Origin of the sequence: Gemmata obscuriglobus, assembly GCF_008065095.1 — a bacterium.
Taxonomy (GTDB): Bacteria; Planctomycetota; Planctomycetia; order Gemmatales; family Gemmataceae; genus Gemmata; species Gemmata obscuriglobus.
In genome coordinates this window covers 2928397-2986067 of record NZ_CP042911.1, presented here as the reverse complement: position 1 = coordinate 2986067, position 57671 = coordinate 2928397, and the positions used below count along the sequence as shown (strand labels likewise).

43 protein-coding genes, 1 tRNA gene, 3 rRNA genes, 1 pseudogene and 1 riboswitch (1 of these 49 running past the window's edge) are annotated in these 57671 nt (G+C 64.4%); of the genes and pseudogenes, 25 read left to right on the top strand and 23 right to left on the bottom strand.

What is annotated here, in order from left to right:
• Window positions 1-826, bottom strand: the beginning of a protein-coding gene (gene mobF, locus GobsT_RS12450; protein ID WP_010040979.1) for a MobF family relaxase. It extends 1865 nt beyond the left edge of the window; the window shows 826 of its 2691 coding nt (coding positions 1-826); its start codon is at window positions 824-826; the stop codon falls past the left edge of the window.
• Window positions 827-1217: 391 nt separating this feature from the next.
• Window positions 1218-1991 carry an IS1595 family transposase gene (locus GobsT_RS12445; protein WP_010040977.1) on the bottom strand — a complete coding sequence of 258 codons (774 nt, stop codon included), beginning with the start codon at window positions 1989-1991 and terminating at the stop codon, window positions 1218-1220.
• 151 nt (window positions 1992-2142) lie between these two features.
• Here GobsT_RS12445 and GobsT_RS12440 point away from each other — a divergent pair, with 151 nt between their 5' ends.
• From GobsT_RS12440 to GobsT_RS12400, 9 genes are all read left to right on the top strand, one after another.
• Complete coding sequence (locus GobsT_RS12440; RefSeq protein WP_148087715.1) at window positions 2143-2913, top strand: sigma-70 RNA polymerase sigma factor region 4 domain-containing protein; 771 nt, start codon at window positions 2143-2145, stop codon at window positions 2911-2913.
• A complete protein-coding gene (locus GobsT_RS12435; protein ID WP_010040974.1) occupies window positions 2910-3539 on the top strand; it encodes a hypothetical protein in 630 nt (209 codons plus the stop codon). The genes GobsT_RS12440 and GobsT_RS12435 overlap by 4 nt, the downstream gene beginning before the upstream one ends.
• Window positions 3536-6919 (top strand): ATP-dependent helicase, encoded by a 3384-nt coding sequence (locus GobsT_RS12430; RefSeq protein WP_010040968.1) that lies wholly within the window; start codon window positions 3536-3538, stop codon window positions 6917-6919. Before GobsT_RS12435 ends, GobsT_RS12430 begins: the two co-directional genes overlap by 4 nt.
• A 208-nt stretch (window positions 6920-7127) precedes the next feature.
• Entirely contained in the window at window positions 7128-7850 is a 723-nt protein-coding gene (locus GobsT_RS12425; RefSeq protein ID WP_010040965.1) for a multiubiquitin domain-containing protein, read from the top strand.
• Window positions 7825-9006 carry a ThiF family adenylyltransferase gene (locus GobsT_RS12420; protein ID WP_010040963.1) on the top strand — a complete coding sequence of 394 codons (1182 nt, stop codon included), beginning with the start codon at window positions 7825-7827 and terminating at the stop codon, window positions 9004-9006. Before GobsT_RS12425 ends, GobsT_RS12420 begins: the two co-directional genes overlap by 26 nt.
• The gene (locus GobsT_RS12415) at window positions 9003-9476 is read left to right on the top strand and encodes a ubiquitination-like system serine protease family protein (RefSeq protein WP_029600931.1); all 474 of its coding nucleotides are present in this window, start codon (window positions 9003-9005) and stop codon (window positions 9474-9476) included. The genes GobsT_RS12420 and GobsT_RS12415 overlap by 4 nt, the downstream gene beginning before the upstream one ends.
• A gap of 159 nt (window positions 9477-9635) precedes the next feature.
• Window positions 9636-10823: a DUF6361 family protein gene (locus tag GobsT_RS12410; protein WP_029600930.1), complete on the top strand. Its 1188-nt coding sequence runs from the start codon at window positions 9636-9638 to the stop codon at window positions 10821-10823.
• A gap of 3 nt (window positions 10824-10826) precedes the next feature.
• Window positions 10827-12680, top strand: coding sequence for a phospholipase D family protein (locus GobsT_RS12405; protein ID WP_010040957.1), 1854 nt, complete (start codon window positions 10827-10829; stop codon window positions 12678-12680).
• Window positions 12677-15937: a C-terminal helicase domain-containing protein gene (locus GobsT_RS12400; protein WP_010040955.1), complete on the top strand. Its 3261-nt coding sequence runs from the start codon at window positions 12677-12679 to the stop codon at window positions 15935-15937. Before GobsT_RS12405 ends, GobsT_RS12400 begins: the two co-directional genes overlap by 4 nt.
• 89 nt (window positions 15938-16026) lie before the next feature.
• Here the strand turns inward: GobsT_RS12400 and GobsT_RS12395 are convergent, their stop codons facing one another.
• From GobsT_RS12395 to GobsT_RS39550, 4 genes and pseudogenes are all read right to left on the bottom strand, one after another.
• The gene (locus GobsT_RS12395) at window positions 16027-17223 is read right to left on the bottom strand and encodes a tyrosine-type recombinase/integrase (protein ID WP_010040953.1); all 1197 of its coding nucleotides are present in this window, start codon (window positions 17221-17223) and stop codon (window positions 16027-16029) included.
• A gap of 113 nt (window positions 17224-17336) precedes the next feature.
• A tRNA-Asn gene (locus GobsT_RS12390) sits at window positions 17337-17408 on the bottom strand.
• A gap of 168 nt (window positions 17409-17576) precedes the next feature.
• Window positions 17577-18440 (bottom strand): IS5/IS1182 family transposase, encoded by an 864-nt coding sequence (locus GobsT_RS12385; protein WP_010040951.1) that lies wholly within the window; start codon window positions 18438-18440, stop codon window positions 17577-17579.
• A gap of 43 nt (window positions 18441-18483) precedes the next feature.
• Window positions 18484-18582: pseudogene (locus GobsT_RS39550) on the bottom strand (IS5 family transposase); the annotation flags it as partial.
• 88 nt (window positions 18583-18670) lie between these two features.
• Between GobsT_RS39550 and GobsT_RS12375 the strand changes: the two are divergent.
• The 4 genes from GobsT_RS12375 to GobsT_RS12355 all read left to right on the top strand — a co-directional run bounded on the left by GobsT_RS12375 (window position 18671) and on the right by GobsT_RS12355 (window position 22845).
• Window positions 18671-19276, top strand: coding sequence for a MutS-related protein (locus tag GobsT_RS12375; RefSeq protein ID WP_010040948.1), 606 nt, complete (start codon window positions 18671-18673; stop codon window positions 19274-19276).
• A 104-nt stretch (window positions 19277-19380) separates the two neighbouring features.
• Entirely contained in the window at window positions 19381-20517 is a 1137-nt protein-coding gene (locus GobsT_RS12370) for a hypothetical protein (RefSeq protein WP_010040946.1), read from the top strand.
• An 18-nt stretch (window positions 20518-20535) separates the two neighbouring features.
• Window positions 20536-21030: a dTDP-4-dehydrorhamnose 3,5-epimerase family protein gene (locus GobsT_RS12365; protein ID WP_010040944.1), complete on the top strand. Its 495-nt coding sequence runs from the start codon at window positions 20536-20538 to the stop codon at window positions 21028-21030.
• A 489-nt stretch (window positions 21031-21519) separates the two neighbouring features.
• Window positions 21520-22845, top strand: a complete 1326-nt coding sequence (locus tag GobsT_RS12355; protein WP_033198435.1) for a PHP domain-containing protein — start codon at window positions 21520-21522, stop codon at window positions 22843-22845.
• A 13-nt stretch (window positions 22846-22858) separates the two neighbouring features.
• Here the strand turns inward: GobsT_RS12355 and GobsT_RS12350 are convergent, their stop codons facing one another.
• The 5 genes from GobsT_RS12350 to GobsT_RS12330 all read right to left on the bottom strand — a co-directional run bounded on the left by GobsT_RS12350 (window position 22859) and on the right by GobsT_RS12330 (window position 29290).
• The gene (locus GobsT_RS12350) at window positions 22859-23329 is read right to left on the bottom strand and encodes an L-2-amino-thiazoline-4-carboxylic acid hydrolase (protein WP_033198434.1); all 471 of its coding nucleotides are present in this window, start codon (window positions 23327-23329) and stop codon (window positions 22859-22861) included.
• A 19-nt stretch (window positions 23330-23348) separates the two neighbouring features.
• Window positions 23349-23879 carry a hypothetical protein gene (locus GobsT_RS12345; RefSeq protein WP_010040934.1) on the bottom strand — a complete coding sequence of 177 codons (531 nt, stop codon included), beginning with the start codon at window positions 23877-23879 and terminating at the stop codon, window positions 23349-23351.
• 226 nt (window positions 23880-24105) lie between these two features.
• Entirely contained in the window at window positions 24106-26691 is a 2586-nt protein-coding gene (locus tag GobsT_RS12340) for an ATP-binding protein (RefSeq protein WP_109571124.1), read from the bottom strand.
• A 1332-nt stretch (window positions 26692-28023) separates the two neighbouring features.
• On the bottom strand, window positions 28024-28251 hold the full coding sequence (locus GobsT_RS12335; protein ID WP_010049762.1) for a hypothetical protein: 228 nt from the start codon (window positions 28249-28251) through the stop codon (window positions 28024-28026).
• 412 nt (window positions 28252-28663) lie between these two features.
• A complete protein-coding gene (locus tag GobsT_RS12330) occupies window positions 28664-29290 on the bottom strand; it encodes an RsmD family RNA methyltransferase (protein WP_162542165.1) in 627 nt (208 codons plus the stop codon).
• A 249-nt stretch (window positions 29291-29539) separates the two neighbouring features.
• Between GobsT_RS12330 and GobsT_RS12325 the strand changes: the two genes are divergently transcribed.
• Complete coding sequence (locus GobsT_RS12325; RefSeq protein WP_010049756.1) at window positions 29540-30391, top strand: TIGR03009 domain-containing protein; 852 nt, start codon at window positions 29540-29542, stop codon at window positions 30389-30391.
• Window positions 30392-30553: 162 nt separating this feature from the next.
• A complete protein-coding gene (locus tag GobsT_RS12320; RefSeq protein ID WP_109571126.1) occupies window positions 30554-31402 on the top strand; it encodes a periplasmic heavy metal sensor in 849 nt (282 codons plus the stop codon).
• 175 nt (window positions 31403-31577) lie between these two features.
• Here the strand turns inward: GobsT_RS12320 and GobsT_RS12315 are convergent, their stop codons facing one another.
• Window positions 31578-32114, bottom strand: coding sequence for a GNAT family N-acetyltransferase (locus GobsT_RS12315; protein ID WP_010054375.1), 537 nt, complete (start codon window positions 32112-32114; stop codon window positions 31578-31580).
• Between the two features lie 554 nt (window positions 32115-32668).
• Between GobsT_RS12315 and GobsT_RS12310 the strand changes: the two genes are divergently transcribed.
• The 3 genes from GobsT_RS12310 to GobsT_RS12300 all read left to right on the top strand — a co-directional run bounded on the left by GobsT_RS12310 (window position 32669) and on the right by GobsT_RS12300 (window position 35757).
• Complete coding sequence (locus GobsT_RS12310) at window positions 32669-34246, top strand: MFS transporter (protein WP_010049608.1); 1578 nt, start codon at window positions 32669-32671, stop codon at window positions 34244-34246.
• A gap of 520 nt (window positions 34247-34766) precedes the next feature.
• A complete protein-coding gene (locus tag GobsT_RS12305) occupies window positions 34767-35399 on the top strand; it encodes a hypothetical protein (RefSeq protein WP_010049607.1) in 633 nt (210 codons plus the stop codon).
• 94 nt (window positions 35400-35493) lie between these two features.
• Window positions 35494-35757 carry a DUF3072 domain-containing protein gene (locus GobsT_RS12300; RefSeq protein ID WP_010049605.1) on the top strand — a complete coding sequence of 88 codons (264 nt, stop codon included), beginning with the start codon at window positions 35494-35496 and terminating at the stop codon, window positions 35755-35757.
• A 274-nt stretch (window positions 35758-36031) separates the two neighbouring features.
• Here the strand turns inward: GobsT_RS12300 and GobsT_RS12295 are convergent, their stop codons facing one another.
• The 8 genes from GobsT_RS12295 to GobsT_RS12260 form a co-directional block, all read right to left on the bottom strand.
• Window positions 36032-39028, bottom strand: a complete 2997-nt coding sequence (locus tag GobsT_RS12295; RefSeq protein WP_010049603.1) for a M1 family metallopeptidase — start codon at window positions 39026-39028, stop codon at window positions 36032-36034.
• Window positions 39029-39089: 61 nt separating this feature from the next.
• Entirely contained in the window at window positions 39090-39320 is a 231-nt protein-coding gene (locus GobsT_RS12290; protein ID WP_148087713.1) for a Trm112 family protein, read from the bottom strand.
• Between the two features lie 197 nt (window positions 39321-39517).
• Window positions 39518-41016 (bottom strand): 16S ribosomal RNA (locus tag GobsT_RS12285).
• 315 nt (window positions 41017-41331) lie between these two features.
• Window positions 41332-41439, bottom strand: a 5S ribosomal RNA gene (gene rrf / locus GobsT_RS12280).
• A 97-nt stretch (window positions 41440-41536) separates the two neighbouring features.
• A 23S ribosomal RNA gene (locus GobsT_RS12275) occupies window positions 41537-44286 on the bottom strand.
• 1883 nt (window positions 44287-46169) lie between these two features.
• Window positions 46170-46862, bottom strand: coding sequence for a hypothetical protein (locus tag GobsT_RS39545; RefSeq protein WP_232068348.1), 693 nt, complete (start codon window positions 46860-46862; stop codon window positions 46170-46172).
• A gap of 286 nt (window positions 46863-47148) precedes the next feature.
• Window positions 47149-47703 carry a DJ-1/PfpI family protein gene (locus GobsT_RS12265; protein WP_010051245.1) on the bottom strand — a complete coding sequence of 185 codons (555 nt, stop codon included), beginning with the start codon at window positions 47701-47703 and terminating at the stop codon, window positions 47149-47151.
• A 303-nt stretch (window positions 47704-48006) separates the two neighbouring features.
• Window positions 48007-48936, bottom strand: a complete 930-nt coding sequence (locus GobsT_RS12260) for an HDOD domain-containing protein (RefSeq protein WP_010048238.1) — start codon at window positions 48934-48936, stop codon at window positions 48007-48009.
• Window positions 48937-49074: 138 nt separating this feature from the next.
• Here GobsT_RS12260 and mobA point away from each other — a divergent pair, with 138 nt between their 5' ends.
• The 5 genes from mobA to GobsT_RS12235 all read left to right on the top strand — a co-directional run bounded on the left by mobA (window position 49075) and on the right by GobsT_RS12235 (window position 53209).
• On the top strand, window positions 49075-49737 hold the full coding sequence (gene mobA, locus GobsT_RS12255; RefSeq protein ID WP_010048240.1) for a molybdenum cofactor guanylyltransferase: 663 nt from the start codon (window positions 49075-49077) through the stop codon (window positions 49735-49737).
• Between the two features lie 12 nt (window positions 49738-49749).
• Window positions 49750-50904, top strand: a complete 1155-nt coding sequence (locus tag GobsT_RS12250) for a homospermidine biosynthesis protein (protein ID WP_010048241.1) — start codon at window positions 49750-49752, stop codon at window positions 50902-50904.
• 208 nt (window positions 50905-51112) lie between these two features.
• The gene (locus GobsT_RS12245) at window positions 51113-51814 is read left to right on the top strand and encodes a hypothetical protein (RefSeq protein ID WP_148087712.1); all 702 of its coding nucleotides are present in this window, start codon (window positions 51113-51115) and stop codon (window positions 51812-51814) included.
• Complete coding sequence (locus tag GobsT_RS12240) at window positions 51811-52176, top strand: hypothetical protein (RefSeq protein WP_010048243.1); 366 nt, start codon at window positions 51811-51813, stop codon at window positions 52174-52176. Before GobsT_RS12245 ends, GobsT_RS12240 begins: the two co-directional genes overlap by 4 nt.
• A gap of 22 nt (window positions 52177-52198) precedes the next feature.
• A complete protein-coding gene (locus tag GobsT_RS12235; protein WP_010048245.1) occupies window positions 52199-53209 on the top strand; it encodes a S1 family peptidase in 1011 nt (336 codons plus the stop codon).
• 38 nt (window positions 53210-53247) lie between these two features.
• On the opposite strand, the gene GobsT_RS12230 is transcribed toward GobsT_RS12235, so the two are convergent.
• Window positions 53248-53892, bottom strand: coding sequence for a hypothetical protein (locus GobsT_RS12230; protein WP_010048248.1), 645 nt, complete (start codon window positions 53890-53892; stop codon window positions 53248-53250).
• Window positions 53893-54099: 207 nt separating this feature from the next.
• On the opposite strand from GobsT_RS12230, the gene aroC reads away from it, so the two are divergent.
• The gene (gene aroC, locus GobsT_RS12225; protein WP_010048250.1) at window positions 54100-55257 is read left to right on the top strand and encodes a chorismate synthase; all 1158 of its coding nucleotides are present in this window, start codon (window positions 54100-54102) and stop codon (window positions 55255-55257) included.
• 82 nt (window positions 55258-55339) lie between these two features.
• Complete coding sequence (locus tag GobsT_RS12220) at window positions 55340-55819, top strand: TIGR03067 domain-containing protein (RefSeq protein WP_109571127.1); 480 nt, start codon at window positions 55340-55342, stop codon at window positions 55817-55819.
• Window positions 55820-55888: 69 nt separating this feature from the next.
• Here GobsT_RS12220 and GobsT_RS12215 read toward each other — a convergent pair whose 3' ends face one another.
• Both GobsT_RS12215 and GobsT_RS12210 read right to left on the bottom strand, forming a co-directional pair.
• Window positions 55889-56224: a hypothetical protein gene (locus GobsT_RS12215; RefSeq protein ID WP_010048254.1), complete on the bottom strand. Its 336-nt coding sequence runs from the start codon at window positions 56222-56224 to the stop codon at window positions 55889-55891.
• Between the two features lie 311 nt (window positions 56225-56535).
• Window positions 56536-57030: a hypothetical protein gene (locus GobsT_RS12210; RefSeq protein WP_010048255.1), complete on the bottom strand. Its 495-nt coding sequence runs from the start codon at window positions 57028-57030 to the stop codon at window positions 56536-56538.
• A gap of 522 nt (window positions 57031-57552) precedes the next feature.
• Window positions 57553-57647, bottom strand: a riboswitch (cyclic di-GMP riboswitch).
• Between the last annotated feature and the right edge of the window lie 24 nt (window positions 57648-57671).

Genomic DNA, 57671 nt, shown 5'->3' with positions numbered 1-57671 from the left:
AAAGCGCGGTGCTTTTGCGCTCGCGGGTCAGAGCTCCGATCGCGTCCTTGGCGTGAGCGTTGGTGATCTCCTGCTCTTCGGCTACCCGCTCGATCAGCTTCGTTCGGCGTGAAAACTCTTCGAGCACGCGACGCGGAACGCCCGCAAGTTCCCAGCCCTTACTGGTGCGGACCGTGTCGTAACCGAGGTGTCGCAATTTTGCCGCGAGACGGGCGTGGAAGGTCGCCTCGAAGTACGGCGCGGCCCGTTTGACCTGGCACAGGTCGAGTGCCTTCCAGCGCCCCTCGATCGGATCGAAAGTGGCGTTGAAGACGACGGCATGGCAGTGCAGATGCGGGTCGGGAACTCCGCCGACCGGTCGTGCGGTCGTGTGCACGTAACTCGCCCAGGTCAGGTTCCCGGTGGTGCGCACTTGGTTCGCGCCTTTGATCCGAACCCGGGTCTGGGCACGAAGCTCAAGCTCTCGCATCGTTTCTTCGACCGCCTGCCGGAATGCTGCGAGTAACTCGGCCGATTGAGTGAGACCGAACAGCACCGAGAGGCTTTTGGGGACGTGCCAGTTCAGATCGAAGGCGACGCGGCGCGAAACATTGGTTCGCAGAGTAAACCGCTGACCGGTGCGTGGATGGAAGTTGTCGCACATGCGAGCAAATTCACCACGCTCGACGGTGCCCGTGAGTCCAAGGTGCGCGGCCCCGATTCCGCCCCACTCGCCGGGCAGCTCTTGGCCTGCGCTGTAGTAATCTCCCGCGCTGTAATACTGTTTCGCTCCCTTGCTGCTGCGTACCACCATCACCCGGAGCACATCCCTATCCAAAGCAATCATTCTTCACAGGGCTTGACCTCACTGATTTAGAAACCGGTTGCCCATGCCGCTTCAGACGCCAATCGCTCCCTCTCACTTCATCAACTGGTGGCAAGTTCACCTAATCTGACAGGCCGCTTCGCTTTTCGGGCACTCCTAGCAGTTCGATCAACAGACATCTCCCCTTAGCTCCGCTAACGTGTGCTGGACTGCTCGGAATCAGCCGAAGCGGTAAAGCCACCGAAAACCATCTGCGGTAGCCGATCGGTAGAAGATTCACCTTACGTGCCGGGTAACCGGTCAACGAGCCGCGATATTCTTGGCCCTGATTTCACGCTTGAGAATTACAACGATGCCGTAACTAGCGGCCGCAACTGGTTGAGAGGATTAAATTTGGGTGATTAGCAAAATTCTAGGGCTGGGTTTGGGTTGGGGCGGCGGCCCGGATTAGGCGGTTATACAGGAGGGTCATCAGGTGCTCGCCGCGGTGGTTGTACCGGAATTCATACTCAGCCAGGTACAGCGGGAAGTTCCCCGGCTCGACCCCGTGGACGTGCCGGTACAGCCGCTTCGCGTAGCTCCAGAACCCCTCGATCCCGTTGATGTGCGCGGCCCCCACCCCGAATGTTTCCTGGTGGTTGATCGGGACGTGCTTGCCGTGGCTCTGGACGTCGTTGTAGCTGGCGAACTCGTCCGTGTAGAACACGCTCCCCTTGACCGTTGCGGCCTGGATCTTGGCCATCAGGGTCTCCTTGCTACAGTTCGGGACGGCCACCGTGTACACCCGCCCGGCCCGCTCCAGGATGCCGAACACGGGCACTTTCCCGCCCGCCCCGCGGCCCCGCTTGCCTTTCCGCTTGCCCCCGAAGTACGACTCGTCCCGTTCCAGTGCCCCGAGCAGCGGGCGCTTCTCCTCGTCGGTCATGGCCTGGAGGGTGAGGCGGAACCGCGTGTACGCGGCGTAGGCCGTTGGGTAGCTGCACCGGACCACCCGAGCCGCGTGGTGGGCCGTGGTACTCAAGGCGAACGCCCGGAGCAGCTCCCACTCCGTCTTGCGCCGGTGATAGCTCCACTTGGCCCGGCAACTGGGGCACTGCCGCTGCCGGGCCGAATTCTGGTGTGTGGCCTGGTGGCACCGCCAACAGAGTTGCCCGACCAAGTGCCGCTCATACTCTTCGAGGGTCATAGGAACAGACTACTTGCTGCCCTAGAATTTTGCTAATCACCTAAATTTGAGCGTTATCGTGGCTCGGCTCGCCGGACCAGCCGGCACGGGGGTGAAAAAAATCTTTGCGAATTGACTGCCGGTTTCGCAGACAACCCGGTTCGAGAGGGGTATGAGCGAATCAACGACCCACGCCACGACGGCGAATCACGATCCAAATTGTCCCGCCGCGCTGACGCTCGGAACGCGGGACGGTAGGCGTTACGTGCGCAAGTCGGAGGTGCGTGAGCAGATTCGCCAAGCGCACGGGGTGGACCCGCCCGTGTGGGACATTCCTCATTTTCGAAGTGAAACCATTGTGCACCTTCTCCGGAAGTGGCGGGAAAATTCCCGAACTATGCCGGAGTTTAGCGCATTGGTACGGGAACTGGGCCGGCGCGTTGCTCGAATTGTCAGTGACAATTCGCGTGGTGTCGGGAACCAGGCGCGGGACGACCTCATCGACAGCATTCAGGGTCGAATCGTCAGCTTGGTCTTTGAATCTGCACCGACCCGTAAGGGCGAATTCCTCGAAGTGTCGTTTCGCAAAGTCGCCCGTGGCCTCGCGCTCAACGCGGTCGAGGCGCACTTCGCGCGCGCCAACGAGTACTCTGAAGTTCGAATCGCAGACACAGTAACAGAAGAAGACGTGGGGGTAGTCGTCGCCGATCCAGCACTCCCGCCCGACGATTTGATGATCTTGTTCGAGGGCCTCGACGCCATCACTGACCCGCGACATCGCGAGGCGTTCGTCCTTCGATACGGGTACAACTGGCCGATCGACCCGAGTGATCCGAACGTTGCCACGCTGTGCCGACACTTCGATGTCAAGGAGCGCCAAATCAACACCTGGCTACGCACTGCGATGAGCCAGGTGCGAGCGAGGATAGGAGAAAATTTATGAGCACCCACTCCCCCCACACATTCGAAGACGTTGTCGACGAAATTATGCTTGAGGAAGAGAAGCCAACTCACGAGGCCCTCGTGCGCTGGACCGCCCAGTATCCGAAACACCGCGAAGCGCTCAGTCGCTTCTTCGCGACGTGGGCTCTGCAAGAAACGTCCAGAGAACAAGTGACTGTGGACGAGGCTCGAGCCGGCGATCGCATGCTGAGTAAGGCGCTCGACTTTCTCGCGGGCCAACCGGCCGCTGCCACTCTACCGGCGGCGGCCCCGAGCAGACTGAGCCAAGCGATCAAATCGCGCGGCCTCACCGACCGAGAGTTCGCGAAGAAGTGCGACCTCGACGAATCGCTCGTCGACAAGCTCGATTTACGGCGAATCCCCTCCGGTATTCCGCAGAAACTGCATGAGTTGGCAGCAGCAGCGCTCGACTTCACCATCGACGCGGTTCGGGCCATGTTCACCGGCGAGCCCATCGGCGCGGTCGCGAATAAGGCCAAAAACAAGCCGACCGTTCCGACCGAAGACTTTCTCGCCGCCGTCGATTCCTCCGACCTGCCAGAGGACTTGAAGGCCCGGTGGGTTGAGATCGTGAACCAAGAGCAAATAACGGGAGGGAATCGATGAGCGCGTGGAATGAAGTTCGGCGCCTCGCCGCCGCACGGCATGCCGACCTGTTCGGAACCACCGACGAATTGGTTCCCGCCGCGGCCTTGCTCGACGCTGCCGAACGAGCGACCGGCGTAACCCGGCACTCGCGACCCAAGGGCGACGCGCTGCTCGACGGCGGCGAAGCGTGTTACCACAGCGAGAAGAAGAAGATTTACTACTCGCGCGAACACGCCGAGCCGCTGGCGCGATTCTACGTCGCCCACGAGTACGGGCACCACTGGCTCGGGGCGGTAGTCGCGCGCTGTGACTGCAACGATCTCGACATGCTGACCGCGGCGGAGCCCGCCCCTTCGGTCGTCGGCGACGCCGACTCGTACAGCCCCAAAGAGCGGTCCGAGGCCCAGGCGAACGTGTTCGCCCGCGAGTTTCTCGTTCCCCGCGAGAAGCTCCGCCGTCGGTGCGAACACGGACAATTCGACGCGGGCGCGCTCGCGACGGAACTCGGCGTCCCCGTCGACCTGGTGCTGCACCAGATGACCGACGTGGCGCTGCTACCTGAAGAGCACGGCGGCGCCGAAGAGACGCGGGCGAGCGACGCCGACGAGCCGGACGCGAGCCAGCGCACAGCGATCGAGGCGGGCGACGGCCCGCGCCAAGTGCGGGCCGGCCCCGGGACGGGAAAAACGCGGACGCTCGTGGGCCGAGTCGTCCACCTGCTCAGAGCCCGAAACGTTCCCGCGGGTTCGATCCTCGCACTCACCTACTCCAATCTCTCGGCGAAGGATCTGGCCGCCCGCATTCGCGCGGCGGTGGGTGACAAGGCGACGGCGGTGTGGTCCGGCACGTTCCACGCGTTCGGGCTGGAGCTTCTGCGCAAACACGGCCATGTGCTCGGCATGGAGGGGCCGCCGAAGCTGCTCGACCGCACCGACTCGCTGATGTTCCTCGAACAACTGCTACCCCAACTGCCGCTGAACCACTACCTCGACTTGTACGAGCCCGCGCGGGCGCTCAAAGACATTCTGAACGCCATCGGGCGCGCCAAAGACGACCTCGTCACCCCCGAGCGGTACGGCGAGTTGGCCCACGCCATGCTCGCATCCGCGAGCGATCCCGACGCGATCACCAGGGCCGAAAAAGCACTCGAGGTCGCAAACGTGTACAGCGTCTACGAGCGCGAACTCCGCTCGCAGTGGCGCGTCGATTTCGGCGACCTGGTGGCGCGCCCCGTCGAACTGCTCCGCGCACACCCGGAGGTTCGGGACGCGGTTCGCGATCAGTACCGCCACATCCTGGTTGACGAGTACCAGGACATGAACCGGGCCAGTGCCCATTTTCTCAAGGAGATTGTTACCCCGAAAGCTGGTCCTTGGGTCGTCGGCGACGTGCGCCAGGCGATCTACCGCTTCCGCGGCGCGTCGCCGCTCAACATGTCGCGGTTCGAGCAAGATTTTCCCGGCGCCGCCGTCACCGACCTCACCGTCAACTACCGCTCCGGCGGCAAGATCGTGCGCGCATTCGAGGCGTTCGGGCAGAAAATGACTGCCGCGCCCCTCGCCCCCAATTCCGGGTTGACGGCCCACCGGGGCGAAACCAACGGGAACGTTCTGTACGACGTGGCGGTGTCAAGAGAGGCGGAAGCCGAGGGAATTGCGCAGGCGATCAAGAAGCGCCAGAGTGACGGGGTGCCCTTTCGCCACCAGGTCGTCCTCGCCCGCTCGCACACAACCCTCGCGCGACTGGCCGGGCACCTCGAACGGTCCGGCGTGCCGTGCCTCTACTTCGGAGACTTCTTCGAGCGGCCCGAGGTGCGCGACCTGCTCTCGCTCCTGTCCGTCGTTTCCGAGAAGCGCGGGGTGGGACTTTTGCGGGTCGCGCAAATGCCGCAGTACGCGGTCCCTCCCGCGGACATCATCAAGGTAGTCGAGTGGCGCCGCGAGCAGGCAATCTCCATGCTCTCGGCGCTTCGGCGGGCGGACGAAATCTGCGACCTCACGGACGTCGGTCGCGCCGGAATCAAGCTCCTCGTCTTCGACACGAGGCACTGGTCGTGGACGGTTTCCCCGCACCGGTTTCTCACCGAGTACCTGTTCGGCTCTGGAGAGCACGTGCGCCTGCTCCTCGCGGGTAACACGGTTCAAGACCAGCAGCGCCGGCTCGCCGTGTACCAACTGCTTCAGTTCGCGTTCGCGTTCAAGCCGCCGGAGAAAGAGGACCCCAAGCACGCGTTCCTCAATCACGTGCGCCGGCTCACGATTCTCGACGAGGAGAAGCAACTCCGGCAGCTCCCCGCAGCGGCCGGCGACATCGACGCAGTGCGCCTGATGACGGTGCACGCGAGCAAGGGCCTCGAATTTCCCGTCGTCCACCTCGTGTCGCTGGCGAAGACGATTTTCCCGCTCGGGAACCGGTCCGACCCGTGCCCGCCGCCGGCCGGAATGATCGCGGCAGACGACCTCTTGACGGCAACGGCTGAAGAGGAGAGCTTGTTCTTCGTCGGCATGTCCCGCGCGAAGGACGTGCTGCACCTCTCGCGCTCGGAGACGAACGGAGCGGTTAAGCGGGGGCCGTCGTCGTTTCTCGAACATGTTACCGCTCACCTCCCGAAGGCGGTGGACGCCGCGGCGGGGTGGAAGAACCTCGGCCACCAGGCAAAGGGCCGCCCGCGGCTCGCGGCCGCCGCGGTGACGGGCGCGTGGTCGTACTACGCGATCGAAACGTACGACGAGTGCCCGCGCCGCTACTACTACGACCACGCGCTGGCGCTCAACGCCCGCGACGAAGAAGGTCCGTACTTGCAGTTCCAGTCGGCGCTGCACGCGAGCCTCGCCTGGCTGCGGAGCGTCCCGCAAGCGGCCGAGCGCAGCGCGGGAATCCGCGCGCAGTTCGAACTCGACTGGAGCGAGCACGGCCCGCAGGGGCACGCGTTCGAGCCGTTCTACCGCGGCATCGCGGACAAAATGATCGCGAACGCGTTGGCGGTGATGGACGGGCAAGCGCTTCCGGTCGACCGAACCGTCACGCTCCCGGAGACCGGTGCCGTGGTCAACTGCCGCGCCGATCACATCGAAGCGACGAGCGCGGGGGTCGTCATCCGCAGACTGAAAACGAGTCGGCTCGCCAAGAAAGAGACGGAAAAACTTCGCTACACCCTGTGGCAGGTAGCCGTGGGGAACGCTCACCCCGGGCAGGAGATCGTTTTCGAGCACGTGTCGCTGCTCACAACCGAGCGCCAGCGGTCCAAGGTCGAGACCAAGAAACTCTCCAAGTCGCTCACGGTGATCGAGGACGTGGTGCGCGCGGTGGCGACCGGCGCGTTCGACCCCAAAGAAAGTGACGACTGCCCGAACTGCGCTTACTACTTCGTATGCCCTTCGCACGGCGCACCACTCTGATTGCATTCGGGCACACAACCGTTCTTTCACACAGGCGGGGGCAAATGCCCCCGCTTTTGTTTTTGGCCCGATCGAGCCCGTCACATCTTTTTTCAAATCCGACTGCCGGATTCGAGACGCCCGCGGTTCAAGAGAAGTAGAGGCCCGACGAGGGGCTGCAACGACACCGCGGGCGATGGTACCCGGACTTAACAACGGAGTTACGCACATGAACGACGCAACTGAATCCGGCGGCGAGAAGGTCAAGGCGGCGAGCGCTTACCGGTTCGCGGTGAGCGACGAGACGCTCAACTTTCGCCCGCACACCACGACCGACCCGGTGCCGCTCGGACGCCAACTCCTCGCGTCCGCGGGGTACGCGCCGGTGGACGACTACAGCCTCTTCGCCATCCTGCCGAGCGGCGACTTCGAAGACGTGCGGCTCGACGAGCTCTTCGACCTTCGCGGCAAGGGCGTCGAACGGTTCGTCGCGTTCAAGACCGACCGCGTCTACCGGTTCACGCTCGACGGGCGCGCGATCAGTTGGGGCGTGCAGAACCTGCTCGGCTCGGTTCTGTACACGCTCGCGAACGTGGGGCCGGGCCAGGCCGTGTTCCTCGACGCCCGCGGGGGCCAAGACCGGCTGATCGAGCCCGGTGACATCGTCGATCTCGCGGGCGCCGGTGTCGAGCGCTTCGTGACCGGACCGCGCCCGGTGCCCACGTTCGAGATCTTCGTCAACGGCCGGCCCAAGACCGTTACCGGGAACACGGTGACCTACGAGCAGATCGTTCAGCTCGCGTTCCCGGGCGACCACGACCCGAACGTCGAATTCTCCATGAACTACACCCACGCCGCTTCGACGCCGCCCGTCGGGGAACTCGGCCGTGGCGGATCGGTTCAAATCAAAAAAGGGAGTCGGTTCAATGTCACGCGAACTGTTCGCTCGTAACCCGGACTTGAAGAGCCTTCGAGACGAAGGCTACTTCGTCGAGATCCGGGGCGCGCTGCTCGTGATGCGCGAAGTGCCCTACGTGGACAGCAAAAAGTGCGTCCGCCGGGGCACCCTCGTCTCGGGCCTCACTCTGGCCGGGGACGTCACCCAAAAGCCGGACTCGCACCAGGTGTGGTTTGACGGGGAGTTTCCCTGCAACGCCGACGGCACCGAACTCAAGGGCATCGGTCACAGCAGCGGGAACTATGACCTCGGGAACGGGGTGACCGCCAAGTACCACTTCTCGAGCAAACCCAGGGACTCGGGGTACACCGATTACCACGAGAAGATGACGACCTACGCGGGGGTCATCTCGGGGCCGGCGGCGGTGCTCGAAGAGGGCGCAAACCCGCGCGTGTTCCGCACGCCGGAGGACGAACGCGACGGCGTTTTCAACTATCTGGACACCGCATCGGCCCGTGTCGGCATCGGCGCGCTGAGTGAGAAACTTTCTCACGAAACCGTGTCGCTCGTCGGGCTCGGTGGGACCGGGTCGTACGTCCTCGACCTGGTCGCTAAGACACCGGTGAGAGAGATTCGCCTGTTCGACGGCGACGAGTTTCTCCAACACAACGCCTTTCGCGCCCCTGGCGCGCCGGCGATCGAGGAACTGCGCGAGGTGTTCCCGAAGGTCGAGTATTTTCGTGGGATCTACTCGCGCATGCACCGCCGGGTCGTCGCGCACCGGACGTTCCTGCGGGCCGACAACGTGCACCTGCTCGACGGTACCACCTTCGCGTTCTTGAGCATGGACGCGGGCGAGGACAAGCGGGGCGTGGTGCGCCACCTCGAAAAGATCGGGGCCGCGTTCGTTGACGTGGGGATGGGCCTCGACCTGGACGCGGACGGGATGCTCGGCGGCATCTTGCGGGTGACGGCGAGCACGCCCGAAAAACGCGACCACGTTCACGGCGGTCGAATTTCGTTCGTCGGCGGGGGCGCCGACGACGTCTACGCCTCGAACATCCAGGTGGTCGAGCTGAACGCGATGAACGCAGCGCTCGCGGTGATGAAGTGGAAAAAGATCCGCGGGTTCTACCGCGACGCGGAACGGGAGCACCACTCGACCTACACGACCGAAAGCAATCTGCTCATCAACGGTGACCTCCCATGATGCGCTGCCAGAGACTCGAACACCGCTTCGTGCAGTACGTGCCCGAAAAACTCGAGCCCGGTGTGCTCTACATCGCACTCGAGTTCTGCACGGCCTCCCACATCTGCTGCTGCGGTTGCGGCGAAGAGGTGGTGACGCCTTTAAGCCCTGCGCAGTGGCGCATGACGTTCGACGGAGAAACCGTCTCCTTGTGGCCCTCGATCGGCAACTGGAGCCTGCGGTGCCGGTCGCACTACGTCATCGACCACGGGCGCGTGCTCACCGCACCGCCATGGAGCGATACGCAGATCGAGGCCGGACGCCAGCGTGACCGGGACGCACGAGCGCAACACTACGGGACACCGCCGAATGTCCAGCCGGCACCGCAACTGCCGCCGGTGCCACAACCTCAGAAAGTGCCGACTGTTGCCCCCGAGGAGAAAAAGCGCGGACGGTGGTCACGCTTCTGGAAATGGATTTTCGGAACTTGAGCGACGCAGCGTGACGCCGGGGCGTAATTTGCGATCGGCGTCACGCCCGTTACTTTCGTTCGGTTTCCCCTTCAGTCGATTCCGCAAGCTTAAGCGTGTAGGTATCTTTTGTTGTAATACCCCTCGTCGCCGTTCGACGTGTACTGGATCACAGTATCTATGCAATCAACGTTCACTTGGCTCGATTACTCCGAACAGCATCGACGCCAGATGCTCGACGTGATCGACCTGTTTCGCGAACAGGAGACGCGCGACGAACTCGGCATCGGAACGGTGCGTGACGCCTTTGCCGACGCGTTCTTTCCTGGGACGAGCACGATCCAGACCCGCGCTCGGTATTTTTTCTTCGTGCCGTGGGTGTACCGCGACCTCGAACACCGGCGGGTGCCGAGCGACAAGGCGCGCGACCGCGCACGAAAGGGCGAGGTCGCGACCATCTTCGCGCTCCTTAAGTCCAACGACACGTCGGGACTCCTCGGCAAGCAGGCAAAGGAAGCTCTGCAGCGGCTGCCGAGCAGCGTGTACTGGCAGGGCCTGCGCGTGTGGGGCGTTTGCCTCTTCCCTGGTTCTCTCGACCAGTACCACCGCTCGCTCGATGGCTACTACCGCCGCGCGGACCGCGCCGACGCCGAGCTGCCGGCCGCGCCGAACTGGCACGCGGGGCTTCCCGGCGCGCCCGAGGGGTTTCCCGAGAACATCACGTTTCGGCTGACTCCCGGCGAGGCCCAGTACCTGCGCGACCGCGTTCTCGCCCGCGTGCCCAAATCGCTTCTCGCCTTCTTGGTCGATTCCGACGGGGCGGAGGCGGAAGTCGATTTTCCGTGGGCGCACCCGCTCTCCAAAGAGTTCCCTCCCCCGCTCCAGGAGCTTCTCGCGCACGCCCGTAACTTCTCTGAGGCCATCCACGGGGCGGCCTACCTCTACAACCTAATGCTCGCCGAGAAGAAACCGGCCGACGACTTGGTGGAAAAGTACGCCAAGCTCCTCAACGAGTGGCACGAACAGCTTGAGGCACGTGGCGCGGCCCTTCGAGATTGGGACCGGACGCAATTCTGGCAACTCGTCGTCGGTGCGGGAGCGCGGGTCAGCCCGCAGACGCGAATGTTCATCGACGGGTGGCTCGGCCTCGCGCTCGACGGGGACGGCAAAAAATCTACAGGCGGTGCCGCCCGGCAGCTCGTGGCGACCCGTGAGCGGGCGCTCAAGCGCGGGCTCTCGCGCCTCGACAATCAGCGGGCGCTCGAGCTCTGGAACGGGGCCGCCGGCACCGGGGCGCTCGATTTTCGGTGGGGGCCGACGCGGGTGATCCTACGCGACATTCGCCAGGGTCTCTGCGAGGAGGAGTGAGCGATGCTCGGACCACACGACCGCCGCCTGCTGCTCGACGCGCTCCGCCCGCCCGAAGGGTACTCGCTCGACTTCGCCGTGGGCACCACTTACTCCCTCGACCTGGTCGCGTTGCTGACCGCGCCGCTCGCGTTCACCATGTTCGACTGGCAAGACGCGGAGGGGCGGCCGAGCGCGGACCCGCTGGCGACGCTTGAAGCGCTGCGCCGCTACTCGGACCGCATCGCGGTGTTCTGCCAGGCGGGCCAGACGCTCGTGCCCAAGCAGCACCGCGTCCTCTTCGGCTATCTCGAAAACTCGGTGTTCGAGGTGGCGGCCCGCGGCCCGGTGACGAGTTTTCACCCGAAGGTGTGGGCGCTACGTTTTGTGGCTGCCGACGGCGCGGTGTGCTACCGCGTCCTGTGCCTCAGTCGCAACTTGACCTTCGACCGCTCGTGGGACACGGCGCTCGTTCTCGAAGGCGAACTGGGGGGCCGCAAGAACGCGATCGCGGCGAACCACCCGCTCGGCGACTTCTTCGCAGCGCTTCCGGGGATGTCCAAGCTCCCGCTGCCGGCGGAGACCGCCGAGCGCGTTCAACTCTGTGCGGCGGAGCTGAGGCGCGTGCCTTTCGTGCCGCCCGACGGTTTCGATGAGATCAGCTTCTGGCCACTCGGCATCGAAGGCCGGACGTCGTGGCCGTTCGGCAACTGGTACAGCCGCGTGCTCGTCGTGTCGCCGTTTTTGTCGCCCCCTCTGTTAGAGCGCGTGACCGAGATCACCGACGACGCGATCCTCGTGTCTCGAATCGACTCGCTCCAAGAGCTAGGGGCCGGCGCGCTCGACGGCTTCACTGCGGTTCACGCGTTGAACCCGTCGGCCGAGGTTGAGGAAGCCCGAGCGGAGGCGTTCGAGGAAGAAGAGGAGGCGCCGTCCGGCGCCCCGACGAGCGGGCTTCACGCAAAGCTCTACATCGCCGAGCACGGGTGGAACGCGAGCGTGTTTACCGGATCGGCGAATGCCACGAGCGCCGCGTTTGGCGGCAACGTCGAGTTCCTGGTGCAGCTCGTGGGCAGGAAGAGCCGCGTCGGGATCGACATATTCCTGAAACGGACCGACGGCGGCCTCTCGTTCGCGGACCTCCTTCAACCCTTCACTCCCGGTATGGACGCCACTGTCGTCGATGCCGAGCAAAAGAGCCTGGACGAATTAGCCGAAACGGTGCGACGGGAAATCAGCGGCCTCGCTCTCGTCGCGGATGTTTCGTCGGCAGCGGGGGCCGAACTGTTCGATGTAGCGTTGCGCACCGAGAGCGGCACGCTTTCGCCGTTCGTCTCCGGTGCCGAAGTTCGCGCGTGGCCGATCACGCTCCCTGAGCACACAGCCGTTGCGACGTCCGGCGGCACCACACTCGCGACGTATCACGCGCTCTCGTTCGCCGCGCTCACTTCGTTCTTTGCGTTTCGCGTCATCGCCAAATCGTCCGGCAAGACGGCCTGCCTGCGGTTCGTGCTCAACGTCCCACTATCGGGCGCGCCGTCCGATCGCAAAGAACGTATTCTCAAGGGGCTCCTCAGTACGCCGGAGCAGGTGCTGCGGTTTCTCATGTTTCTCCTGTCGGAGTTCGGCGCCGAGGGCGGCCCGCTCGAATCGGCGGCCGACGAATTCGAACTTGGCAGCGGGCCCTTTCAGTGGGGCGCAGGCGGTGTGCCCCTGTTCGAGTCGCTGATGAAGGCGCTCGACCAGAGCCCGACCAAACTCGATCAAGTGGCCAAGCTCGTTGAAGACCTGCGGGCCGCGGGCGAAGGCCTTTTGCCCGCGGGGTTCGACGAGATATGGCTTCCGGTGTGGCAGGCCAGACAGAGGATGCACCCATGAGAACAGGAGTCGCGCGGCCCGACACCGCAGCCATTCTGCGCGGGCTCAAGGACTTTCAACGTGATACGGTGGAGTATGTGTTTTCGCGACTCTATGGTCCTGCCGCCACCCCGCGCGTCCTCGTCGCCGACGAAGTCGGGCTCGGGAAAACTCTCGTCGCCCGCGGCGTCATTGCCAAAGCCATCGACCACCTTTGGGACAAAAAAGACCGCATCGACGTCGTCTACATTTGCTCGAACGCCGACATCGCGCGCCAGAACGTAAACCGGTTGAACGTCACAGAGGCCCAAGAGTTCGTTCGGACCGAGCGGATCACGTTGCTGCCCACGCGCATTCAAGACCTCCAAAGGAATCCGCTCAATTTCATCTCGCTGACGCCCGGCACCTCCTTCGATCTGAAGTCGAGCCTCGGCCACGTTCAGGAGCGGGTGCTCCTTTACCGACTCCTCCAGAAGCCGTGGGAGTTCAGCGGCGTCGCGCCCCGAAAAGTGTTTCAGGGCAACTGCACGCCCGAGAACTTCATCTCCCTCCTCGACCGCTCCGACGGGAGCGGCGGGCCGGTGATTGACGCGGGGCTCGCCGAGCAATTTCTCAAGAGCCTCGACCACCACATGGCCGCCGAACGGGCGAAAGACCATCTGACGCTCCGCGAGCGGTTCAACGAACTGTGCGATCTGTTTCGACACGTGAAAGACGAGGCTCCCGCCGGCGCACGGGAGAAGCGGGCGCGCTGGATCGGCGAGGTGCGCACTCTGCTCGCCGCAAGCTGTCTCAGAGCACTTAAACCCGACCTCATTGTTTTGGACGAGTTCCAGCGGTTCCGGGATCTGCTCACCGATAACAGCGAACTCGGGCAGCTTGCGAGCGACCTGTTCGAATACGACGACGTGCGGGTACTGCTCTTGTCAGCAACTCCGTACAAGATGTACACGCTCGCCGCAGAGGCGCACGACGACAACCACTACGCGGACTTCTTGCGCACGCTCACGTTCCTTGAGCCGTCGGAGGCCCGTGGGTTCGAAGGCGTACTCGATGACTTCCGCCGCGAACTGTTCCGCATCGGCCGCGGCAGTCTTGACCGGCTCCTCGCCCTGAAGCACGATCTGGAACGGCGCTTACGGAAAACCATCGTCCGCACGGAGCGGCTCGCCGTCACCCACAACCGGGACGGCATGCTCAAGGAGATGCCGCGCACGGGCCTCACACTCACGGCGCGGGACGTGGCGACATACCCCCAGCTTCGCCGCGTCGCCGATGCCCTCGACGCGGGCGAAGTGCTTGAGTTTTGGAAATCGGCGCCGTTTCTTTTGAACTTCATGGAGAACTATGAGGTCAAGCGCGCCTTTCGAGACGCCCTAGAAGTGACGGCGAGGGAGGAAACGCTCGCAGGCATTCTGTCGGAGACTCCGGATCTTCTGCTCTCATGGAAGGACGTGTCCGCGTACCAGGCCGTCGATCCCGGTCACGCGGGACTCAGAAAGCTCGCCGCCGAAACGGTCGGTGCCGGCGCGTGGGAGTTGCTCTGGGTGCCGCCGTCACTCCCCTACTATCAACCGGCCGGGGCGTTCGCCGGCGAGCGTGCCGGCCGCTTCACAAAGCGGCTCGTGTTCTCTGCGTGGCACGTGGTGCCCAAAACGATCACGTGCCTTCTGAGCTACGAGGCCGAGCGGGAGATGATGCGCTCGTTCGAGACGGACCCGAAGAACACCCCCGACGAACGAAAACGCCGACGGCCGCTCCTGCGCTTTGCCCGCTCCGATGAGCGACTCACGGGTCTTCCCGTGTTGGGAATGGTCTACCCAAGTCTGACACTCGCGGCGGTCGGCGACCCGCTCGCACTCGCTCTCTCCGCCGAACCGTTCGAGCACCCTCTCACCCTGGAAGCGGTGAGGAAACGTGTTGCCGAGCATTTACGACCGCTCGTTTCTGCGCTCGCAACGTCGAGTGACACGGGCGCGGAGGACGAAGCGTGGTACTGGGCAGCACCGATCCTGCTTGACCTCGTACGACACGAAGATTCGACCCGGGCGTGGTTTAGGGACAACGAACTCGCTGACTCGTGGGCGGGTGAACAAAACGACGGCGCCACCGACGGTGACGTTGAAGAGTCACTCTGGCACGCCCACGTCGCTCACGCGCGTGAACTCGTCGCCGGCAAAGTGGTGCTCGGACCGCAGCCGTCGGACCTCGTCGACGTTCTCGCCGAGCTCGCGCTCGCGGGTCCGGCGGTGTCGGCCCTTCGGGCATTAGCCCGCGTGTCGGGGGAGTTGCCTGATCCGTCGAGACCATTACTGCGCCACGAGGCCGGGTGGGTGGGGCACGCGCTCCTCCGCTTGTTCAATCTCCCCGAAGTAACCGCGATGATCCGCGGCCGGAACGGCGCAGAGCCCTACTGGCGGCGGGCAATTGAATACTCGCTCGATGGGTGTATCCAGGCTGTATTAGATGAATACGCACACGTGCAGAGAGACCTTCAGGGGAAAACCGGTGGGAGTAGTGCACGGATCAGCGAGGAGGTGGCCGCGGGCATGCACGCGGCGTTGTCCCTTCGCACCTCGGCTCTGGGAGTCGATGACGTCCGCGCAAGCAAACGCGGAACAGTGAGAGTCGAAAATCGCACGATGCGCGGGCGGTTCGCCGTGCGGTTCGGCGAAGAGCGGTCGGAGGACAGCGAGCGTGGCGCCAACCGGGCGGAACAAGTGCGCGCATCGTTCAATTCCCCCTTCTGGCCGTTCGTTCTCGCTACCACCTCGGTCGGACAAGAAGGGCTCGATTTCCACCCCTACTGTCATGCGGTGGTCCACTGGAATCTGCCGGCGAACCCCGTCGACCTTGAGCAGCGCGAGGGCCGCGTCCACCGCTACAAGGGGCATGCGGTGCGAAAAAATCTGGCAGCGAAATTTGGCTTGGCCGCCCTCACGACTTCTGACGACCCGTGGGACGCGCTGTTCGCTGCGGGCGTAGCGGAGCGAAAACCTGAAACGTCGGACCTCGTGCCTTATTGGGTATACCCACTTGAGGGCGGTGCGTCGGTTGAGCGACACTTGATCACATTCCCTCTCAGTCGCGATGCGGAAAGAATGGAAGCGCTTCGCAGGACGCTCGCTGTTTACCGAATGGTGTTCGGTCAGAGCCGTCAGGAAGACCTAGTCAGCTACCTTCTGACCCAACTGCCACCGGACGAAATTGCAGAGGTGGCCACGAAATTCCGGATTGATCTGTCACCAACGGTGATTAATCGAAAACGCGATTGTTAGGGAGTCAAGCGAGGGATTGTGAGGCGTTTGATTGCTCCATCGAGCTGGAGCGACGTTCCGCTCCGGCTCGATGGAAGAACGTCCGTTATTCAGCTCCCGTTAACGGCCTTTCGCAGGTGGTCGAACTCCTTGGTCAGTTCCTGGTAGTGCCGAGCGAGCATGCTCGTGTCCTTGTGCCCAAGAAGAGTCGCGACGGTGATCGGGTCGTGACCCTCTTTCAGCTTCCGCGTGGCGAACAGGTGCCGCAGGTCGTACATGGCGAACCGTTGCTTACTCTTCCGGGCTAGTGACGCACGTTTCTTCCGAAGTTCACCAAGCTTTCGCACGTGCTCCGCTTTCGCCGCCGCTCGCTCCGTCGGGTCGGGATATTTCCGGTGATCGAATCGAGGCAGTTTGGGTACCTTGTCCTCTGCACCAGTCATCTTCACCAGCAACCGCTGGAACCGGCACACAATGGCCTGTGCCTTCCATGGGTCCCCATCAGTGTTCAGGAACAGCGGGCCGGTAGGGCGGAGTTCGACGAGCCGCTTTACGATCTCAAGGGCCTTATCCGACAAATACACCACGCGCCAGCGCTTCTTGCCCTTTGCCTCGGGCGGCGGAATCTCGATTCGGAACTGATCGAGTTTCGCGTGCCGGGCTTCGATCCGGCGGGCCTCCTGTGGCCGACAGCCCGCCTCAAACGCAAACTGCAACAGGTCCCGAAACGGCTCGTCTTTGACGAACGACAGAAGCCGGTCGAAGTCCGCGGGCGTGACGTTGCTGTCCCGCTTGGTGCGGGCCGGCTTCTCGACGCCCCGAACCGGGTTCGCGGCGATGTACCCGAGCCGCTCGGCCCAGTTGTACGCGCGGGTGATGACACCACACCCGTTACGCTTCTGGTTCGGCCCCCACTTCGGCTTCGAGTCCGCCCACTCGACGATGTGAAACGGCCGCAGGTCTGCAGCCGGAAGGACGAGTGCCGTCTTCAGGTGGTCGCAGAACGACTGAATCAGCCCTTGTGACAATTCGTAGGTGCGGGGCTCGCGGTGCTTCTGGCACCAGTCGAGAAACTTCTCGAAGAGAGCGGCGACGGTGAGCCCGGAATCCGGGTGGGAAGCGCGTTTAGGTGTGACTTGTGGGGCTGAAGGAGTCGGGGCCGCGACCATGAGCCGATAGAATTCGGCCCAGGCGATTTTTTCGGTTTCGGAAGTTTTAGGACCGTCGCCGAGCTTGATTTGCTTGGCGCCGAGCTGGACGTACCAGCCGCGACCGGTGCGGAAAAAGGGCTTCGGTTGGTGGGCCATGATGGCAGACCCCGGGTGGGAGCCGGAAGTTCTCTGCCACATTCTCTGCCACAACGGCAGCCCCCAAGTGTCCGTGGGGCTCGAAAAGTGCCTTTTCCTAGCGTTTTTTAAAGCTCCCCGACTTGGATTCGAACCAAGAACCTAGCGGTTAACAGCCGCTCGCTCTACCGTTGAGCTATCGGGGACCGGCTCCTAAAAAATTTATAAGGATTCATTTACAGTTCGGCAAGCCGGCGGAACAAGATTTCGCACGCGAGGGTTACTGGACACCAGGGCTTGTGGACAGTTACTAGACTCGTTGCGCAATAGGCGTGAGTTGAGGCGGCCCCCGTGCTCACCATTATGTGTGTGCATTAGCCGTACATGCGGTTGTGGAGCTCGGCCACATTCTTCATCATGACCGTGTGCCGGCGCGGCGGGTTGCGGTACCGGTCCGCCGCGATCCGCCAGATCTTCATCTTCCCGATCCCGTGCTCGGCCACGATCCGCTCCCGTGCCAAGCGCCGATTGGATCGCTTCTCCTCGTCGCTCAGCGCACCGTTCCTCGGCTTCTTCCTGGGCACCCGCAGGTTGCTCCCCTGGTACCCGCTGTCACCCGACTTCGGTACTTCGGGGGCGATTCGCAGCCGCGACTGGTCGTACATCTTCTTGTCGTGAACGCGACCCTTGGCCGCCTTCGACACCGCCTTGATCCGCACCTTCTGCTTGTCCCCCGGCTCCTTTCGCTTGCGCGTCACCACCACCTGGTGCGTCACCGTGTGACGCTTCTTCTTCCCCGAGTAGCTGCGCCGCTGCCTCCGACTCGGGCGGTTGACCGGTTGCTCGGTCGCGTCCACGAACACCGCGACCAGATCGTCCGGATCGATCCGCACCTGGCGCTCGGGGATGCGGAACACCCCGGCCATGCACAGTCCCAGTTCCTGAACGCCACGAGAGACGGTTCCCTTATCGACCCCGAACAAGAACCCGACGAACTCCTGCGGGACGTACACCCGATAGTACAGCAACACCATCAGCAGCCGTTCGGTGAACAGCAGCTTCACCGGGCGCCCGGCCCCGGGCTTGCGTTGGCGCGGGCGGCCCGCGGCTCGTTCGGCCTTGCGGGCGAGCCACACGGGTTCGAGATCTGCCACCAACTGGTCGAACTCGGCGGCCGACAACCCCGTGAACATCCGGAACAACAACGGCTTACGACACAACTTCTCGTAATTCGTCATGCCCTATGAATAGCCCACCGACCGCTATTGCGCAACGAGTCCACTGTATCCAGATTATAATGGATGCTATGTGAATGAAGGCAAGGAAGTTGCGCGCGGTTTTCTTGTATCGCGTTGCAACTCGTCGGTATTGCTTGACCTTAACCCCAATACCGTTCGTTAAGTGACAACTACAGACTCGAATGGCACTTCCTGGGTTCCTAAGCTGAGCGGGTTAGCCGCTTTCGGGTTTGGTCTCTGGGCACGGTGAGCGGCGGATACGGTTCGGGTCGTCGCTTCCGCGCGCGGGGCTCGAACCGGTCCGGTCGATCGCCCACCGGATACGCGAGCACCAGACTCACGAATGCCTGATAACCGGGCTCCGTGTCGAGTACCTGCACGACACGCTCGCGTGCCGCACACTGTTCGCGACGCACTACCACGAACTGGCGCAGCTCGCGGCGTCGCTGCCCCGGCTCCGGAACTACAACGTGCTGGTGCGCGAGCTGGCCGACGAGATCGTCTTCTTGCACAAGATCGCGCCGGGGAACGCGGAGCGCAGCTACGGCATCCACGTCGCGCGGCTGGCGGGGGTTCCGGGGAGCGTACTCGCCCGCGCGACCGCCGTGCTCGGAACGCTGGAGAAGGGCCACGACCTGTCGAACGTGCCGGCAGCACCCGTCGCCGCGCCCGATGTGACGAGACCTATCCCCCTACCGACCCCGGCGACACCGCCGCGGGTCGAGTCGCCGAAGCCGAAGATCGTTCAGCCGCCCGAGGCGCCGCGGCGCAAGTCCAAACCCCAAGCGGCGACCGGCCCGAGCCTATTCGGGGACGGCGACGACATGCCGTTCTGATCAACGCCGCGAGCAACGGATTAGCGCCCGGTTGTGGTTGACGACGATGGCACCGACATCACACAATGCCGCTTCGACACGATACTGTGTTCGGAGGGTGGCCCGTGCGCGTTTCTCTGCTCCCACTGGTTGTGCTTACAGTGGCGCCAGCCTTCGCGGGAGATAAACCCGAACCGAAGTACGAGGGGAAGCCGCTCGCCTACTGGGTGGCGCAATTTCAAAAGGGCGATACGGCCGAACAACGGGCGCCCGCGGCGGAAGCTCTCAAGGCGTTCGGCCCGGACGCCGCCCCAGCCCTGCCCACGTTCATTGAAATGCTTGCCGACCGATCCACGGCCTACCGGGACCAAGTGATCCCCATCGTGGCAGCGATCGGCCCTGCGGCCAAAGAGGCCTGCCCGGCCGTTCTAAAGATTCTGTTGGACGAGGACACATTCCGTCCCGACATCCTCATCACCACCCTTGTAGCGATCAGCCCCGGGCCGAAAGAGGCCGTTGCCACTCTGAGCACGCTCCTCGCGGAAAAGCGATTATCTAATACCCAACACATTATCATATACGACCAATTGTGTAAAATCGGTTTTCCGGCACAAAACGCGATACCAGCGCTACGCGGCTACGCCCTGAACAGAATCGCTGAGCACGACACCGATTGTGTGAGACACCTTTGGATGATTGGGCCGGACGCGGTTCCGCTATTGCTGGAGCTGCTGACGGCGCACCAAGGACGGGCACGCCATGAAGTGTTTCTGTGTCTTGAGGCGCTCGGACCCAAAGCAACCGCGGCGGTGCCGTCTGTTCGAAAGCTGCTGACGCACGACGACCCGAATACGCGTTACCGCGCGGCGGTGTTACTGTGGACGTGTGATAACAGTTCGGATGGAGTGCCCGTCCTCGCCGAGTTGGTCACGCAACTTCCCACACGCGTTAAGGAGGAGCGGTTTAATGCCACGCCGCGCCACTTTTCCGCACACGACGCAGTGCAGGCGCTGAGTGAGATCGGTCCGAAAGCTCGTGTCGCGTTGCCCGAACTCCGGCGACTGGTGAGCACCGGTTTTGCCGCCGCGATTGTTGCGGGGGTAGGTCTCTCCTCACCCGAGGGCGTCCGTGCGCTTGCAACGAGCTACCGGGTAAACGCAGACGGGAGCCAAACCCCTCACACACCGTACCACGAACTCATGGAACTTGGCCGTGCCGCGGACGCGGCCGTTGCTAAGATCGAGCAGACACCGAATCCGTAGTCCGATGCCGAACACCCGATGAATGTTCCCCTGCCGAAGTACGTTGAGCGCGGGCCGATCCACGATGTGGCGTGGATTCCGCTGAAGTTCTTCACCGACCCGCGCGGGTGGCTGGTTGAACTGTTCCGCAATGACCTCGTGCCGCCCGCGTTCCATCCGGTCATGGCGTACGTCTCCATGACCAAACCCGGGGTCGCTCGCGGGCCGCACGAGCACGTCGACCAGGCCGACTACTTTTGCTTCACCGGCCCCTCAACGTTTCGGGTTTGCCTTTGGGACGCGCGTAAAACGTCCCCCACGTTCGGGCAGAAGGAAGTGCGCGAGGTCGGCGAGGGCGAGCCGTTTGCCCTCATCGTGCCTTCGGGCGTCGTCCACGGCTACAAGAACGTCGGCGACAAGGACGGGTGGGTGTTCAACGCGGCGAACCGCCTGTACGCCGGGTGGCTGAAGCAAGAGCCGGTGGACGAGATCCGGCACGAGAAAGACCCGAACAGTCCGTACCAGATCGACTGAACCGGGCGTCGCGTTACGTGCTGTGTTTGTCGTCAGCAGTGGAGCGGGTGTTCTTCGCTTTCTCCCTGCTCGTGGGGAGATCGAACCGCGGTTCCGCACTGCCGCGCAGGTCCATCAGGAAACCGCGGACGAGCGGCGGTCGCACATCCGCTCCGAAATTCTCGCGCAAATCGTCGGCCAGTTTTTTTTCCCTCGGGCGAGTCTTCAGGTGATCGAGCGGGGCGCACTGCCGCACGGAAAAGCACACCGGCTCCCCAATCGAGTTGCCCTTTTGTCGCACCTCGGGCAGTAGATCGGGCTTTTGAACTCAGCGCGATCGTGCCCCGCGCACGTCGTCGGTATTGCGTGCCCCCCTGATTCGGGCTCTCCGATCAAGCGAGCGCAGCGACAGGGAGTGAACTTTCACGGAAACTGCACCGGTCGGTGTGCAACCCGGCGGTGTTGTTCGCATACTTTCCGTACCACTCATTCACGCTGCCGAGGTGGATCATGCGTCCGGCCCGCCCGCTTGCTGTCGTCGCGCTCACGGTGAGCGTTCTTGCCGTTGCCGTAGCGTTTCAGGACACAAGTCCTGGACCGAAGGGGCCGGCCGCGCTCGAACCCGCGGCCGTCACCACGACCGCCCCGCGGTACTGGAAAGGCAACCTGCACACGCACACCCTCTGGAGCGACGGGGACGATTTCCCCGAAATGGTCGTCGACTGGTACAAGCGAAACGGCTACCAGTTCCTTGCGCTCACCGACCACAACGTGATTGCCGAGGGGGATAGGTGGGTGGACGCCGCGTCCACCGCGACCCGCAAGTCGGCCGTCGTGAAGTACACGAAGCGGTTCGGCGAAAAGTGGATCGAAACGCGCACCGTGAAGGACAAGACACAGGTGCGGCTCAAGCCGTTCGCGGAGTTCCGGTCGCTGTTCGAGGAGCCGGGCAAGTTCCTGCTGATACCCTCCGAGGAGATCACTCACGCCTACGCGAAACGGCCGGTCCACATCAACGGCATCAACCTGCGCGACCCGATCAAGCCGCTCGACGGCTCGGACGCGGTCGAGACGGTGCGGGTGAACCTGCGCCAGGTGAACGAGCAGCGGGCGAAAACCAGTAGGGTGATGATCGCCTTCCTCAACCACCCGAACTTCCAGTGGGGCGTCCGCGCCGAGGAGATGCTGCTGGCGGACGAGTTGCGGTTCTTCGAGGTGTTCAACGGGCACCCCGGGGTGCGCAACTACGGCGACCCCGACCACGCGAGCTGCGAGCGGATCTGGGACATCACGCTCGCGCTGCGGCTCGGCAGGCACAACCTGCCGATCGTGTACGGGTTGGCGACCGACGACTCGCACGGCTACCACGAGTACGGCGTCGGCAAGGTGAACCCGGGGCGCGGCTGGGTGATGGTGCGGGCGCCGTTCCTCACGGCGGAGACTGCGGTTAAGGGCCTTGAGGCCGGTGACTTCTACGCTAGCACCGGCGTGGTCCTCGACGAGGTCGCGCGGGACGGAAACCGGCTGAAAATCGCCATCCGCGGCGAGCCCGGTGTGACGTACAAGACCGAGTTCGTCGCCACAATGAAGGGCACCGACCTAACCGGCACCCCGAAAACGTTCAAGGACAAGGACGGCAAGGAAACGCCGGTGACCGGCGCGTACTCTGCCGACATCGGCAAGGTCGTTGCGACCTCAACCGACTTGGCTGCGTCGTACACGCTCACCGGAAAGGAGCTGTACGTTCGCGCGAAGGTGACCAGCACCAAGCCGCCCGCGAACCCGTACGCGAAGGGCGACGTTGAGGTCGCGTGGACGCAGCCGGTGGTCCCGTAGGGGTGGACCGCGGTCAGGAGCCGGGCGCGGCGCCGGAACGCCGGTAGCGGAAGTCGCAGTGCGTCGCGCCCGCCATGATGGTTTGCGTCCGCGCGAACGTGATGTCGGGGTTGAAGCCCTCGATCATGGCCGCGTCGCGCGCGCACGAGAGCAGACCGCCGAGTTCGGCCAACCCGAGCCGGCGGTACATCTCCGCGAACCGGCACCGGGTCACATCGAAATCGAACGCGGCCGAATCGTCACGCAGGACCGTCAACTCCAGGGCGCCGCCCGCGGTCCACTTTTCGACGACCGTCTTTAGGTGCTCAAGGGCGTTACCGCCGGCCGCCGCGGCGCATCCCCCCTGCCGGGCGAGGTCGCGCACCACCCCGCCGACGATCTCCCGCGCCCGGGGCTCGCCGACCTCCGCGGCGAACGCCCGGAACAGCGGGGCGACCACGCCCGCCTCGACCTCGCGCTGCTGGAGCAGGGGAATGGGGGTCACGGTTCGCTCCGCACACCGGTCACGCGGCCGGCCCGCCCCACGCGTCACTCAGCTCGGCCGCGTGGACCGCGTTCAGCGCCATCAGGATGGGCGCCTGGCCCTCGGAAAGCAGCCGCTGGTACAGGCGCTCGGTGCGAATGTCGCGCCCGGAGACCCACAGGTCCCAGGGGGCCTCCTCACACACGCACCCGAGGAACGGGCGCAGCCCGCAGTCCACGAACCACACGCTGAACACCACCTCGCGCGGCTCCAACTGGGGCCACACGTCCGGGTGCCGCTCCCACATCGCCACGTATTCGCTCTTCACCGCCTCGATGCGTGCGACCTCGTGCGGCTCGACGCCGTAGATCACCACGCCCCACGACACCCGCGAGAACGGCACCACCTCGGCCGCTTGCTGCCCGTACACGACCAGCTGCGCGACCGCGTCGAACGTCGCGCGCAGGTTCGGGCGCCCGGTCAGGTCGATCCGGATGTAGCGCCCGAACAGCGGCTCGTGCGGATCGCTCCGCTCGTACCCGCGTGCCCAAATATGGCTCGGAATGTCCACGGACGGCTCCCTCCGTCGAAACAGCGGTTCCCGACACCGCGCCGACCAGCCGAACGGTCTTGGCGTGCCACGTCACTGCGATCGGGAAACAGGTTCGGAGGCCAATAGCCACGGCCAACGGGTGCTGCAAGTAAAAAAGACCGATTCGTGACCCGTTACCGGTATTCCAGTTCACCCGGCCCGCGGCAAACGTCCGCACCCCGTCGGCATCGTGTACCCGTTGCACTCATGTTCCATTCGCCGCCAACGCGGTGGGGGCACACACGAGCGCGCGGAGCACCACGGTGAGCCGGTCAAGCTCGACTTCCAGTTCGGTCAGGGCGGCCGTGGCGCCGGTCAGGTCTTTGCTTTTTCCCATCACTTGCAGCCGGCGGGCGATCGCCAGGTTCGGTCCGGCACGCAGGCTCTCGAGCGAACCGGCCAGCCGGTGCGCGGCCCGGACGAGTTGGGCCGCGTCCCCGCCCGCGACCGCCGTCCGGACCGCGGCCAGGTCCCCCGGGGCTTCGGTGATGAACAGCGCCGCGATCTCGTGGCGGATGTCCGCGGGGAGCCATTCCAGGTCGCACACCGGTTCGGCCGGGGGCGGCGGGGCAGATTCGTCGGGCACCAGTTCGGCCAGAATCTTCATCAGGTGGCCCGGGTTCAGTGGTTTCGGGACGTAGGCGTCCATCCCGGCCGCCCGGCACTCGTCTTCGTCCCCCGCCATCGCCCGTGCGGTCATGGCCACGATCGGGGTGCGCCGGCCGCGGCGCTCCCGTTCGCGGGCGCGGATCGCCGCCGTGGCTTCGAACCCGCCCATCACCGGCATCTGAACGTCCATCAGTACCGCATCGAACGCACCCGCTTCCCAGGCCGCCACCGCCTCCGCCCCGTCGGCCACGGACACCACGGTGTGCCCCACGCGCCCCAGAAGCTCCTGCGCCACCCGCTGGTTGATCCGGTTGTCTTCTGCCAGGAGGAGGCGCAGCCGGCGCCCCGGCACGGGCGGAGCGGGCTCCGGCTCCGGCTCCGCCGGGGCAGTTGCGACCGACGGGGTCAGGGCGGCCATGACCGCGTCAAACAGGTCCGACGGCGTGTACGGCCGAGCGAGCGCGGCACACGCACGGGCGGCCCCGCGCCGCGGCGCGCCCCAGTGGACCACCAGGACCGGTACACCGGCGGCGGCGGTCACCACCCGTTCGGCGCCACCGGGGCCACCGGTTTGGTCTTCCGAAACCACGACCAGCCCGAAGCCGCCGGCGGCCAGCCGCGCGACCGCCTCGGCCGGCGTGTCCTCTGTTTCGGGGCGCATCGCCCAACCGGCCAGGAGCCGAGTCAGTGTGTCCCGGCCCGGCCCCGGGGGCTTGACGACCAGCACCCGGACCCCGGTGACGGACGCGGGCGGCAGCAGGATCGTCTCGCTCGAAACCGCGCCGAGCCGGACCGTCGCGGTGAACGTGCTCCCCCGCCCGGGCTGGCTCGCCACCGTCACGCGGCCGCCCATCATGCGCGTGAGCCGGTCGACGATCGACAGCCCGAGCCCGGTGCCGCCGTACTTCCGGGTGGTCGACCCGTCCGCCTGCTCGAACGGGCGGAAGATCTTCTCCAGCCGGTCGGCGGGGATCCCGATCCCGGTGTCGGCGACCTCGAACGCCACGGCGAGCCCGCCGGCGCTCCGCTCCGCCGCCCGCACGTGAATCACGACCTCGCCGTTCTCGGTGAATTTGATCGCGTTGGAAACCAAGTTGGTGAGGATCTGCACCAGCCGGTCCGGGTCCCCCACCGCTTCGGTGGGCACCTCCGGGGCGATGGCGCACCGCAGCACCAGCCCCTTGTTGCGAGCCCGCTCGGCCAGCAACCGCAGCGCGCGGCCGACGACCCGGTGGAGTTCGAACCGGACCGGCGCCAGGTCCAGCCGGCCGGCTTCGATCTTGGCCAAGTCGAGGAGGTCGTTGACCAGGGTGAGCAGCGTCCCGGCCGACTCCCGGACCAGGAGCAGCCGGTCCCGCTGGTCCGGCGGGAGTTCGCCCCCGAGGGTGAGGTCGGTCATCCCGATGATGCCGTTGAGCGGGGTCCGCAGTTCGTGGCTGACGTTCGCCAGGAACTCGCCCTTGGCCCGGCTCGCGTCCTCGGCCGCGTCCCGGGCGCGGCGCGCCCGGCGCATCGCCCGGAACACCCAGAACCCGCTCGCGCACGCGAGCCCGGTGCCGGCGGTCGCACACGCCGCGACCGCGCTCCCGAGCCACCGGGCCGCCTTTTCGGCCTCGCCCGCTCGCGCGCGGAGCGTGTGCCGCTCCTCGGCCTGCATCGCCTGGCTCGCACCGATCAGCGCGTCCGAGGCGTCGGTCAACGCCTCGGACCGCAGGGCCAGTTCGTTCGGGGTCGCTCCGCCCCGCCGGGCCTCGACGATCCCGCTTGCGACCCGGCAGAACTGGTTGAAGACCGGCTCGAACTGGTCGAGCGACGTTTGCAGGGGCGAGTTGCTCTCGGTGAATGTGCGAATCCGGGCCACCTGCGCGACGGCTTGGGGGAGCGCCTCATCGAACCGGGCCGCCTGCCGTTCCTGGCCGGACATGGCGTACCCCCGTGCGGACGAGCGGGCACTCAAAGCGGCCGCATCGAGCGCCTCAAGCTCACCGAGCACGTCGAGTGCCTGCTGGTACCAGCGAACGGCGTCGCGGTACTCATGAAAGGTCGTTCTGGCGAACGCCGCTGATGCCACCGAAGCGATGACCGACAACGCAAGCCCGCACCACGCGGGCCACGTGCGGTCGCGGATCGAATGCACCGCACCCGGCGCGGGGTGCTTCGAGAGAGTGGGGCGGTCGGACATGAAGCACCAGAACCAGACGGCACGGACAGGAGAAGCAGTTCCGGCAATGCAATCCACATACTATAGAACGTCATTTTTGGCTATACCACGCTCATGTAGGGGAATTTCCCGACGAGATTTCTCTTGCCCTTTTAGAAATCACGCTCACCCACACGTTACAATTCGCTCTCGTCGTCGAGCGAATTGGGTTGGGTTTCCTCAAGTCGGCACAGCCGCCTGTTCGCTGGGCCGGAGTCAGCCGGGTAACGATCCAGCAGGTGCCGTTCCGTCAGTTCTCTTCCAGGTGGTAGTTCTGGAAGCGCGTGTTGCCCTGCGTGAAGTAACCCACACCCGATCCGCGTTCGGGGTCCCGGGCAGACCGCCCGGAGCAGCCCGGACGCAAGTGTCATATTTGAAACGTGTTGCAACAGACCGCCCGTGCGTCGCAAGGCCCGATCTCGGTGGTCTCTGGCTTGGTTTCCGGGTGATTCGTTGGTAGCGGTGCCCCAGCGGACCGCCAGTTCGTAACCAGTCAGACGCCCGCGAATGTCCAGTCGGCGGCCCATTAGCGTCACCCGCTGCGGCGCCGTAACCACCGTTACAGCGCCGGACGAACAGACAGCCAATCCACTCGGCTGTGATGAATCTTCTTGCCGGTCGTTACTCATCTGGACGACTCCGCATGTCTGAGGTTGCACAAGCCGCGGCCATCTCGGCAGATGGCAGGAACCGAAACCAACGTGGTGAGCCCAACCGATCTCGCCTCGGTGTGGCGCCAAACCAGTAGGGGCAGTTTCAAGTTCCAGGTTCCAAGTTGGGAACCGGCACGCTTGCTCTCCTGCGCGGTTGAGCGCCCAACGTGCTCAACGCCCGGCCGCCGATCGGCTGATGTCACCGGGGCACTGGTGACCACCGACAGCGCGACGAAGCCGGCGTGGTTCTGGCTGGACGCGCGCCAACTGGCCGCAGGGGCGCGGCCCCAACCGTAACGGCCGTGCCGCCGACTTTCAGGCCCCAAACTTGGCCCAAAGAACTGGCTCAGAAGTGGAAGGTGAACGTGGGCTACGGAGTGGCGCTGCCCGCGGCACCGCGTCCGCGTCGCCGGTGCTCATGACCGTCCGGTACACGAATACCGTCGTCGCAGAAACGTCCGCAAGCGTCATCGGGTTGGACCCGAAGACGGGGGGTTGTTGCTGTGGAAAACCGCATCGCGGCCGAAACGAATAACGGAGGCTCGATGTGCGGGGCACGGACCCCGCTCGCGGGAGCCCTCGACAGGGTCGGGAGTCGCGCCCGCGAAGCTTCACGAGGCGAGCCGAGAAGGCCGCGGGTAACCGCGGCCCTTTCCGACCGTCACTCGTCGGGCTCGATCTCGGTGCAGGCGATGACCTTGGCGTCGTCGTTGAAGTACACCAGCACTTCCGTGCCGTCGGCGTCGCGCCCCACGTACAGGCCGCCTTTGTCTTTCTTGAAATTGACTCGGACCGCTCGCTCGGCGGCCTTCCCGCGCTTGACAGACGGACTCAGGTCCGCCTTCGGGTGTTTGGCCCGCAACTCTGTCAGGGCCTCCTCGAACGTCATTGCCTCAAACCTCCAGTCGGGTCGAAGAAGAAAGAAGGTTAGGAATGAGAGTAGCGTCCGTCAACCTGGCCGGCCGCGGGCCTCCCCCGCCCTCCCCGCAAGAAACGAACCGCCAACCTCTTGACTGACTGTTGACGTACCGAGCGCCACCGCGCTCGGCTCAGTAGCCGCAACGCCACAACTCCAGTCCACACAGCATCGTGCGGCCCGCACGGGCCAGGGCAGTGGCCGCCCGTCGCGGAAACGGCGATCGTCGTGTAAGCGATTTTAATTGAACCTGGAACGGGAAACTACTGTCATCAACCGTTCTGGAACTTCGCTCACAACGCCCCGCCGGCGCGCGACCGGATTCGCTCACCTCGGCGCGGTGCCTCGGCGCACGATGCGTCTCATCTGAACCGCGGCCGCCCCGTCACGCGGGCGCAGTGGGCGCGTTCGGATCGCCCGCCGGGGGCGCCGCACCGTCGCGCGAAATGACCAGGAACAGCAGGATGTTGCGCCCGTACTTGCGCACGTCCCAAGCCCCGGGGGTCGGCAAGCGGTCCAGCGGGAAGCCCTCTTCCGCCTGAATCGTCAGCACCGATTCGTTGGGCGCTTTTGCGAACAGCGTGTTCACCAGCGTCAGGAACTCGTCCGCCTTCTCGCTCAGGTCCGGGAACGGTGGGCTCAGGAACAGGTTCACCGGGTCCTTCGGCGGCAGCCACCGCTCCGCCCACCGGTACACGTCCGCCTTGAGCACCTGCACCCGCGCCGACACCCCGAACTGCTCGGCGTACCGCTGGATGTCCGTGACCTGTCGCGCGTCCTTTTCGATCAGCCGGGCGACCGACGCGCCGCGGCTGACCGCCTCCAGCCCGATCACACCGGTGCCGGCGAAGATGTCGTAAAACGCGCGGTCGGGCACCGCGTTCCCGAGGATGCTGAACAGCGCCTCGCGGACCATCTGCGGGGTCGGGCGCATTCCCTCGTGGACCACCACCGTGAGCTTGCGCCCGCGGAGCGACCCGGCCACGATTCGGACCTGAACTTTTTCGAGCATAACAATAGGGACAGCGGCCCCGTACCGTGAGTTCGCGGACTTTCTGCACCCCATTTTACGACCCACGCCCCACACAGTCGCTACAGACCCACCCGGGGCGTGCGCGCGCCCGGTTCCGGAAGCGGCTTTCCGGTCGCGCCGGGGGGCCGCGGCGCGAAGGATGTAGCGGGCGCCGCGGTCGGGCTTTTCCGGGACCAGCGTGAACGCTATAAACCGCCGCCCCACGCCCGAGACTGAGGAGGTTCATCGATGAGAGCCGCTGGCTTCACCCTGGCTGCACTGTTGATCGCCGGTTCGGTCGGCGTGGCCCAACCGCCCGCCGGCGCGGTGCCCGGCCAACCGGTCCCGCCCGCCCAGGTCCCGGTCGCGAAGGCCGACCCGCAACTCGACGGGCACCTGGCCGCCTGGGAAAAGAAAATGGTGTCCGTGGTGAACCTGCGCACCGAGGTCGCGCTCACCCGCACCGACAGCGTGAGCCAGAAGTCCACCGCCTACAGCGGGCAGGTGCTGTGCATGAAGCCCAACTTCGCGGTCCTGCGGCTCAACAACAACGCCGACAAAACGAACACCGACTACGAGGCGTACATCTGCAACGGGAGGGCCGTGTACGCGTACAGCGGGCTGGCCAAGACGGTGACCGAGATCGAACTGCCCAAGGCCGGCCCCGGGGTGGACAACCTGATGCTCGACTTCCTCGCCGGCATGAAGGCGAAGGACGTGAAGGAGCGGTTCGACATCAACCTGTTCAAGACCGACGAGAACTACATCTACCTGGACATCAAGCCGCGGTTCGGGAAGGACCAGCTCGAGTTCAAGCACCTCCGGCTGGCCCTGTACGGCCCCGGGGCCGCAACCCGCGCGGTCGCGTACCTGCCGGCCCAGGTGTTCATGCTGAAGGCGAACGACGACACGGAAGTCTGGAAGTTCTCCAACCCGATGGTGGACATCCCGGGCGTCAAGCCGGAACACTTCCAGTACGTCGAGATCAAGGAAAAGGGGTGGACCGTTTCAAAGGCTGTGCCGCAACCGGTAGGCGGGAACCGCCCGGTGCCGGCGGGCGGCACGGGGCCGGCGGGTGGCGCGGTGCGCCGGGACAAGTGACACGTTCTTGAACAAGCCTCCCCGCGCCTGTGCGAATTTCGCGCGGGCGCGTTTTTTTGCGCCCTTTCTCATTCCCCTTTCACCGCCGCGACGTAACGATGTGGACAGCCGACGGGCACTCGTCCCGCGGCGGACCTTTGACCTCTCTCCCAGGGGAATGTCATGCGGGCGATGCGGTGTATGCTGGCGGGCCTGATGGCCGCCGTTCTGGTGACCGTGGTTGCGGCCCAACCGGGCGGCCGGCAGTTCGGCGGGTTCGGCGGCGGCTTCGGCGACGTCAACACCCTGGTGCTGACCAACGCGGCGCTGCAGGAAGAGCTCAAGGTGACCGCGGCCCAGAAGGAGAAGCTCAAGCCGCTCGTGGACAAGCAGTCCGAGTTCCAGAAGTCCCGCATGGAAATGATGAGCAAGGGCAAGGACGGGTTCGACCGAGAGAAGTTCATGGAGATGAACGAGCAGGGCAAGAAGCTCACCGAAGAGGTGAAGAAGACGGTCGAGGACACGCTGAGCGCCGACCAGAAGAAGCGGCTGCAGCAGATCGCCGTCCAGCAGATGGGCTTCACGGTGTTCAACGACCCCGAGGCCAAGGGCGGTGGCGGCGGTGGTAAGGGCGGTAAAGGCGGCAAGGGCGGCGGCGGCGGCTTCGGCGGGTTCGTGACCGACTCGCAGAAGGAGACCATCAAGGAAGTCGGCGAGGCCCTCAAGCTGAGCGACAAGCAGAAGAGCACGATCAAGGCGGTGGTGGACGACTTCAACAAGGAGTCCCGCGAGATCCGCACCGAGGCCGGCATCGGCGGCGGGTTCGGCGGCGGCAAGGGCGGCAACCGGGAGCAACCGGATCAGGAGAAGGTCGACGCGGCCAACAAGAAGATCGAGCGGCTCCGCAAGGAGGCCTGGGCGAAGGTCGAGGAAGCCCTCGACAGCACCCAGAAGACCGCGTGGAAGGGGATCGTTGGCGAGCCGTTCGACCTGGCCAAGCTGCGCCCGGCGCCGCTGCCCAAGAAGGACTGATGCACGATCCGGCTGGACCTATTTCTTGTGGCTCAGGCATTCCTGTCTGGGCCACAACGGCACCAGCCCGAAATGGACGCCAAAATGCCGACCGGCCCGCGCTCGACGAGTGCGGGCCGGTCGGCATTTTGGCGTCCATTTCGGGCTGACTGGCCCCTGTCCGCGTGGCGGAGCGTTACGGCAACGGGCGGCTCATCCGGACCATGGGCAAGACTTCACCGTCGGGCAGTTCCGTTACCGTCGGCTCAGCGGCGGTGAACCCGAGGGCGCGGTAGAGCGGCACCCCGGGCAGCGTGGCCATCAACTCCAGCGTGCGGAACCCGGCCGCGACGGCGGCCGCGCGGCACTGCTCGAACAGACATCGGGCGAGCCCCCGTCGCGCCCAGGACGGGTGAACAAAGAACGCGCGAATGCGGGCCGGATCGACCGCCGGATCGAGAAGCGAGTCGTCCGCACCCTTCGCTTGATCGCCGCCGTAGAGGGTCCGCCGGTGGCTCCAACCACCAGCGGCGGCCAGTTCCCCCGCGTCGCCCTCGATCACGTAATAGGTTCCGTCCGCGATCAACCGGGTGTCGGGACCGAACACGTACCGCAGGGCGCTTTCAACCTGCCGTGCGGTGTAGTACCCTTCGCTCAACGCCCGGACCGACCGCTCGACGAGCCGCTGTAACCGCGGAACGTCGGACGGCGTTGCGATTTGCAGCGGCCGCATCTGCCTCACTCCCTGTGCCACACGACCGACGGAACCGCGGCGAACGCCTCACACATGAGCACGCCGCGGGTGTCGCTTTCCGACGAGCCGCGACCGCCGGTCACGTGTACGAGAACGGGCGGCTTTTTGCGGCCCGGGCGGGGCAAACGCTTCTGAAGGCCGTTTTTGACAGGATCGACAGGATGAACAGGATGAAGACCGACCGATTTTAAATCCTGTTCATCCTGTCGATCCTGTCAAAAACGGCCTTCATCCCCATCTCGCGTTCGTGCCCCGCTCCCTGGCGGTCGCGGCTCGTCAAGAACGCGAAACCGCAGGTGGGTTCATGTATCAGTGGAGGTAGCACGGAAGCGCCACGCCGCAGAAGGAATATTGGACCCACCAGCGCCTGGCTACTGCTTCGCCCGGCGTGTGAACACGCCGCGGTTACGTCCGCTTGCGTCAGCCGGCGGTCGGCGCACACATGTGACAAATCACGGTCCGGAGATTCCCCTTGCCCGCGGCGCGCGGTTCCCCCATTCTGGCTGCACTCCCTCCTAACGGGCCGAACCCTCATGAGCCTTCCCGCCGTCACCTCACGCGGTCGCAACCTCGCCCTCCTTGCCGCCCTGCTGGGCTGGATGTTCGACGGCATGGAAATGGGGCTGTTCCCGCTCGTCGGCCGGGACGCACTGAGCGAGTGGCTCCGCGACGCGACGGACCCGTCGAAGGTCGACAAGGCGCAGGTGGACAAGTGGTACGGAATCGTGCTGGCGTGCTTCCTCGTCGGGGCGGCAACGGGGGGCGTGCTGTTCGGGTGGCTCGGTGACAAGATCGGCCGCGTTCGCGCGATGACCGTCAGCATCCTGATGTACTCGCTGTGTAGCGGGCTGTCGGCCGCGTCGCAATCGCCCGAACAGCTCGCGGCGCTGCGGTTCCTCGGCGCGCTCGGGATGGGCGGCGAATGGGCACTCGGCGTCGCGCTGGTCATGGAGCTGTGGCCCGGCGCCTCGCGCGCCCTCATGGCCGGGTTGATCGGCGCGTTCGGTAACCTCGGGTACCTGATTTGCGGCGGCATCGCGCTCGGGCTGAGCCCCAACCGCACATCGCCGGCGGACATCCAGAACGCGCTCACCACGATCGGGCTCTCGACCGACTGGGCCGCTCAGCTCACCGCGGGTAACAACTGGCGGTTGCTCATGCTGGTCGGCGCGCTGCCCGCCCTGCTGACAATGGCCCTCCGGCTGTTCGTGCCCGAATCGGAAAAGTGGATGCACGAAAAGGAATCCGGACGCGCCGCCCTGTGGTCGGAGCGGGACCTTGCGGGCGTGCTGGTGGGGGCGGGAGCGGCGGGTGTGGTCATTGTGCTATGGGCGCTCTCCGACCCGTTCACGTTCACGATCCAACAGACCGCGTTCACGGTCCCGGTTCCGTTCTGGGTGCGGGTCGTCGGCTCGCTCGTCGGTCTGGTGGTGGTGGTGCTCGGCTACCTTTATCCCGCACGTGGATACCTCACCCGCAGCGGCCTTTCGCCCGAAGCGCGCGCGACCACACTTCGTCGGATGCTCCTCGGGGCGGGGCTGAGCGGGGTCGCGCTCCTGGGAACCTGGGCCGGGCTGATGTGGATGTACCAGTGGGTCGGCGACCTCCCCGGGGGCAAGTCGCCGGACGCGCGGGCGTGGATGCAGGTGTCATCGTCGATCGGGGCCGCACTCGGGTGCATGGCCGGCGCGCTGTTGTGCGGCCCGCTCGGGCGCCGGCCCGTTTACGCGGCACTCTGTGTTGCCTCGATGCTGGCGATGGTCGGGTTTTACCAGCAAGGGTTGCTCTACGAGGGCGGGAAGCCTCCGTTCGATGTCGTGTTCGTCCTCGCGTCGGGTGTGCTGGGGATGATCTCGGCGTCGTTCTACGGCTGGCTGCCGCTCTACTTACCCGAACTGTTCCCGACCGCCGTCCGGGCGACCGGCCAGGGGTTCGGTTTCAACTTCGGGCGCATCATCGCAGCGGCGGGCAACCTGCAAATGGCCAACCTGCTGACCTACTTCGACAAGGACTACTCGCGCGCGTGCGCGCTGGTCGCCGGCGTGTACATGGTGGGCCTGGTGCTGATCGCGTTCGCGCCCGAAACGAAGGGCAAACCGCTCCCGGAATAAAATCACCCGCGACGGCGATTGCCTCGCGGTCGTTCGCCCAACGGCGCCCCCACTTCACAAAGCGCCCGAGCTTGCCCAGGGGCGCGGGTTACACGTCTTCGGCAGTTTTGCCCGCATGCATGGCAAACGCAGCTTCACCACGTGCCGGAACCACCCGGTGAAGGCGCACACGTTCCGCTCAATGTCGCCGTAAACGCCGGCTCACCAGCGGTCGGTCGTCACGTCCGGCCGCTCCAGTCGCGTGGCCCGTGCGCCCGCGTACCCTTCGCACCACACGTCCGGGGTGTGAAGCGTTTGAACGGCGTCCGCATCAACTGGCACAACCGCCCTCGGTGAAGAGGGGGCAACAGTCATGGGAAAATCCCGAGTTCGGAACAAGTAAGCGGGAAGCGGCCTCAACAGCGAGGGAAACATGCGCCGATTATAAGGGTTGCATTGATTTTCCCAATTGCACCTTGTGCCCGGTCACTCATTTCAGTCAAATTGACTCCCGCCTGTTCCCGCCCTTGTGAGCTACCCAATGACACGGATTGTTATCGCCCTGGTCGTTCTGCTCGGGTCCGGCGTCGCGTCCGCCCGCGCCGAAACGCTCCCGTTGCTCGAAGGCGTCCCGGCAACGTACACTCCGGGCACATCGTTCCAGTTCACGGTGCGCGTCCCGGTTCTGACCGACTTCACCGAGTTCGGCGTCGAGTTGGTCTTCAGCACGGACCTCGTGAACCCGCCGCTGACGGTCGTCGCCGAACCCGTCGCGGTGGCCCCGAACGGGCCTTACGTGTTCCCCAGTAACACGACATTTCAGTCCATCGGGGGCGGGTCACAGGGCTTACCCGAAACGGTGCTGCGGTTCTCCGATTCCACCGCCGCCCCGGTCGTCGCCGTGCCCGGCGTCAACGACACACTCGCGCTCATCACCGTCACCACGGGGGCGAACCTGACCGGCCCGATCACGCTCTCCATCGGCGCCCAAACCGCCTTCAGCGCCAACCCCGAAACGAACTACCCGAACCCCACTGCCGTTATCATCACGCAGGCGGACGGACCGGTGACGAACCCGGTTCCCGCTCCCGCGGGTGCAACGCTGCTCGGTCTCGGCGGCTTGATCCTCTGGGCGCGTAACCGCTTCGCACGAGTCGCTGCGGCCGCACACTGACGTACCCGGCTGCGTTTCTCGAAGGCCGTCTGTCGCGAGAGCGGCACGCGGCTTGCTGTATTTCCGTCCATCGCCCAATAAACGGAGGTACAGTATGAACGCCAACAACTCACAACCGCAACAGCCCGCGGATGCGATCAAAGACCCGAAGGATTGGGTGACCGGTGACGAGCCCATGACGGGCGCGCAGGAGTCATACGTGAACACCCTCGCGCGTCAGGCCGGTCAAGACGTTCCCGAAGACATGACGAAGGCGGAAGCGTCCGAAAAGATCGAAGAGCTGCGCGAACAGACCGGCAAAACGAAACGCGCCGCGAAGCCAAAGTCCGCCCGCGCGAGCCGTAAGAAGAGCGGCTGATCGGGTTCGCGGACACGTTCAGAACGCGTGTTCGGTGTTCGTGTCGCTGCTCTTGACGGGGCACGAACGCGCAATGGGGATGTAAAGGCCGTTTTCGACAGGATGAACAGGATAAAGATCCATCGATTTTAAATCCTGTTCATCCTGTCGATCATGTCAAAAACGGCCTTCCGAAGCGTGCGCCCCGCACGGGCCGCAAAAAGCCGCCCGTTCTCGTCCTCACAACCGACGGTCGCGGCTCGTCCGAAAGCGACACCCACGACGGGTTCATGTATCAGAACGCGTGTTGCACGCCGAACCAGAACTGGAGCGGCGTGCCGCCGTTGAGCGACTTACCGACATCAAAGCGCAGCGTCGCCCGTTCGATGAAGCTGAAGATCGCCACGTCCATACGTAACCCCGCGCCGACCGCGTGCGCCACGTTCCCGCCGACCGTCTGCCCGTTCGCGTACACCGCCCCCACGTCGTAGAACGTCGCGAGGTACAGGTTCCGCGCGCCGACGGAGTGGTCGAGAATGTCCCACGTGACGTTCCGCGCCAGCGGGTAACGGAGTTCCACGTTCGCCACCCACAGGGCGCTGCCCTGGCGCTCCGCCAAATCGAAGCCCCGGAACAGCGTGCCCCCGCCGAGCGCAAAGAACTGCCCGCGTTCGGGACTCGCCCACTGCCCCAGCACGCGGCCCGCCAGCCGGGTGTAGCGAAACGGACCGGTCCAGTCCGGCAGCGTGTGGACCAGCGCCAGCTCCGCCCGACCTTGCGCGAGCGGCTTCCACCCGTTCGCGAAGTCGCCCTGACCGCCGGCGGCCATGGCGTCCACCCACACCCCGCACTCCGGGTCCCAGTACGGCGTGTTCAAGTTGAGCCGAACGTGCCAGCCGGCCATCCACAAGCGGTCGTACCGCTCGCCCCCGCGGGCCAGAGTGTCGAACCGCTGGAACGGCAGAAAGTTGTCCTGATAAGTTGCGAACGCCTCGTCGTAGAACATCGGCGGCAGGTATTGGCTCGATGTTTCCTTGTGGATGTTGCGGAAGTACACTGACCCGCGCTGCGCCCCGCTGGCCCCGTCCAGTCCACCCCAGGGGCCGCCGATTCGTGTCTCCCAGTTCGCACCGATCTCGCGGTGTTCCAACATGATGCGTCCGTCCACGCCGACGACCGCGTCGCGGTAGTCCGAGCGGATCGCGGTGTACGCGCCGCCGGCGTACCGCTCGGTGCGAAGCACCCCGGCGCGGAGCCCGAGCATCGTGGAGCGCGTGTACCACGGGTCTTGCGCGGACGGCCCCCACACCCACGGCCCGACCACGACGTTGAGCCGGTCGTAAGACGTGGTGAGCCCCGTCTCGTCCAGTTGGGTGTACAGTGGCGTCGCCCGGACACTCGCCCCGGGCTTCCACCGGTTGTTCCCGGGGTTCGCGTCCAGTAGCACGCCGTCGGGATCGACCGTAACTTGGTCGGGTTCGAACGGCAGTTCCGCATCGATTCGCCAGCGGTTGTCGCCGAGCGGCGTCGCGGTGGCGTTGTACTGCTCGAACTGCACCGGTTCCGCAAACGGGCCGACCGGCAAACGGGCGGTCGAGTCCCCCTTCGTGAACGCGACTAACGTCGGCTCCGTGAACTCGCGGCTCTGTTTCACCGTCACGGACACGCTGTAACCGCCGCGGGTGCGTGGACCTCCGAGCGGCCCCACCTTCACACGCTCGACGGACCAGTCCGTCATCCCGGTCCCGAACACCCACCGCTGAAAGAACTCGGACCAGTCACGCCCGGTGTAGGACTCGAGTTCCGCCCGCAGTTGCACCGACGACAAAATGCCCCAGGAGTACTTCTGAGCGACGCCCCGGATGAAATCCATGAACGCGGCTTCTCCGAGCCGGTCTTCGATGAGCGCGAACACTTTCGAGCCGCGGTCGTAGGCACCGGTAAACAGCCCGAACAGGTGCTTGTATTGCGGAAGCTCTTGCGCCGCCGGCGTCATCTCGCCGTTACGGATCGCGTGATACATGCTGCCGTTGCGATAGTTCTCGCGGTGGATGTTGGGCAACCACTCCAGCCCCTGCGGCCACTTCAAGAACGGGTTGTTCTTCCCGCGCTTACGGTCAATGAACCGGTGCGTAAAGAACGCCGCCGCCCCCTCGTCGAGGTAGGGTTCGGCGTAGCCGTTCGTGCCGATCAGGTTGTACCACCACTGGTGACACGTCTCGTGCGACACGAGGTATTCGACGTAGTTCCGCGCCAGGTGCGGCATCCCGAACACCCGCTCGTCGATCATGACGAGGCCGCCGCACTCGTTCCCGTTCCACCCGAAGTACGACTCGGCCACGGTAAACTGCGTGTACGGGTAGTCACCGAACCATTGGGAGTAGACCGGGATGGCGTCGCCGACCATCTTCAGGATTTCGGTCGCGTAGAACTCGTGCTCGGGAAACGCGAGGCACTTGAGTTGAACCTCGCGACCGCTCGGCAGCTTCGTGGAACTGGTGAACTCCTTGTAGCGTGCCGACGCCAGCACCGCGAAATCACGGCCGGTGAACGGCAGATACTCGATCCGCTTCTTCCCGTCCGCCAGCTTCGTTTCCGACTTCGCAACCGCCGAACACGCGACCAGTTCCTTTTCGGCCACGGTCACGGCAGCCTGGAACACCCCGGCCTCGTTGTACCAGGGCTGGTGCCACGGTACGAACGGCATCGGCTTCCACCCGTCGTCACCGTAAACCGCCAGTAAAGGAATGGCGTTTGTAAGGTATGTAACCCCTTCGTAGTGCCCCCAGCGTCCTTGCTTGTTGGGTAACCGCAAGTCGCACACGACTTCGATCGAAACCGTCTGGCCGGCAGCGACCGGCGCGGGGAGCCGGAAACGTAACGCGGTTGGGTTCTTTTCGTCGTAACTGTAAGGAAGGTCGACCGGTTCGGCGCCCGAACCCAGCAACCGGGCGCCGACGATCTCACCCGTCTTGCCGTCGCGGTCGATCCCGAGAGACGGCTGAAGTCGCAGTAGTTCGAGGGTTTTCGCGAAGAGCAGAGCCTCACCGGCGGGAACCTGGAAGTGCGGATAGAAGTTGAACGCCAGCTCACTTGTGGGCGTTTTTGCCGTGTTCGTCCAGGTTACACGCTCGCGAATGGTGGCCCGGCGCGTGCGGTTATCGAGAGAAATGTCGAGGTCGTAGCGAGGGAGCTTGTCTGCGGAGACGGGCGCGGGCTCGGCAGCTCGCGCAGGGGGCGAGAAACCGATGAGCAGCGCGAACGCTACCGCAGCAGGTGCAAACCAACGCAACAGAGATAAATAGAGCGTTCCCACAGCCCCGGAATAGCGTCGGCGGGGAGGCGACGCCAGTTCAATTCAGGTTTTTCCGGCGGTTCGCCCGCCGCTGACAGGGAAGCTGGCTCAGTTCGCGCATCCCGGCTGGCAGTTCCGCTTCGTCGGGAACAAGAACGGGAAGTCCTTGCTTGACGGGAAAATGCACGTGGCAGCCGGTACAGCGAATCTGTTGCTCTTCGCGGACCAGCGTGGTCTGGCGTTCTGGGTCGAGTGGGCAGCGGAGCTGCGCGAGAAAGGCCTCGTCCACGTTGGTTGACCTCAGTAAAGTTGGGAGCCAACGTCAGTGTAACAAAAACGAAACGCAAAAAGCCGCGACCCCGGTGCATTTCTGCGCCGGGGTCGCGGGTATATCGTTGGCAAGTGGGTGCGTGTGGTCGGTGTGAGGCGGGGTGATATGTGACCGGTGGTGCTCGAACCACACGATCTGGTTGTCAGTATCCTTAGAAAGGAGGTGATCCAACCGCAGGTTCCCCTACGGTTACCTTGTTACGACTTAGTCCCAATCAAGAAGTCCGTCTTCGACACCGGTGAAGGTGGCTTCGGACGTCCCTCTCTTTCGTGGCTTGACGGGCGGTGTGTACAAGGCTCAGGAACACATTCACCGCGGTGTTGCTGACCCGCGATTACTAGCGATTCCGGCTTCACGCAGGCGAGTTGCAGCCTGCGATCTGAACTGGGGTGTAATTTCTGTGATTGGCTCCTCTTCGCAGAGTCGCTTCACTCTGTGTACACCATTGTAGCACGTGTGCAGCCCTGGACATAAAGGCCATGAGGACTTGACGTCATCCCCGCCTTCCTCCGGTTTGACACCGGCAGTCCCTCTAGAGTGCCCTTGTGGGTCGCAACTAAAGGTAAGGGTTTCGCTCGTTATGGGACTTAACCCGACATCTCACGACACGAGCTGACGACAGCCATGCAGCACCTGTGCTCGGTCCCCCCATTGCTGGGGTCCGTTCCCGTTTCCGGGTCCTACTGCCGAGCGCTTTCGCACATGTCAAGTCCAGGATAAGGTTCTTCGCGTAGCCTCGAATTAAGCCACATGCTCCACCGCTTGTGTGAGCCCCCGTCAATTTCTTTGAGTTTCAGCCTTGCGACCATACTCCCCAGGCGGGGTACTTAGCATTTTAACTTCGACAGTAAACCCATATCTGGTCTACTATCTAGTACCCATCGTTTAGGGCTAGGACTACCGGGGTATCTAATCCCGTTTGCTCCCCTAGCTTTCGCGCCTCAGCGTCAGAAGAGGTCCAGCACGTCGCTTTCGCCACCGGAGTTCCTGTAGATATCAACGCATTTCACCGCTCCACCTACAGTTCCACATGCCCCTACCTCCCTCCAGGCCGTCAGTATCTGAGGCCGTTCCGCGGTTGAGCCGCGGCATTTCACCCCAGACTTGATAGCCCGCCTACGCGCCCTTTAAGCCCAGTGATTCCGAACAACGTTCGCTCGGTTCGTCTTACCGCGGCTGCTGGCACGAACTTAGCCCGAGCTTATTTTTGGGATAGATCACACCTCTCGGCTTTTCTCCCCCACTAAAGCGCTTTACAACCCGAAGGCCTTCATCGCGCACGCGGCATCGCTCGGTCAGGGTTGCCCCCATTGCCGAAGATCCTCGACTGCAGCCACCCGTAGGTGTCTCGCCAGTGTCTCAGTGCGAGTGGCGCGGGTCGTGCTCTCACACCCGCTAGACATCTTCGCCTTGGTGGGCCGTTACCCCACCAACTAGCTAATATCACATGGGCCCCTCCGGGGGCGATGAATCTTTGCTCTCACGAGGTCATCCGGTATTACCCACCATCTCTGATGGCTATCCCGAACCCCCGGGTAGGTACCCATGCCTTACTGCCCCTTACGCCGGTTCCCCCTTGCGGGATTCCCCCGACTTGCATGCCTAATCCATGCCGCCAACGTTCGTTCTGAGCCAGAATCAAACCCTTCAAGTTAATTTTCGCACTGCCAGTCACCCGGCAGCGACTTGGTCGAGTTCAATCCGGCCGTTGTTCGGTGTCGACTTCAGTCTTGGACCGCATCACACCGCACGCACCCCACCTCGCGGCGGAGCTCGTTCGTTGTGATCCGATCCGAGATGGAGTTAACACCTACTCAACGGCGTTAACCCACCTCAAACAGATCTCACGCACCCACTTGTCAAAGATCAGCACTCGGCTCAACCGTTTGACCGGTCGAGCAAGCCACTCCTCATCAGAGTGTATTGGCGATCGGCCCTCTCGTCCAGAGGCGTCGATCGATTGTACAGTAGCCGGCGATACCTACTCTCGCGCTGGACGCACTACCATCGGCCTCAAACGTTTCACGGCCGTGTTCGGAATGGGAACGGGTGTTTCCGTTTGGGTATGGTCACCGGCATGGTTCGTGTCGGGTGTCACCCCGACGGTGTATCGGTACAACGTGGTGAAGCGTCAAGTCGCATGTGTTCGAGACACGGGCGGTGGAGTGGGGAGTGCGGCCAAGCGTTCGGCTGTTAGTACCGGTTAGCTGAGCGTGTTGCCACGCGTACACGTCCGGCCTATCGACCTCGTGGTCTACGAGGAGCCTTCGCTCGCGCGGGATACCTGATCTAGGGGGAAGTTTCACGCTTATATGCCTTCAGCGTTTATCCCGTCCACACGTGACTACCCAGCGGTGCGGCTAGCGCCACAACTGGAACATCAGCGGTGTGTCCCTCCCAGTCCTCTCGTACTAGGGAGAAAGCCCCGCAAGTATCCTCCGCCCACAGCAGATAGGGACCGACCTGTCTCACGACGGTCTAAACCCAGCTCACGTACCACTTTCATCGGCGAACAGCCGAACCCTTGGGAGCTTCTCCACCCCCAGGATGTGATGAGCCGACATCGAGGTGCCAAACCTCCTCGCCGCTATGAACGCTCAGAGGAGATAAGCCTGTTATCCCCGGAGTACCTTTTATCTGTTGAGCGATGGCCCTTCCATCCGGGACCACCGGATCACTAAGGCCGACTTTCGTCCCTGCTCGCCCCATCGGGCTCGCAGTCAAGCACCCTTATACCTTTACGCTCGATGCCCGATTGCCAACCGGGCTGAGGGTACCGTTGCACTCCTCCGTTACCGTTTAGGAGGAGATCGCCCCAATCAAACTGCCCACTTAGCACGGTCCCTGTCGTTCCACACGACGGGTTAGAATTCAAACACAGCAAGGGTGGTGTTTCATCGTTGGCTCCCGGCGCACCGAGATGCGCCGCTCATAGCCTCCCACCTACGCTACGCATGCTGGGTCTAAACCCAATACCAAGCTGCAGTTAAGGTTCACGGGGTCTTTCCGTCTAGCTGCGGGTATGTCGCATCTTCACGACAACTACAATTTCACCGAGTCGCTCGTGGAGACAGTGTTCCGGTCGTTACGCCATTCATGCAGGTCGGAACTTACCCGACAAGGAACTTCGCTACCTTAGGACCGTCATAGTTACGGCCGCCGTTTACTGGAGCTTCGGTTGCGAGCTTCGCCTTGCGGCTAACCCTCTCCCTTAACTTACCAGCACCGGGCAGGCGTCAGTCTGTATACCGCGGCTTACGCCTTCGCACAGACCTGTGTTTTTAGTAAACAGTCGCCAGAACCTTTTCACTGCGGCCCACTCGCGTGGGCAACCCTTTTCCCGAAGTTACGGGTTTAACTTGCAGAGTTCCTTCACGAGCGTTCTCTCGAGCGCCTTAGAATACTCATCTCGCCTACCTGTGTCGGTTTTAGTACGGTTTCTCGCGCGGTTTTCTCGGCCGGCCCTCAGCAGATATCGGGATCATAAGCGCCCTGAGGCAATCTAATTAGCCTACACTGCTTCGGACCGGCGTCCCGTGTTACGCGAGGAGCGCAGGAGTATTAACCTGCTCCCCATCGGCTACGCCTTTCGGCCTCGCCTTAGGCACCGGCTAACCCTGGGCGGATTTACCTTCCCCAGGAACCCTTAGGCTTACGGCGAACGGGATTCTCACCCGTTTTATCGTCTACTCATTCCGGCATAATCACTTGGGTGCGCTCCACGGATCGTCGCCCGTACCGCTTCGCCGCACACCCAACGCTCTCCTACCGTGCATTACTGCACCCGCCGCTTCGGTGTCGTGCTTGAGTCCCGTTCATTATCGGCGCAGGGCTCCTCGACCAGTCCGCTATTACGCGTTGTTTAAATGGTGGCTGCTTCTAAGCCAACATCCTGGCTGTCTCCGGAGCCCAACTTCCTTTCGCACTGAGCACGACTCTGGGACCTTAGCGGGCGATCTGGGCTGTTCCCCTCTCGACGATGAAGATTATCCCCCACCGTCTAGCTGCCCGGACTTGAACCGCGGTATTCGGAGTTTGGCTGCGACGGGTAGCCGGGTAGGCCCCCGTTCGCAATCAGTCGCTCTACCCCCACGGCCAACTATCCGAACGCTAACCCTAAAGTTATTTCGGAGAGAACGAGCTATCTCCACGTTTGATTAGACTTTCACTCCCCCACACAGCTCATCCCATCGGTTTTCAACCCAAATGAGTTCGGTCCTCCATGGGGTTGTACCCCCACTTCATCCTGGCCATGCGTAGGTCACGTGGTTTCGCGTCTACCGCACCCAACTTGACGCCCGTTTAAGACTCGCTTTCGCTTCGGCTCCGGACCAAAGGCCCTTAACCTCGCTGGTTACGGTAAGTCGCCGGATCATTATGCAAAAGGCACACCGTCACCCTGCTGACGCATAGGGCTCCGATCGCTTGTAGGCATGTGGTTTCAGGTTCAGTGTCCTCCCCTTGTCGGGGTTCTTCCCATCGTTCGCTCGCGCTACTCTACGCTATCGGTCACCAGGGAGTATTTAGCCTTGCGGGATGGACCCCGCCGCTTCGGACTCACTTTCACGTGTTGAGTCCTACTCAGGATACCACTCGGCCACTCGTCCAGTCGCTTACGGGACTTTCACCCCCTGCGGCGCGTCATTCCAGACGCTTCAGCTTGGACTCATGGATCCTAAACGTGGTCCTACAACCCCGGGGTGTTACCCCCGGTTTGGGCTGCTCCGCGTTCGCTCGCCGCTACTGACGGAATCGAGGTTTCTTTCTCCTCCTACAGGTACTGAGATGTTTCAGTTCCCTGCGTTCGCTCGGGTATTCCGGGATCAAAGCTCGTTTGACAGCTCCCCCGGACTTTTCGCAGTCTTCCACGCCCTTTCGCCTCCTGGTGCCAAGACATCCCCCACACGCCCTTACTAGCTTGGCCGCACTGCCCAGACCACCGCACCCGCCGGCAAGCGGGTACCATTAGTCGAGCATCACCACTAGTGCCACCCCCGGCACCGATATGTGCCGCGGGTGACGATTATCTCAACCACTTCTAAGGCTCGTGTCTCGTCTTGTCACTGATCGCCGCCACCCGCAACCCGCCAGACCCGGCCCCGCACCCGAAGGAGCGACGCCGCACCCAGACGACCCGCAAGCGGCACCGACGAAGATGCAACTTAACTTGCTTCACCACGTTGTCAAAGACCGTCTCGGCAGGAGGTCACACCACCTGCCACTGGCCGTCTTACCGGCTTGTTGAGCCCCGTCCGCCGCTCTCGCGAGCCGCTTCCGGAACCCGAGTGATTCGGCCGCCCTGCTCGAGCGATCCGAACCAACTTTTCGCGTCGCAACTCGTTACCCGCGTTGCGTTTGCGTCACTCCGATCATCTTAGCTCGCGAGCCCCATCCGTCAACCACCACCGCAAAGAAAATTATCAGACCTTCGCGGCAGACATACCCTCCCCGCAGCCAACTCGCCATGAGCACGGCACCTTCGCATACGAGGGGAAGATTGAGGTATAGGAAGCCGGCAACACGCCGACTAGCCCCAATACCGTTCCGCTTTGCGGCGTAGCAAGACGGCCCCGCGAGTGACGCCCAAAGAGTTGCGAAAGGGGCTAATCTGGGCAACCTGAAGCGTCGTCCAGGCCTCTTGATTCAGTGACCGAGCCTTGGAAAGCACAGGGCCACGACACTTCACTTCCGGTGTCGCTCAACCGCGTTTGCTTTTTTTGCGTTGCCCTGGTGCCGTCCGAGATTCGGAGTACCTGCGGCCGCCAGGGCGAGGGCGGGTAGCACCAAGACGCGGTGGCTGAGCCCAGAGGATTTTGGCAGCATCAACAGGATTTCAAATCGATCGGTCTTTAATCCGGTGAATCCTGTCGATCCTGTCAAAATCGGTGTTCGCAAACGCGAAGTTCGTGCAAGCCAGCACGAAACTGTGACCATCCGTCCACCCCGCCACCCTTTCTGAGTTTACTTGGCCGCCATCACGCTCGCGCCTGTGAGCCTGACTCGCCGGTCGAGAACGTGTGAGCGATTGGGGTTGCCGTGTCGTAGCGAAGCAGAATTGCGTGCGGATCGGTCAATGCGCCAGAGCGTTAAAGTGCGAATCCAGTAGCGGTGCGGTGCAGCCGACTTCCAGTTCGTGACCAGAAAGTGAAACAAGTAAGAAAATCCCACTTGCGTGGCGTACCGGAATAGGGCATGATGCCAAAAGGAAAAAACTGCGTCACTCTCCCGACGCAAACAGAGAGGCGATCCTTAACGGGTCGCCTCTCTTGTCTTCCAGCATGTTAGTTGATTTGAATTTTTTAGCAGTATCACCGTTGTCCTGGCCGCCTCTCCCATCGGCCAGGACAACAGTGACAGATTTTGCGAGCTGTATTTACCCCTCTGACTGTGCCGCCTCTCCCCACAGCACACCCAGAGCAGCAAGTGGTGCTCGACGCAAATAGATAAAGCAGCCACCGTGCCAATCACCCTGCCACCCTGCGTGTCGCAGCGGGCCGGCGACGCAATCCTCTGTGATTTCAAGCGAATCGCACTTCGATTTTTCGACCACGCGAAGCATGCTTCGAATGAGAAGATGTTATTCGCTGCCGGCAGCAACAGCAGAGATGCCCATAGGACGAGCAACAGGCAAACAGTAACAAGTGGCAACGGCGACTTTGCGGTCCGAGCTGGTATTCCTCGTCGCACCATCAAAAACGCGTGAACCTCATTACGCCACTTTGGCCCCCAGTCTGTTCGGACTGTTAGCACACGTGACACGCGCACTGCGCCATCTTTGGTTGCACGTCGCCGGGTGTCAACTACCCCTCAAGCTTTACTCAGCAGCAGGTCCACCACCCAGCACCCACGAACGTGCTCGCGCTCGCTGCGGCAGTGGTTGAGAATCGGGTCGCTGTCGCAGCCCGCGTCCTGGAGTGCGTCGGCCAGAACCGGCAGTTGGTCGAACGTGTACTCGGTGTAGATCGATCGCGCCATTCCGATCACGGTGTCGGTGAGCCACTCGGGCTCCAGCCCGCATGATGTGAACGGGTTGCCGAAGATGTCGCGGAGCAGGTCGGCCTGATTCGCGAGTTCGGCGTAAAAATCCGCCGGCGGCGTGCCGGTCGCGGGCCAGGGCACATCGGCCGCCGCTCGGGCGGTTGCCAGCGCCGCGTCGTCCGCCGCGTCCGCTTCCCAGCCGTCCCAACACGCCGCCAGGCACGCATCCCACAGGTGGCACAAGTACCCCACACGGCTCCCGACGTTGGCGCGGCGGGCGGCGTTACTCGCCGGGGCCACCACGGCGCGCGTCTGGAGCAGCGCCGAGTGGCCGACTTCGCCGTCCGCGAACATCTCGGCCGCCGTGACCGCTCGCTCTACCAGGGGCGGGGCGAACGGGTTGAGCACCTGACGGCAGCACGCGCACGCGAACAGCCGTAACTTCCGCCGGCTCGCGCTCTCGCGAATGAACGCGATCATCCCCCAGGGCTCGCGGGCCGTCAGCCATTCGGTCTCGTTCATGTGGTCGTAGGAACCCGGTCCGGTGACCGCCGGTGCGGAGCGGTCGGTGTTATTACCCGTATCCATTGTGGCGGCGAAGCGTCGTTATCGCTACCCCTGCGGACCCGCGCCGTGCGCGTGCGCGGGCGTTGAGGGAGGCAGGAGCAGCCGCATCCGTGCGCGGCCCACGCCCGCCGGACCGACCTTGTGATGCGCCCGCGGGAGCACGGCGGCGGACGTGCTTGCCGATCCCGCGAAGTTGCGGCCGGAGCGTGCGTCGCGCCTTCCCACTGAACCTTTGCCGCCTTCACCGCGCGGCGCGGAGCAACTTGAGGTACTCGCGCATCCACGCCGGGTTGTCGTGCCAGGTGCGGCACGTCACGAGGTTCCCGCTCACCACCACCTCGCGGTTCACGTACACGCCCCCGGAGAAGGTGCAGTCCAGCGCGCACTTGGCAACGGTTGTCACCTCGCGCCCGCGGATCACGTCGGCGGCCGCAACGATCTCGATGCCGTGGCACACGCTGGCGACCGGCTTGTTGGCGGCGAACAGCGCGCGGGTGATGCGCAGCAGGTCGGCGTCGTAGCGGAGGTACTCCGGCGCCCGGCCGCCGGTGATGACCATGCCGGCGAGCTGGTCCGGGTTCACGTCCCGGAACGCGACATCGGCCTGAAGGGTGTAGCCGGGCCGCTCCTGGGTGATGTCCCAGCCGTCGGGCCGTTCGTGCAAAACGAGGTGGTAGGGCCGGACCTCCGGACCCGCGACGAGGACCGTGTAGCCCTCCTCGCGCAGCCGGAACAGGGGGTAATAGGTGTCGAGCACCTCGGCCGCGTCGCCGATCGGGAGCAGAACGGTTTTCACGCGAGTCCCCTGAAATGTGAGGAAACGAGCGGAGTCTGAGCGCTGAGGAATGATGTACGATTCCTCACGCGCCGTGCTGCAAGAACCGCAAGGTTTAGAAAGTCCCCGCAGCGCGACGAGTTAAGAGCCGGGTTGCCGACAAGCTAATGTCCGACACCGAACGTTTGTTGATATGTCTAACAACCGTCCCCTGTGCGTCGGCGGCGCTGTGGGCCGCCGACGCACAGGGGACGGTTGATTCACGGTGCCCGAATGCCCGCCGTGCATTGGAGCGAAACGGGACCATGTGACACGTCGGGCGCGTCACATCGTTGCGGTGAGCTTCAGCATGGCCCGCGTCTCGCGCAGCGACTCCACCACCGCGCGCGACACGGCCGCCCGCACGGCCCGTGTCTTCTCGGGGCCGACGTTGGCCAGCAGCCGAATAAAGCCCGGGCACTTCTCGGGCCGGTAGTTGGTCAGCTTGCGCTCGCGCTGGGCGTGGTTGGCGATCCCGTCGGCGACCGCGGCGAGCGCCACCAGCACCGGGAACTCGCGCTCGGCTTGCGGGTAGTGGTGGTTCAGGATCGCGTTCGTGACGGTCGGGGGCAACTGGTTGGCGCGGGCGAACCGCACCCCGATCTCGCAGTGGTCGAACTGGATCGCGTCCCGCTCCCGCGCCAGAATGCCGCCGTCCTCCTGGAACGTGAGCGGGTCCAGGGACGCGAACGCGGCCGGCGCGCGGACGCACATGATGACGCGCCCGATGTCGTGCAGCAGCCCGGCGGTGAACTCCTCGCCGCGGAACCCCAGCTCGCCGGCGGCGTTCAGGCGCGACGCGATGTTGGCGGTGAACAGCGAGTGCCGCAGCAGGGTCTCGCACATCAGCTCCGCCAGCGGCGAGGTGTACTTGAACACCCCGCGCACGCCGACCGTGGCGATGACCTGCTGGCACCGGCGCATGCCCAGCCGCACGGTCGCCTGTTGCACGTTCTCGCTGGCGCGGCGGCCGCGGTTGGCGGCCGAGTTCGCCACCTTCAAAACCCCGACCGACAGCACCGGGTCGTGCCGGATCAGCTCGGCCACGTCCGCCAGCGTGGCCTTCGGGTCGTTGGTCAGCGCCATCGCCCGCACGGTCACGTGCGAGAGCGTCGGGAACGACTCGATGCGCCCGAGGTCCCGCACGAGGTCCGAGGTGTGTAACTGGGGCGACGGTTCGCGTCGGAACAGCCGCCGGAAAGCAGTAAAGAACATCGGCGTACTCACACGCACCGGGGCGTAAAGCGCTAGATACACTTCTCATAGGACAGTAACACACGTTCTGCCGGTCAATAGAAAATATGCGCGGCGGCGCAGAATTCCGCCCGGCGCATGATTTCGGAGCAGCGGCGCATGAAAGTCGGTGGAATCGTCCTCTGTGGGGGCAAATCCGCGCGCATGGGGCGCCCGAAGGCTGCCCTCCCCTTCGGCAACGAGCTGTTGCTCCCGCGTGTTGTTCGCGCCGTGCGCGAATCGACCGACTTTGTCGTCGTGGTCGCGGCACCGGACCAGGAGGTCCCGCCGTTGCCGGACGGCGTGCCCGTCGTTCGCGACGAGGTCGAGGGCCGCGGGCCGCTCGGCGGGCTGGTCGCGGGGCTCACGGCGCTCGACGGGGCGTGCGACGCGGTGTACCTGTCCGCGTGCGATGCCCCGTTCTTGACGCCGGCGTTCGTGCGGCGTGTGATCGCAGGCCTGGGCGACCCTTCATCCCTTCAGGAAGAGGGTTGGTGGGTGAGTGTTTGGGCCGCGGTGCCGCAAATCGGCGGCCGGCTCCACCCGCTGGCCGCGGCGTACCGGGCGCGCGTGCTCCCGGTCGCGCGCGCGATGCTGGCGGCGAACCGGCTGCGCATGACGGACCTCTTCACCCTCGTGCCGCCCCGGGCCTTGAGCGCGAGCGAGTTGCGCGACGCGGACCCCGAACTCCGGTCGCTCCGCAACCTGAACACGCCGGAGGAGTACGCCGCGGCGCTGCGCGAACTCGGCGTCATAGAATGCCCCTTTGCCCCCGACCCCTGACCCACGGACGCCATGCACCCGCACAAGCCGAGCTACGACCGCCACGCCGGGACCGACGCCAACAAGGAGTTCCTCCACAAGATCAGCCGCCACCGCATCGACCCGGCGCCCGTCGCGCCGGGCGCCGGGACCGCGGACCTGATCGACGGCGCGTTCCTCTCGTACAACGGCGGCCGGCTGCGGGAGGGGTGCCAGCTCTTCGTGCGCAAGATGCTGGCCGACAACGGCACCATCGGGCTGGCGCTCTCGGGGGCGCTGACGCCCGCCGGCTTGGGGATGTCGTGCCTGGTGCCGCTGGTGGAAGCGGGGTTCATCGACTGGATCGTCTCGACCGGGGCGAACCTGTACCACGACACCCACTACGCGCTGGGGATGGACCTGTTCCAGGCCGGGCCGAGCCTGCCGGACCACGAGCTGCGCGAGAACCAGGTCATCCGTATCTACGACATCGTCTTCGACTACGAGAACCTGCTGGGCACGGACAAGTTCTTCCGCGCCCTGTGCCGCGGGGACGCGTTCCAGCACACGATGGGGACCGCGGAGTTCCACAACCTGGTCGGGAAGTACCTCGCGGAGCGCGAGGACCAGACGGGGGTGAGGGGCAAGAACCTGCTGGCCGCGGCGTACCGGCACGGGGTGCCGATCTTCACCAGCTCGCCGGGCGACAGCTCCATCGGGATGAACCTCGCGGCGCTGATGCTGGAGGGCTCGCAGCTCCGCATCGACCCGCTCCGCGACGTGAACCAGTCGGCGTCGATCGTGTGGGACGCGAAGGCCGCCGGCGGGACCAGTTCCGTGCTGATTTTGGGCGGCGGCAGCCCGAAGAACTTCATGCTCCAGACCGAGCCGCAAATTCAGGAGGTGCTCGGGCTGCTCGAGGCGGGGCACGACTACTTCTTGCAGTTCACGGACGCCCGCCCGGACACCGGCGGGCTGAGCGGCGCGACGCCGAGCGAGGCGATGACGTGGGGCAAGGTGGACCCCGAGAAGCTCCCGGATTCGGTGACGTGCTACGTCGACTCGACGATCGCGCTGCCGCTGCTGACGGCGTACTCGCTGACGCGGTGCGAGAGGCGGACCCCGAAGCGGCTGTTCGACAAGTTCCCCGAGTTGACCCGCCGGCTCGAAGCCGGGTACGCTGAGACCCGGGCCAAGCGCACGGAGTAGACGGCTCGGCGCCGGCGTGCGATAATTCGTCCGGGGATACGAGATGGGCGAAGGTGCTTTCGATATCGAGAACGCCGGCCGCGAAGTCACGAAGGGCGTCTTGCGCGGCATTTGGGAGTGGCTGAGGGACCAATTCAATCGCCCCTCGCGGTCGGACGGCGGGCTTCCGGAACCGAGTCGAGGGGTTCTCATCATCGGTCCTGGCGGTGTGGGTAAAACCACGCTCGCGCGGCTCCTCGCCGGTCAGTTGGACTGGTTCGACGAAAACGCCGGCAAGTACACAGAAAGTGACGGTATCGAGGAGTTCCCGCTGCAGGACGACGAAACCGTCACGGTCGTCGTGGCACCGGGCCAAACGTTCCGCAGAGAACACACGTGGCCCGGGTTGCACCGCCAAATTGCGGAGGGCGCGTTCCGGGGCATCATCCTGGTGAGCGCGTACGGATACCACACGTTCAGTACGCCGAGCTACAAATCTCACGCGTTGTGGGCGACGACCGGAACCAAACCGGGCTTCTTGTCGGCTCTCCCCGCCGACCGACGACAAGAGGAGTTGCGCGTCCTCCGGCAGTTGGTTCCGTTCGTTTCGGTCTGCAAACAAAAGATCTGGTTTCTGTCGGTCGTCGCGAAGCAGGATCTGTGGGCCGGGCAACAAGGAGAGGTCGAAAGCCACTACCAAGCGGGCGAGTACATGACCGCGGTGCGGGAGATGCAAAACGCCCTCGGCGCGCACGCATTCCGACACGATTTCGCATTCGTTTCGCTGATCCTCAAAAACCTCGAAACGCTTGCGGGCGAAAAGCTGTACTCGACCGCGTCTGGCAGTTTCGACATGCCACGCCTGGCCGCCGCCGTGCAGCGCCTTGTGCGGGTGTTCCAAACGATCCGAGCTTGGGAGGAGAAGCCGTGAGCGAAGAAATCGTGATCGATCCGCCCGAGACCTTCACCGCCACGGTTGTGCCGCTTTTGCGTGAGTACCAGCAAAAGATGTCCAGCATTCACACCCAGCTCAGGGACTTGAAAGAGGCCGCGACGAAAAGCCTTTATGGGAAAGAGACGCAACGGGTCGTCGCGGCCGAGTTCCAGGCCGTCAAAGTTTTTTTGGACCGGTTCCGGCCCGCCGCCCGCGGTCTCGCCCAGCAAGTTTCGGGGATGATCGATCAGGGGCGATTGACGCCATTAGAACGGGCGGAACTGCAACTGCGCCTCGCTGAATTTGAGAGCGCGCTCCTCGAACTGCCGCGCCTCTTAACTGCCTACCAAGCCACCTAATCCCGCAAGCGACCGAGAGCATATGCGCAAACCGATGCCTGCGGCCCTCCCACTCGCGCTCCTGCTCGGCTGCGCAGTTGCGCTCGGTGCCGCCGCGCAGCCGCCCAAGGCCGAGGCCCCCCGCGAGCCGAAGTTCGTCGACGACGACGCGGTGTACAAGAACCTGTACGAGAAGCTCGAAGAGCTGGCCAAGGCCAAGAGGCCGCTCGCGCACAAGAAGCTCCTCGCGAAAATGAAGCCCGGCAGCGCCAACATCGCCGCCGCCGAACCGGGCCGCAAGGCGCTCGCGCCGGAAGAGGTGTACAAGCTGGCCGAGCCGAGCGTGTTCGTCGTCGGCAGCGTGTACCCCGACAAGGACGGGAACTGGGAGACCGGCACCTACGCGACCGCGTGGGTCGCGGCCGCCGACGGCGTGCTCGTCACCAACTGGCACGTCTTCGAGGACCTCAAAGGCGGCGAGGTGTTCGGGGCCGCCGACCGCAACGGCAACGTGTACCCGGTCACCGACTTCCTCGGCGGCGACAGAACCGCCGACGTCGCGGTGTTCCGCATCTCCGCCCGGGAGTTGGTGCCGCTGGCCGTGTCGCCCGCGTTCGCCGAGGTCGGCTCGTGGGTCGGGGTGCTGAGCCACCCGGGCGACCTGTTCTACGTGTACACCCAGGGCGCGGTCACGCGGTACAGCACCCACACCAACGAGGACAAGAATCGCGAGAAGTGGATGGGGATCACCGCCGACTACGCGAGCGGTTCGAGCGGCGGGCCGGTGCTGAACAAGTACGGCGCGGTGGTGGGGATGGCGGCGCTGACGCTCAACATCGACGCGGCCGACGAGGCCCCCCAGAACCCGGCACGCCGGAAGCCGGTGCGGCCCGTCGGTTCGCCGAAGCTGTCGCGGACCGACGAGAAGCGGCAGGAACAAAAGGACGACAAGCCGAAACCGCCCGGGAAGCCCGAGCCGCAAGGGTCGTCACTCCAGATGGTCGTGAAGATGACCGTGCCCGGCCCGACCATCCTGAAGTGGATCAACAAGTAAGCGGCCCGCGGAACACGGCCGCGCGCCGAGCGGCGACGTTACGGCCCCTTCTTGGGGTCTTCCTTCTTCGGCTCTTCTTCCTTCTTGGGCTCCTCGGCGACCCGGTTCTCCAGGAACCAGCGGTCGCCGATCTTCTTAAAGTGCACCGTGCGCCCTTTCACGGTGTCGTGCCCCGCGGACGCCGTCGGGTCGGCCTCCGAGAACTTGCCCTCGCGCAGGATCTTCCGCAGGTCCTTCAGCGATTGCGGGTCCTCGCGGAACTTCTCCTCAATGTCACGCAGGAACTGCTTGAACGCCAGGTCGCGGGCCTTCTGCTCCGCCACCGCCCGGAACGCCTTCGGGTCCAGCGGAACGCGGTCCTGCCCCTGCACCTGGTCGGGGTTGGCGCGCTGGAAGTCGCGCAGCTTGGCCAGCTCGCGCTCCGCCCCGGCCTCGAACGCCTTCGTGCGGTCGGCCACCATCTCGTCCACGAACTTGGGGTCGAGGACGTGGGCCGCGAGGTACGCGTACTGCCCCGCGTCGATCAGCGCGAGGGTCGTTTTGAGCGCCTCTTTCGGGCTCGTTTGCAGGTGCACCTTGACCCGCGCGGTGACCCCGTACCGCGGGTCGGGGTCCTTGGACGGTTGCGCGTGCGCCAGTGCCAGCGTGCCGAGCAGCACACCGAACGCGAGTGCGGGTCGCATCGGGGTGAGTCCCTCCGGGTTCCAGGTGCCGGCCCCAAGTGAAGTTCCGGCGGCCGCGGAACCGCCTGACGGTCCGCCGGGTCGCCTGCTGTCGCCCGCCCCCGGAACTTGAAACCATCGAACTTGGGGTCGTGTCTCCCATTCAATCTACCCGCGCCGGCCCGGCCGGCTCCAGCCCGGGGCCGGCGGAAGCGATACAATTGCGGGATGGCAGGCAACACATTCGGCACACTGTTTCGCGTCACCACGGCGGGCGTCAGCCACGGCCCCGGAAACGTGGTCATCATCGACGGCTGCCCCGCGGGGCTGGAACTCTCGGTCGACGACCTGCTCCCGGACCTGCGGCGCCGGCGCCCGGGGCAGAGCAAGCTCACCACCCAGCGCGACGAACAGGACCTCCCCGAAATCTGGTCCGGGGTGTTCGAGGGGAAGACCGACGGCACCCCCATCGCCATCACGTTCCGCAACAGCGACCAGCGGAGCGGCGACTACGGCGACATCAAGGACAAGTACCGCCCCGGCCACGCGGACTTCACGTTCGACGCGAAGTACGGGTTCCGCGACTACCGCGGCGGCGGGCGGTCCAGCGCGCGCGAGACGGTGAGCCGGGTCGCGGCCGGCGCCGTCGCCAAAAAGCTCCTCGCGCGCGACGGGATTCGCGTGCTCGGGTACGTCAAGCAGGTCGGCCCCCTCGTCGCGCACGTTCCGGACCCGACGGCCGTGACACTGGAGCAGGTGGAAGCGACCCCGGTGCGGTGCCCGGTGCCGGAAACCGCCGCCCAGATGGTCCAGCTCATCGACGACGTGCGCATGGACCGCGACTCGATCGGCGGCGTGTGCGAGTTGGTCGCGACCGGCGTCCCCGCGGGGCTCGGCGAGCCCGTCTTCGACAAGCTGAAAGCCGATCTGGCCAAAGCACTTCTGTCGCTGCCGGCGGTCACGGGGTTCGAGTACGGTGCGGGGTTCGCGGTCGCCACCATGCGCGGCAGTGCGAACAACGACGTGTTCGCGCCCCCGGAAGCGCACGAGTCCCCGGTGGCACCGGACGCGGCCGACTGCAACGCGACCGTGTGGGAGCCGAAGCACGGCCCGCGGGTGCGCACCGAGTCGAACCGGCACGGCGGGATGCTCGGCGGCATTTCCAGCGGAATGCCGATCGTCTGCCGGGCCGCGATCAAGCCCACCAGCAGCATCCCCCGCACGCAGCGAACGATCGACCGCGACGGCCGGCCGACGGAGATTCTCGTGAAGGGCCGTCACGACCCCTGTCTGCTGCCGCGGTTCGTCCCGATGGGCGAGGCGATGGTTGCCCTCGTGCTGGTCGATCACCTCCTGCGTGCCCGGTCCTCGAAGCTGTCGTCCTGACGCCGACCACGGCACAGCGGTTGCTCCAACCGTTCGCAGTCCCCGCACCGGTCGCGGGGCGCTAACACCAGGAGCAACCGCCATGCGCACATTCGTTTCCGCACTTCTGTTCGCTGCGGCGACCGTGGTGGTTTTGACGGGCTCGCCCGGAACCGCCGACGACAAAAAGGACGAGAAGAAGGCCGCCGGGGAACTCGACGGCGGCTACACGATCGTGTCGGGTGAGAAGGACGACAAGGCCATCCCCGAGGGCGAAATCAAGGGCTCGCTGGTGCGGTTCACCGGCGACAAGATCGTGGGCACCGACAAGGACAAGAAGGAGTTCTTCGCCGCCACGTACACGATCGATAAGGCCAAAACGCCGTGGGCCATCAAGATGACGAGTCACCACCCGAAAGAATCGACCGCGAACGGACTGATCAAGAAGGAGGGCGATACGATCACAATCGTGTACGCCCTGCCCGGCGGCGAGACGCCGAAGGAATTTAAGGCGGGGGAAAAGCAGCACCTCTTCGTGCTGAAGAACATGAACCCGATGCCCAACAAGTTCACGAAAGAGTAAGGATTTCGGGTCAACAGTCCGAAACGAGCGCCCGGCGCGTGTCGCCGGGCGTTTGGCGTTTCACGCCCGTTACCGCTTCTTCTTGGCGACCACGGCGGACTTGGGAGCCGGCGGCGCGGGGGCCGGTGCGGGAGCGGACTTCGGCTTCAGATCGTACTCGTACTCGCCGTACTCGGCCGCGTGCTGCCCCTTCTCGGTGAGCGAGAACGTCGCCTCGAACGGGATGTCGCTCGACCCGGTAACGGCGGTCAGGAGGCCCTGATCGACGAGCGCCGTGAGGAACGAACCGTCCTTCGTGTTCCGGGTGGGTGCCAGTCGCAGGTCGCGACCGGTCAGGGGCTTCTTGCTCCGCTTCACAGTGCGGAGCACCTGCCACGTGAAGTGGCTAACGGGACGTACCGGCATCGGGCCTCTCGGAATAAAGCGGGCGAGTAAATGTCTGCGAGGAGTTCCGGCAGTTTATGAGCGAACGAAAAGAAGGCGAGCGGTATCGCTCGGTTACGCAGGTAGTTGGGCATGCGAGCGCCCGTTCAACGCCTCCGTGTAGTATGAACCCGCCGCACCGATCGGCACGGCGTATGAACGACCGCCGGCACGTCCCGAACGTCGAACCGTTTGCGATCCGTACAAAAGCTGCGACAAATGGCGACACCTGGTGTTTAACGGCGCCGGCGTCATGCGCCGGCGCGATTCGTGGTCGAGCCGTTTGACAGCGGTCACGCGGCCAGCGCGTCGGTCACCTCTTTGGTGATCGAGTCGAACAGCGCCTTCAGATCAACACCCGAGTCCGCCGGCGGGGGCGGCGGGGGGCCGTTCGGCCGGCCGGCGCGGTTGTACCCGCCCACCCCGCCCGGCCCCTGCGAGGGGGGCTCCAATACGGACACGTCCCCCGTTTCCGCGGCCGTCTCGAACTTGGCGGCGAGGTCGGACAGCAGGGAACTCGGACCGGCGACCGAACCGGTCGCGTCACTCGCCTTTTCTGCGGCTTCCTTGAGTTTGGTGGCGATGTCCGCGGCCACCGCTTTGAACTTCTCCGGATCTTCCGCAGCCAATTCCTTGAGCGCCGCGAACAGTTTCCCCGGCCCCGAGATGTCGGCGGTGTCACCGGCACCGGTAAGGGCACCCGTGCCACTCACGGCCGAGGTTATCCCGGCCTGCAGAACAGACGCGACCGAGAGACTCGGTGCGGTCGAACCGATGGAACCAATCATGCGAGTCCTCTGGTGATGCGCACAAACGTCTCAACCCCGAAGACCGAAACGGAAAGGGGCGGCACGAATCGCCAGAACACCTGAATTTTCAGCAAGTTACGCGGCGACGGGGGAATTCAGCTCGAGCCTGACAGCCGCGATTTAGTTTTGTCTTTGTGGCACAGACCTTCCAGTCTGTTCGGCCGTCTCGCACTGCACAGGCAGGAACGTCTGTGCCACAAAGACAAAACTAAAACGGACACTGACAGCCGGTTCGTGTATACGACAGGGGATCTTGACAACCCAGACCGCACGTGAAACGACAGAAGGTCTTTGTTGAGTTTGCGTCACACGACGCAGATGGGATTCGGCGTCACGCGGCGCGCGCCGGTCGGCGCGCCGAGCGCGGCCGATGCTCAGAGATGTTGAACGTAGCGGGGCGTGCGCTGGCGGCACCGGGCGTGAGCCCGTGTTCCGGCGCGCGGAGGGGAGCGGGTGTGACCCCACGCCCCCAGGGATGGACAGGTTTTCACCGCCATGCCCTTCGGCAACCAGGCGACCTGCGGTCGGTGTGGTGGGGAGACCGCAGGCCCGTGGCTTTGCGCCCCCGCTTCGCAGCGGGTTAGCCCTTTCGAGGATGAAAGGTGTGACGCGACAGAACG

Excerpts from the sequence above, each read along its gene's own strand:
- GobsT_RS12445 (WP_010040977.1), bottom strand. The coding sequence starts at position 1,991 with ATGACCCTCGAAGAGTATGAGCGGCACTTGGTCGGGCAACTCTGTTGG.
- GobsT_RS12440 (WP_148087715.1), top strand. The coding sequence starts at position 2,143 with ATGAGCGAATCAACGACCCACGCCACGACGGCGAATCACGATCCAAAT.
- GobsT_RS12435 (WP_010040974.1), top strand. The coding sequence starts at position 2,910 with ATGAGCACCCACTCCCCCCACACATTCGAAGACGTTGTCGACGAAATT.
- GobsT_RS12430 (WP_010040968.1), top strand. The coding sequence starts at position 3,536 with ATGAGCGCGTGGAATGAAGTTCGGCGCCTCGCCGCCGCACGGCATGCC.
- GobsT_RS12425 (WP_010040965.1), top strand. The coding sequence starts at position 7,128 with ATGAACGACGCAACTGAATCCGGCGGCGAGAAGGTCAAGGCGGCGAGC.
- GobsT_RS12420 (WP_010040963.1), top strand. The coding sequence starts at position 7,825 with ATGTCACGCGAACTGTTCGCTCGTAACCCGGACTTGAAGAGCCTTCGA.
- GobsT_RS12415 (WP_029600931.1), top strand. The coding sequence starts at position 9,003 with ATGATGCGCTGCCAGAGACTCGAACACCGCTTCGTGCAGTACGTGCCC.
- GobsT_RS12410 (WP_029600930.1), top strand. The coding sequence starts at position 9,636 with ATGCAATCAACGTTCACTTGGCTCGATTACTCCGAACAGCATCGACGC.
- GobsT_RS12405 (WP_010040957.1), top strand. The coding sequence starts at position 10,827 with ATGCTCGGACCACACGACCGCCGCCTGCTGCTCGACGCGCTCCGCCCG.
- GobsT_RS12400 (WP_010040955.1), top strand. The coding sequence starts at position 12,677 with ATGAGAACAGGAGTCGCGCGGCCCGACACCGCAGCCATTCTGCGCGGG.
- GobsT_RS12395 (WP_010040953.1), bottom strand. The coding sequence starts at position 17,223 with ATGGCCCACCAACCGAAGCCCTTTTTCCGCACCGGTCGCGGCTGGTAC.
- GobsT_RS12385 (WP_010040951.1), bottom strand. The coding sequence starts at position 18,440 with ATGACGAATTACGAGAAGTTGTGTCGTAAGCCGTTGTTGTTCCGGATG.
- GobsT_RS12365 (WP_010040944.1), top strand. The coding sequence starts at position 20,536 with ATGAATGTTCCCCTGCCGAAGTACGTTGAGCGCGGGCCGATCCACGAT.
- GobsT_RS12355 (WP_033198435.1), top strand. The coding sequence starts at position 21,520 with ATGCGTCCGGCCCGCCCGCTTGCTGTCGTCGCGCTCACGGTGAGCGTT.
- GobsT_RS12340 (WP_109571124.1), bottom strand. The coding sequence starts at position 26,691 with ATGTCCGACCGCCCCACTCTCTCGAAGCACCCCGCGCCGGGTGCGGTG.
- GobsT_RS12335 (WP_010049762.1), bottom strand. The coding sequence starts at position 28,251 with ATGACGTTCGAGGAGGCCCTGACAGAGTTGCGGGCCAAACACCCGAAG.
- GobsT_RS12330 (WP_162542165.1), bottom strand. The coding sequence starts at position 29,290 with ATGCTCGAAAAAGTTCAGGTCCGAATCGTGGCCGGGTCGCTCCGCGGG.
- GobsT_RS12325 (WP_010049756.1), top strand. The coding sequence starts at position 29,540 with ATGAGAGCCGCTGGCTTCACCCTGGCTGCACTGTTGATCGCCGGTTCG.
- GobsT_RS12320 (WP_109571126.1), top strand. The coding sequence starts at position 30,554 with ATGCGGGCGATGCGGTGTATGCTGGCGGGCCTGATGGCCGCCGTTCTG.
- GobsT_RS12315 (WP_010054375.1), bottom strand. The coding sequence starts at position 32,114 with ATGCGGCCGCTGCAAATCGCAACGCCGTCCGACGTTCCGCGGTTACAG.
- GobsT_RS12310 (WP_010049608.1), top strand. The coding sequence starts at position 32,669 with ATGAGCCTTCCCGCCGTCACCTCACGCGGTCGCAACCTCGCCCTCCTT.
- GobsT_RS12305 (WP_010049607.1), top strand. The coding sequence starts at position 34,767 with ATGACACGGATTGTTATCGCCCTGGTCGTTCTGCTCGGGTCCGGCGTC.
- GobsT_RS12300 (WP_010049605.1), top strand. The coding sequence starts at position 35,494 with ATGAACGCCAACAACTCACAACCGCAACAGCCCGCGGATGCGATCAAA.
- GobsT_RS39545 (WP_232068348.1), bottom strand. The coding sequence starts at position 46,862 with ATGAACGAGACCGAATGGCTGACGGCCCGCGAGCCCTGGGGGATGATC.
- GobsT_RS12260 (WP_010048238.1), bottom strand. The coding sequence starts at position 48,936 with ATGTTCTTTACTGCTTTCCGGCGGCTGTTCCGACGCGAACCGTCGCCC.
- mobA (WP_010048240.1), top strand. The coding sequence starts at position 49,075 with ATGAAAGTCGGTGGAATCGTCCTCTGTGGGGGCAAATCCGCGCGCATG.
- GobsT_RS12250 (WP_010048241.1), top strand. The coding sequence starts at position 49,750 with ATGCACCCGCACAAGCCGAGCTACGACCGCCACGCCGGGACCGACGCC.
- GobsT_RS12235 (WP_010048245.1), top strand. The coding sequence starts at position 52,199 with ATGCGCAAACCGATGCCTGCGGCCCTCCCACTCGCGCTCCTGCTCGGC.
- GobsT_RS12230 (WP_010048248.1), bottom strand. The coding sequence starts at position 53,892 with ATGCGACCCGCACTCGCGTTCGGTGTGCTGCTCGGCACGCTGGCACTG.
- aroC (WP_010048250.1), top strand. The coding sequence starts at position 54,100 with ATGGCAGGCAACACATTCGGCACACTGTTTCGCGTCACCACGGCGGGC.
- GobsT_RS12220 (WP_109571127.1), top strand. The coding sequence starts at position 55,340 with ATGCGCACATTCGTTTCCGCACTTCTGTTCGCTGCGGCGACCGTGGTG.
- GobsT_RS12215 (WP_010048254.1), bottom strand. The coding sequence starts at position 56,224 with ATGCCGGTACGTCCCGTTAGCCACTTCACGTGGCAGGTGCTCCGCACT.
- GobsT_RS12210 (WP_010048255.1), bottom strand. The coding sequence starts at position 57,030 with ATGATTGGTTCCATCGGTTCGACCGCACCGAGTCTCTCGGTCGCGTCT.